Here is a 57,671-nt window from a genome sequence, read left to right as displayed (position 1 = left end):
CGAGAAGTTTTTCTGCATACATTGCTGCATGTCTTTTTTGATTTGAACCGGACATTCCGTACCTTGACCACTTTCCCAACGATTAAAGCGCGCTAATGAAGCTTCGATATTAGCTTCAGTTGCCCCTTTAACATCTTCAAGTTGGTCTAGCGCTTTGCCTAAGTGTTGACCCGCTGCACGACCAAATACCACTAAATCAAGCAGTGAGTTACCACCTAAACGGTTAGCACCGTGTACCGATACACTGGCGATTTCACCCACAGCGAACAAACCAACCACGTCGATGTCTTTGCCATCGGCGTCTTGTTTTAGCACTTGGCCAGTCACGCGTGTTGGCAAACCACCCATCATGTAGTGACAAGTTGGAATAACAGGAATCGGCTCTTTAACTGGATCAACGTGGGCAAAGGTACGTGATAATTCACAAATGCCTGGAAGTTTAGATTCCAGCATCTCTTTACCTAGGTGGTCGAGTTTTAATTTAACATGTGGGCCCCAAGGACCTTCACAACCGCGGCCTTCGCGAATTTCGATCATGATTGAGCGTGCTACCACGTCACGACCGGCTAAGTCTTTCGCATTTGGCGCATAACGCTCCATAAAACGCTCGCCGTCTTTATTTAGCAGGTAACCACCTTCACCACGACAGCCTTCGGTAACAAGCACGCCCGCGCCGGCAATCCCGGTTGGGTGGAACTGCCACATTTCCATATCTTGAACTGGCACGCCAGCACGTAGTGCCATGCCCACGCCATCGCCTGTGTTGATGTGCGCATTCGTCGTAGAAGCGTAAATACGCCCTGCACCACCGGTAGCTAGTACGGTTGCTTTCGACTTAAAGTAGACGACTTCGCCCGACTCAATATCAATGGCGGTACAACCTACCACAGCGCCATCGTCGTTTTTAACTAAATCCAGAGCGTACCACTCAGAGAACACCATGGTTTTGTTTTTAACATTTTGCTGATAAAGGGTGTGCAAAAGAGCGTGGCCGGTACGGTCGGCTGCCGCTGCGGTACGCGCCGCTTGCTCACCACCAAATTCTTTTGACTGACCACCAAACGGGCGTTGATAAACGCGACCATTATCGAAACGAGAAAAAGGTAACCCCATGTTTTCAAGTTCCGTAATGGCTTCAGGGCCCGTTTTACACATGTATTCAATGGCGTCTTGGTCACCGATGTAATCAGAGCCTTTAACCGTGTCGTACATGTGCCACTGCCAGTTGTCCGCATGGGCATTACCTAACGCAACGGTAATACCACCTTGAGCAGATACGGTATGCGAACGTGTTGGAAAAACTTTAGATAACAGCGCACAGCTCTTACCTTCTTTTGAAATTTGCAGTGCGGCACGCATGCCTGCACCACCGGCGCCAATGACGATGGCGTCAAATTCGCGAACTGGAATACTCACTACACACCCCACAATACAGAAAAGCCAACGAACATATAGATGAAGGCAATAGATGTCAGAACAAACTGCAAGCTACCGCGTAATAAAGCACATTTGATGTAATCCGTTAGCACCTGCCATGTTCCGATCCAAGCGTGGATCAACATAGCCACCAGGGCTAGCATAGTAAATGCTTTGGTAAATGTGCCTGAGAAGAAGGCTTGCCAAGTTTCATAGGTAATATCTGTGGTAGCGATAAAGCCAACAAGATACAGCGTGTATAGTGTTAGAATGATGGCCGAAGCACGGATCAGTACAAAATCATGTACCCCACTACGTCCTAGGCCTGAGGCGATTTTTACCATACTAATACCCCTGCTAGTAGTGAAAGGATGATTGCGATAACGAAGCTTACTTTGGCGCTTTGGTTGCCAGATTCAAGCTCTTCCCAATACCCCAAATCCATGATCATATGGCGAATCCCCACAACAATGTGGTACGCCAATGCAGTCAGAATTCCCCAAAGGATAAATTTGATAAAGAAGTTGTCGGCAAGGCTGGCGACGGTGTCAAATCCTTCCTTTGAGCTCAGGGATTGTGCCAGTAGCGATAGCAAAATAGCCAAAGCCACAAATACAATAATCCCAGAAACCCGATGCAATATCGATGCGATAGCAGTTACTGGAAAGCTTATTGTCTGTAGGTCGAGGTTTACAGGTCTTTGCTTTTTCACGGTGTTGCCCACTCAGCTCCATTTGAGAGCATTTTTGTTATTGTTATCTTCCCCAGATGGCACAACACATAGCACACGCCAAGTTGTTAACTGGTTGTTGCAGTATTTCGTTTCATTTGTCCAAGATAGCGTTATCACCACTACCCTGAAAATGGCGTAAACGCTGGCCAACCAACCCATCAGGAGACCACGCCGACATTATATGAAGGGCTATTCTCTTTTACAATGAAGTTTCAACATTTTGCATCACATTCTGTTAAGAAATAGTAACTGGCACTCATTTTTTCATTAACATAGCACCCATATAACCACAACAAAATTGACAAACGAAGGCAAGATCTGTAGAAATGAGCGGCGTTTGTTATTCCAACTCGCATATAAAGAGCAAAGGAGACGTGCTATGGCTGATCAAAAAGCCACTCTACATCTACCAGGTCAAGAGCCTGTAGAGCTGCCAATTTTAGAAGCAGCAGCGGGCAATAACGTACTAGACGTACGCGGCTTGGGTAAAACAGGTTACTTCACTTTCGATCCCGGTTTTTTAGCAACCGCTTCATGTGAATCTGAAATTACCTTTATTGATGGTGCAAAAGGTGTACTTCTACACCGTGGTTATCCGATTGACCAATTAGCAAAAAAATCTGATTTTCTAGAGGTTTGTTACATACTTCTGAACGGCGAGGTGCCCAACCGTAAAGAGTTTGATGACTTTCATCGCGTTGTCATGCATCACACCATGGTTCATGAGCAACTAACAGACTTTTTCTCAGGTTTCCGCCGTGACTCGCATCCAATGGCGATCATGTGTGGTGTGGTAGGCGCCCTATCCGCGTTTTACCACGATTCACTCGACATTTCTGACGCAAGACACCGTGAAATCGCGGCTTACCGTCTACTTTCAAAAATGCCAACCCTAGCAGCAATGAGTTACAAGTATTCAATGGGTCAGCCTTTTGTTTACCCACGTAACGATCTTAGCTACGCAGGTAACTTCCTACACATGATGTTTGCTGTGCCATGTGAAGAGTATGTGGTTAACCCAGTACTTGAGCGTGCAATGGATCGCATCATGATCTTACATGCTGACCACGAGCAAAATGCATCGACGTCAACAGTACGTCTAGCAGGCTCTTCAGGTGCTAACCCGTTTGCATGTATCGCTGCAGGTATTGCCTCTCTATGGGGTCCTGCTCACGGTGGTGCTAACGAAGCCTGTCTAAACATGCTCGAAGAAATTGGCAGCGTTGACCGCATTGAAGAATTTGTTGCACGCGCGAAAGACAAAGACGATCCTTTCCGTCTAATGGGCTTTGGCCACCGCGTTTACAAAAACTTCGACCCACGCGCAACCGTCATGCGTGAAACCTGTCATGAAGTGCTAAAAGAGCTAAACATCGAAGATCCACTATTAGATGTTGCAATGAAACTAGAGCAAATTGCCCTAGAAGACCCTTACTTTATCGAGAAGAAACTCTACCCGAATGTAGACTTCTACTCAGGTATCATTCTCAAAGCGATGGGGATCCCAACGTCAATGTTTACGGTTATCTTCGCGATTTCTCGTACCGTAGGTTGGATTGCACATTGGAACGAAATGTTAAGTCAACCAGGTCAAAAGATTGGCCGTCCGCGTCAGCTTTACACTGGCCATACTGCGCGTGATTTCAAATCGATTGACGAGAGATAAGTCTAACTATCTGAAAAATATTAGACTATTGCGCTAAAATGCATAAGAATAAAGAGGTCACTAATGACCTCTTTTTTTTTGCGGAGCGAAACATGAAAAAAATGGCTTTTGTTGCTGGCGCTGTTCTTTTATCGGCATGTAGCATGCAATACCAAACTTTAACTCAAGATTCATTGCTCTACGTTAACGCTCAAACCAAAGAGTGTAGCGGCGTTGGACCCATGACTTGTTTACAAGTAAGAACCACAGAAGACCAAGATTGGCAGTTGTTTTATCAAGACATTGAAGGATTCGACTTTGAGCCCGGTTATCAATATCAATTGCAAGTAAACAAAGAAACGGTAGCGAACCCTCCTGCAGATGGCTCAAGCATAAAATATACCTTGGTCAAAATTATCAGCAAGTTAGAAGTAAAAGACATTCAATAACCAAGTAAAATGAATTGGGTTTATGACCCAATTCATTTTGGTGCTAACCTAGGCTAGCCTAAGTGTTGTTTTACTCTTAAATAATCCTCTTGCGTATCAATGCCGGCAACGGGTGTCTGCTCAGCGATTGCAAGGTGGATCTTCTCACCATGCCAGAGCACGCGCAGTTGCTCTAACTTTTCAATTCCCTCTAGTGGCGATTCAGATAAACCAATATAGCGTTGAATAAATCCAGCACGATAAGCATAAATGCCGATATGGCGCAGCAAGGCGTGCTCGCTATCTAACTGTTCAGGGAAGTGTTCCCTTTGCCAAGGAATGCTGGCACGACTGAAATACAAGGCATAGCCATTTTTATCCGTCACGACTTTAACCGCATTGGGATTTAATGCCTCTTCAATGGAGGTGATATGCGTCGCCAAGGTTGCCATCGGCGCTAAGGTTTGCTCGGCAAGATTCTTGGCCACCTGTTTGATAATGCTGGGCGGGATCATCGGCTCATCACCTTGCACATTAACTATCACGTCATTCTCATCAAAGCCGCATTGTTCAACCACTTCGGCTAAGCGCTCGGTGCCCGATTGATGATCCCTTCGCGTCATACAGACTTCACAATCTACCATATCGGCAATGCGCGCATCATCGGTTGCAACAATGATCCGTGCGGCTCCGCTTTCCCTTGCTCGGTCAACAACATGCGCTATCATGGGTTTACCGCCAAGCTCAAGCAACGGCTTGCCCGGTAAACGCTCAGATTGATACCGAGCCGGGATCACCACGATAAAACTCATGAACTGACCTCATCCAAACTTAGCTCGCGCGCTTTTTCTTCAATCAATACAGGAATACCGTCATTGATTTGATACGCAAGACGATCAAACTTACACACTAACTCTTGTTTTGGTTTGTCATAATGCAGCTTGCCTTTACACACAGGACAAGCAATGATTTCGAGCAAATTATGATCTAACATGTTGTTTCTCTTATTTTAGCTATGATTTGGTTCGCCACCGATTCGTTGATGCTTGCAGAAACAGGCAGATACCAAGATTGAGTAAGGGCAAAATCGCGGCATTTTACCGCATCTTTTTCGGTCATAAACAGGGGTCTTGCTTGCTCTAGGGCTTGTATTTCCGCTTCATTAAACCCGTGGTGATCGGCAAAAGGCACTTGCTTTTCAACCTCAAATCCTAGCCCGAGCAAGGTTCTAAAAAAACGGGGAGGATGCCCTATCCCAGCACAAGCATTGATGCTGTTGCCATGACACGCTTTATCAAATTCAGCCACAGAGGCCGTCACAGGTAATGGCGACCCCGCCACTAACGACATAGACACCTCACCCGCTTCAGCCTGGCCACCGTTATTTATCACCACGTCCACCTTAGCTAAGCGCGCCTTACTTTCTCTAAGGGGTCCACTGGGTAACAACCACGCATTGCCATAGCGGCGCTCTCCATCAACCACAACCAACTCGATGTCACGTTGCAGTGCATAATGTTGTAAGCCATCATCAGCGATGATCACGTCCACTTGATGGGTTTTGCGTAATAACTTAGCCGCTTCAATCCGATTTGGAGAAACCGCCACGGGGCATTGGCAACGATGATAAATCAACACGGGCTCATCGCCGGCTTGCGCCCCTGTCGTGTTAGGCTCAACCAAATAAGGATAATGTGGGGCTTTACCGCCATAACCTCGGCTGATCACCCCCGGCTTAAAGCCAGCAGCGGTTAATTGCTCACACAGCCAGATCACCACGGGCGTTTTACCGTTCCCACCTACACTTAAATTACCCACGACAATCGTGGGCACGCCTACATGCTCACTTTTAAGCCAATGGCAACGGTATGCCAAGCGGCGAAAAGCCGTAATTAAAGCAAACAAGGCGGTTAAAGGGAGCAGCAAATAAGCCCAGATATTCTTGCTATACCAAAAAGCCATGATCAGTTGGCCGCCGTTTGCATTTTCAATAAATTGGCATAAATGCCATCTTGTTCACTCAAGGTTTGGTGATTACCTTGCTCAACAATTTTCCCTTGGTCAACCACCAAGATTTGGTCCGCTTTTTCAATGGTGGACAAACGGTGAGCTATCACAATCGCGGTTCTGTTCTTTTGCAATGCTTCCAGAGCCGATTGGATATGACGCTCGGATTCTGTATCTAGCGCTGATGTGGCCTCATCTAAAATTAAAATTGGCGCATCGCGTAATAAGGCCCGAGCAATGGCGATACGTTGGCGCTGACCACCGGAAAGCATCACTCCGTCTTCACCGACTAAGGTATCTAAACCATCGGGAAATTGCTCAATAAACTCCATCGCATTGGCGGTGCGCGCCGCTGCAATGATCTGTTCACGGCTAAATTGATCACCCGTTGCATAGGCAATGTTATTGGCGATGGTGTCATCGAATAGATGTACTTTCTGCGATACATACGCCATTTGCGAACGTAAATTATCCAATGGAAAGTCATAAATACTTTGCCCATCAATGGTAACGTCGCCATCAATGCCGTCATAAAAGCGGGTTAAAATTGACGCGATGGTCGATTTTCCTGAGCCCGAGCGCCCTACTAATGCCACGGTTTTACCCGCAAGGACATTAAAGCTGATGTGATCGAGTGCCAGTTTCTCTTTACCACTGTAAGCAAAGCACACGTCTTTAAACTCAATATCGCCGCGCACCTTATCCATGGGTTTGGTGCCACTGTTTGTTTCCGTGTCACTGTCTAGAATCGCAAATAGGCTGTCACACGCGGCTAAGCCCTTTTGTATTTCATTGTTGACTTGAGTTATGGCTTTAATCGGCTTCATTAACGCGAACATGGCACTGATAATCAAGGTAAATGTACCCGGCGTTAAGGTATCCATCACTTGTGGGAAGGTCGCCAAATAAAGTACAAACGCCAGCGCCATCGAGGCAAGAAATTGGATCACGGGCACACTGATGGCTTGGGCCGAAATCATTTTCATATTTTGGCGGCGAACCTTGTTACTCACTTGAGCAAACTTTTCCTGTTCAAGTTGTTGACCACCAAACATCAACACTTCTTTATGGCCCTTAAGCATCTGCTCGGATGAGGTCGTGACCGAGCCCATTGCCGCTTGTATTTGATGGCCAAGACCCCGAAATCGCTTGCTTACTTTATTAATAACAAAGCCCACCAGCGGGCCAACCACAAAGAAGATTAAAGATAGCTGCCAACTCTGATAGAACATCATGGTCAGTAACGCCACCACCATGGCACCTTCACGAAAAATACTGACGAGGGAATTACTGGCCGCATTGGCCACCTGGTTACAGTCATAAGTGATTTTGGAAAGGAGATCACCGGTACTGTTCTTATCGAAAAACGCCACCGGCATCATCATTAAATGATTAAACACCGCCCGTTGCAGTTTCATCACCACGTGATTACCCACCCACGCCATACAATAGCTACTCAAAAACGCGGCTAAGCCTCGGGCCGAAATAATGATCAACACGAAGATAGGCATAAATGTCAGAACATCGGGATTTTTACCTGTCAGGCCTTCGTCCAATAGTGGCTTTAACGAATAAATAAAGGTCGCGTCTACCGCGGCATAGCCAAGCATCCCCAAGATGCCACCCATAATCCCGAGTTTTTTATCTTTAACATAAGAAATAAGACGCTTAAAAGTAACGAGAGAAGAGTGTGTCGAATTTGTCATAATGGCTACTTTGGGAAAAAAAGGTATTTTAACCTTTAAGGAGCAAAAGGTAAAAGCGCTCTGTTAAACCAATATGGCGCGAAATCATGGCGATAGCGTTTAACACTGATACCCGACTCAGTCGGTTGGATCATGATCATGCCATCCGTTGCCGTATTATACAGTTTAACCTTGAGCTGCTGATAGCGTGCAACGACCCTTTCATCAGGGTGCTGCCATGGATTATAACGCCCAGCACTGACGATAGCATATATGGGAGCAACCCATGTGATGAAATCAAGGGTAGACGACGTGTGACTGCCATGATGAGGCACCAGTAACACATCGCTTTTTAACCATTTACGTTGCTCGGCTTGGCTGATTAATGCCGCTTCGGCCTTGGCTTCAATATCCCCGGGTAAGAGTAAGCTAAAGCCAGTTGTTTCAAGACGCAGCACACAGGAAGTGTTATTTCGACGCTTACCTACTTCACTGCTATTTTGGCTCAAAAAACGTCCAGTAAAGGCGCCCAACTCAATTTCTTGATGACGTCGACAATAGTGATAAACGCCACCCCCTTGATTATGCCATGCCTGCTTGACATTAACCGACCTAAAAATATCTTGAGCCCCACCAGCGTGGTCATTGTCTTGATGACTGACGACAAAATGATGCAGTTGTTTAACTTGCTGCCTATTCAAAAAAGGCATGATCACCGATTTGGCAATACTAAATCCCGTGTCCGTTGCAAACCCCGTATCATAGAGCAGCCACTCACCTTCACTTTCAACCAAAACACTTAGCCCTTGGCCAACATCAAAAATCACAACTTGCCACGGTACGCTCGCTTTTTCGCCCTGCCATATAATGATCACAAACGCCACTGCCATCAGGGCTGTCACCTTGCCACAACGAAATAGGCTATGGTGATATTGCCAGCTAAGCCAGCATCCCACGGTTAAGATAAACAACCAATAAGCTTGACCTGCGGTCACCGTTATCCACGCACTTGGCCAGTAAAACACAAGATTGACCATTACGTTTAATAACCACTCCATTAGCACTAAACCTGGCGCAACCCAAGGACCAAACAGCAATATCAATAAGGCAGTCAGTAGACAAGCTGGGATCACCACCACGCTCATCAGCGGCACAAATAACACATTATTAACGGCTGAGAGTAAACTCACGCCAGAGAATTGACTAATTTGCAATGGCATCATCAATAACCATAACCCCACTTGAAAAAGCAAGATATAGGTTAACCAACGCAAACCGACAACAGGCGAACGCGGGACAAACCGCGCAATGATCACGATGCTCACCACAGCAGCAAATGAAAGCCAAAACCCAATGCCTAATACCGCTAAAGGATCCCATAACGCCACCAACACCATGGCCAATAAAATACCATCCAACGGATTTATTTTTCGCTGTAAAAACAGCGTCATCACAACGACACCGTACATGATTAATGCCCGCTGGGTAGGCACGGTAAAACCAGCTAACCAAGCATAAATGATGGCAGCCACTAACCCGATAAGGCTCGCCAATCTTAAGGTATGCCATCGTAACCCGGTTAAGTGATTGAACACAGAGAATACAGACCAAGCCAACGCCGTCACCGATGAGCCAACCAGCATAATATGCAAGCCCGAGATCACCAGAATATGTGCTAGCCCCATTTGCTGAAACTTTTGCCGCAATGGCCAATCCAAACTGGATTTATCAGCAAACACTAAGGCCAATAGCATCCCTTGATGCGTGAGGGGCTCGGTGTAACGCTTGACGGTTTCATGCCAGCTCACTCGCCATGATGGACTCTTGTTGTCCATACTAATTAAGCGCTTTATATCAACCTGATAACCTATGTGCTGGCTAAATAAATACGCTCGTTGATTAACCCCCACCGTGTTACCTCTGCCCCAGATTGGCTTTATCTTCGCGCTCACCGTCACTATCTGGCCACTTAACAGACGCTGCTCACTTCTAAACCAAGTCAGTTTCACTTTTTTGCTAACAATCGGAGCGTAGTCATCGATAGAAATCAAACTAGCCTGATAAATATGCGAATTTCGATGTGAATTTAGTGAATTAATTTGCACAACTATGGTATGTTCTTGCCCCGATGTGAACGACGCAGGTAACCAATTAAGTTGCCAGTGGGCATAGCAACTGAACCAAACCAGCCCAACAAAAAAATAGCTAAGAAAGCGAGTGCGTTTAAAACAACATAGCAAGCTGGCAAAAATGCTGCCCAAAATACAGAGATGTAAGCTCAGTAGGTAAGGTAAAAACAACCCAGATGCAATACCTGTAACAAGACACACGTACCCTTTGCGCATTTGCCCAACACCCAGATTAGATAAGTTAACTATATGCCAAAAAAGCTGATTAAGCGGTATACACCCAACCCTGACACACTAAAAAACCATAAACATTTGAAAATTTTTGGTGATCTGCTGCACGATGGCAACTTATGGCATCTCAATCGTCGCTCAGCATCCGGTGCCTTTGCCATCGGCCTGTTTATGTGTTGGGTGCCCTTGCCGTCGCAAATGATCATGGCAGCGGGCTTAGCCATCATATTTCGTGTTAACTTGCCTTTATCCGTAGCCTTGGTATGGATATCTAATCCACTAACCATGCCCCCTATGTTCTATTTTGCCTATTTAGTCGGCGCTTATTGTTTACAAGAGCCCGTTCAGCAGTGGCACTTTGAACTGTCGTGGCAATGGCTATTTGATATCGTGAATACCATAGGACCGGCATTACTCACAGGCTGTGCCGTGTTGGCGGTGCTCAGTGCAGCGCTCGGCTATTTTACGGTGCATTGGATCTGGAAGCTGTCGGTAATACGCAATCGCTCCCAACGCCGGTCACGTGGCAAACCCCAGCGCTAACGGATCAGTACCATCAAACTGGGTTTGATGGTCTAGTTCAACTTTACAAAAAAGGTACTTTTTATTAGTTTTTTTAAGACTTCTAGCTGATTTCAATCTATTTCTGTGATCTATATCCTACCCCAGTTAACAAATGTAATATTAAGTTCACAAATCTCAACTAAGCTTCAAACTGAAAATTAGGAACAAAAATAATTGATAATCATTGCCGTTATCATTATATTTGTCCTGAATTTTGGGCTAAGGCCAAGGCAATAAGCCCAATTAAATTCTTGCTCCTATTATAAATTAAGGAATTATTGTGAAAAAAACGCTTTTATCTTCAGCTATTCTTGCTGCTTTAGTATCTGGTTCTGTTTCTGCTGCAGAAGTTTACAAAGACGAAACACACAAAGTGGATGTTTACGGTAAAATCCAACCTATGTACTACAGCTCTGATGACAAAGGTGAAGACGGCGATCAAAGCTACTTCCGCATCGGTGTTAAAGCTAAATCATCTATCACAGAAACGGCGTACGCATTTGCACGCTTCGAGCTTGAGTATGCTGCAACACGTGACTCAGACAACGATGTACGTCTTGGTTTCGCAGGTCTAGGTGACAAGCAACTAGGTGAGCTTTCTTACGGTCGTCAATACGGCGCTTACACGCTAGTTGCTGACTTCACTGACGTACTATACGAATTCGGTGGCGATGCTTCAGGTACAGGTACTGACACCTTCGGTACAGGTAAATCTGACGCACTACTAAAATACGCAGTAAGCTTTGGCGGCGCTGAAATCCACGCTAACTTCCAAACTGACAACAACTACGAAGCAGACAAGAGCGGCAGCGATAAAACTGCACAATCTTACGGTATCGCAGCAACTTACGGTTTTGACTTTGGTGTTAACATCGGTGCGGCATACAACGTAGGTGAGCGTCTAACTGCCGGTGCTGGTGATGCGAAAACAGCTGCTTTTGCAATCAACTACGATGCAAACAACGTATACGCGGCAGTTCTTTACTCTTTCGGTGATGACTGGGGTAAAAAAGCAACAACAAGCAAAAACGTTGATTACACAGCAGTTGAAGCGGCTCTAGGCTACGACTTCGGTAACGGCTTTAGCGCACTAGCAGGTTACAACTGGCAAGAAGCTAAAGCTTCTGGTTCAAGCAGCGAAGACACAGTTGACTACTTCACTGTAGGTGCTGAGTACAAGTTCAACAAACAGTTCAAACTTTACACAGAATACAAAGCTGACCAAATCAAGGGCGCTGAAGACGTACTTGCTCTAGCAGCTGTTTACAAGTTCTAAGTTAAACTTAGACATTGCCAAATTCAATTTGGCTAGATTAAAAATCCTGCTTCGGCAGGATTTTTTTTGCCCGAGTTTTCCCCTACCCCATGACCAATGAGAGCACTATTTTCCCTCCAAGGTTGACCCCCCCCTCATTTCAAATGCCGTATAAAATGATAGCTCAGCTATTATAAGATGATAGCTCCGCTATATTGACGCCACCATGGCGCAAACCACTGACCAAATTATCGGTAATGATGAATAGCCTAAGACTTAAGCGGCTCATATAACAGTATAATGGACAGGTATATATCGAAGCCTGAGGGGCTTAAATAACAATAGAATAAAAAGGCATAAAACAGCTGAAGAAGGTTGTATGAATAGCGGTATAGCTAAATAAGCTCTGTCTAAACACAATGCCTTGGCTACTAATCCAAGGCATTGTTTAGCATATTAACCATGCCCTAACTGCTGAGCAGGTTTCACCTGAGTCGCTCGCCAAGCAGGGTAAAGGGTTGCGAGTAAGCTCATGATCACCGCGACAACGGCAATGATCACCACATCAAGGGGCTCAACCATGGAAGGCATAAAATCGATAAAATAAATCTCAGAAGACAATACCTTACGGCCAAGGATCTGCTCAACCAGATTGAAAATCTCGGTTAGGTTCAGTGCGACCCCTAGCCCTAAAATCACCCCTAGGGCCGCGCCCACAATGCCATTTAACAAACCTTGAACAATAAACACATTGCGTAGCAAAGCATGGCTCGCGCCCATGGTCTGTAAAATAGCGATATCGCCCTTTTTCTCGTTAACGGCCATGACTAAGGTAGATACGATATTAAAACAGGCCACCGCCACGACTAAAAACAAGATAACGTACATCAGCGCTTTAACTAGCTGAATGTCTTGATAGACATTACCCTGAGTAAAGACCCAAGGCTTAATATAGACAAGTAGCCCGGAATCAAAGGCCACGCGACGCGTAATAGTCACCGCATCCATCACATCATCGGTCTTAAAAGCTACGCCGTTCACGCCCTCGGTGAGTGACTCACCTGTGGCTAACGACATAAAACCTAGGCTATGATCCAACTGTCCGCCCATCTCCAAAATGCCAACTAAGGTAAAGTTGACTCGTTTAGGCGCCGCCAACTTGTTGCCCTTAGCTAAATTTGGCAATAACAGGGTCACATTATCATTAACCTTAAGGCCCAATTTATTGGCAATGCCTTTACCTAATACCAAGTTTTGTCCTGGCTCAGACAAACGTTGCCAACCTTGATCACTGATGTAACGTGACATATTGGTCACCTTGTCTTCCCTTTCCGGCTCGATCGCTCGCAGCGCCACCCCTTTCATGGTATTGCCCTTTTGTAGCAGCCCAGTCACATTAATGTAAGGGGCTGCCGCAATCACTTGCGGATCATTCTCCACCTGTCTTACCACATCAGGCCAGTGGTAGAATGGCCCTTTCGCCGCTTCTATTTCACCATGAGGGATCACAGACAAAATACGTTCACGCAGTTCACGTTCAAAGCCATTCATGGCTGATACCCCAATGATCAGCACAGCCACTCCCAACATGATGCCAATCAGGGACGAAAGAGAGATAAACGAGATAAAGCGGTTTTTTTGCTTCGCTCGACTGTAGCGCAGGCCAATAAAAGCCGATAAAGATATCACCCTAGACCTCTTCACTCGTTAAGGTTAACGCACCTTCTAACTTGCCATCGCGCATATGAAGCTGACGATCGAGTTGATCTGCCAACTTCAGATCGTGCGTCACCACCACAAATGCCGTATTTAAGCTTTGATTTAATTCGCGCATTAACTGGTAAATGTTCTGCGCACTTTGGGCGTCTAAATTTCCCGTTGGCTCATCCGCTAATAAAATAGCCGGCTCGTTGATTAAGGCTCTGGCAATGGCCACGCGTTGACGCTCCCCCCCCGACAACTCAGCGGGCCGATGTTCAACACGGTGACCTAAACCGACGCGCTCTAACATCTGCTGCGCTTGCTGCTTAGCTTGTTTGACCGGCATTTTAGCAATCAACAAGGGCATCATGACATTTTCAATGGCGCTAAATTCCCCCATCAAATGGTGAAACTGATAAACAAAGCCCATTTCTTGATTGCGTAAGTTAGCTTGCTGCTTGGCACTCATTTGGTGAATATCTTGACCATTAAACAACACTTCACCGCTGGTGACGGTATCTAATGCGCCCAATAAATGTAACAAGGTACTTTTACCTGAGCCCGAACTACCGACGATGGCCAATAACTCGCCCGCTTGAACATCGAGATTAACACCGTGTAACACTGGCGTGATCACATCACCATCGCGGTATTGCTTGGTGATATTGCGACAACTGAGTAAGTAATTATTCATATCTGAGAGCCTCGGCAGGATTGACTTGTGCAGCCCGCCATGCGGGATAAAAAGTGGCCATTAGACTAAGGGCCATAGCACCGAAAATGATCTGGCAAATTTGCCAACCATCAAATAAAACAGGAAGTTGACCGCCAACCGCGGCATAAAGGTTAACGCCAAACAAGGCCATAATATCATTAATAAAGTAAGCCCCCGCTAGGCCCAAGAGCGCACCAAAAATGGCGCCTAAAATGCCACTCCACGCTCCTTGTACCATAAAGATACCTATGATCGAGGGATTGTGCATGCCAAGGGTTTTCAATATGGCTACCTCCCCTTCTTTATCCGTGACTAACATCACCGAAGACGAAAGAATATTAAAGGCGGCGACGGCAACAATCAGGCACAGTAATATCCCTATCATGTTTTTTTCCATCTTGATCGCTGCGAAAAACTGGCCATGGCTACTGCGCCAGTCGGTTAATTCAAATCCTGACGGTAAAGAGGCATCATTGACCCCCTGCAAATTAAACGGATCATCTAAAATAAAACGCAGCCCCGTCACATTATCGGCAGGTAAGCGCATTAACCGCGTCGCATCATCACCATGAACAAAGACTTGGTTAAGATCCGCTTCGGAGCCAAGGGTAAAGATGCCCGCCACAACAAAGTTTCGCTGGCTGGGCATTCGCCCTAAAGGCGTGAACATTGAACCCCGAGTGGAAATAAGGCGTAATTTATCATTGAGCCCCACATCCAAAATTTGCGCCAATTCACTGCCAATGAGCACCTGATATTCACCGGCTTTAACGGCATTAAGATCACCTAAATATAGAGACGAACTTAGGGTTTGGGGGACCCACAAATCAGGATATACCCCCTGAATTTCAACGGCCCGTAATTGCGTGGCCGTTTGCACTAGCGCTTCAACATTGGCCATGGGAATAATGGCTTGCACACCGGGAATATTGGGCAAGTCAGCCGCTAATTGCTGCCAATGGGCAACGGACTGCGCCGGATTGGACATAACAGCGTGGGGGATAGCATCCAGAATGCGTTTTTTCTGTTTGGCTTCAAAGCCATTCATCACCGACAGCACTATAATCAGCGACATTACACCGAGTAAAATACCGCCGGTCGAAAAGAGTGAAACAAACGAAACAAATCCGTTGCTGCGTTTAGCCTTGGTATATCTAAGCCCAATAAAGAGGCTGAGTGGATAAAACATAAGTGTCTATTCAATAGCTTGCGAAAGCACAAAGATAAAGGATAATAAAGGGAACACAGGTAACGAACAAGGGCAATCTGATTAATGGATACAGAATCCTATTTTAGTGTGACACACCCCCTGACAATTAATATTGAGCCACTGCCAAGTGATGCCGTGATCCCAAGCGCAGATGAGCTCGTGGCGCACATGCCGGCCTCCTTTCAAATCGCCAGTGAAATAGCCCAAGTCGATGCGAATTCTTTGCGATTTTTAAACCAACTGGGTGAGCAAACACAAGACTTAGTCAACTACCTGACCTTACAATCTCGAAAAATCAATATGTTACTTTGCCATATGATGGCCCAAGATGATAAAGCCGAGTATCGTCATCACACCAGTGCCTTTGGCGGCGGTGGCATCCGATTTGTTCATCAATCGCCCTGGCCACTTAAGCAAGTGGCTACCCTGAAAATCTTTTTAGTCGATGAAGCCTCGGCCGTTTTTTGTTATGGTCAGGTAACAGGTTGTCAGCCCGCTGAGCAAGGACACGAGATAGAGATGAATTTTATCAGCATTCGCGAAACCGATCGTGATCTCTTGATCAAGGCCAGCCTACATATCCAATCGAAACAACTAAAGCGGCGCGCGGAGTTGCGCCAGCAGGAACAAAACTAACCCATGACCAGCTCTTTTCTTTCGCTACCCGCTCTGACTAAAGCGGGTGACAAACGTTTTCTTGGCCAATTACATGGATCTAGCCTTGCCTTAGCCGCCGCCGAGTTCGCCTTACAACACAGTGGTATGGTGATGCTACTGGTAGCCGACACGCCGAGCGCCCTACGCCTTGAACAAGAAGTAAACTTCTTTTTACAAGGGCAAAAAAACGTGCTGAGTCTGCCCGATTGGGAAACCTTACCTTATGACAGTTTCTCGCCTCATCAGGACATTATTTCCACCCGTTTAACCACCCTTTATCGTTTGCCACAAATGACCACGGGTGTGTTAATTGTTCCGGTGAGCACCTTGTTACTTCGATGCGCGCCTGCCAGCTATTTAAATCAGCATAGTTTATTGGTCCAAACAGGCGAACAGCGCTCCATTCAAAGCCTGCGCCAGCAGCTAGAGCAAGCGGGCTATTATCAAGTTGAGCAAGTAATGGAGCACGGTGAATACAGTGCCCGCGGCGCCGTGTTTGATTTATTCCCCATGGGGGCCAATCAGCCTTATCGACTGGATTACTTCGACGATGAAATCGAAACCATCAAGGAATTTGATCCCGAAACCCAACGTAGCACCGACACGGTAAAAGCCATTGAGCTGCTGCCTGCACGCGAGTTTCCCACCGACAAGGCCGCCATCGAGCGTTTTCGCAGCCAATATCGCGAGCGTTTCAATGCCAGCCGTGAAGCCGAATCGGTTTACCAACAAGTGTCTAAAGGCACCTTCCCAGCCGGTATTGAATATTATTTGCCGCTGTTTTTCGAGCAAACGGCCAGCTTATTTGACTATTTACCCGATTCCATGGCCATTGCCGTGGTCGGCGATATTGAGCATGCAGCGAGTCACTTTCTTAATGACGTAAGCCAGCGCTACGAAAACCGTCGCCATGATATTCAGCGTCCTTTATTGCCTCCGGCTGAGCTCTACCTGCGCATTGAAGAATGTTTTAGCCTACTAAAACAATACCCTAGGCTGTTTTTATCTGCGGACGGCCAAGATGACAGCAAAGCCGGTATCAGCAATGCCAACACCGCGCCACTGCCTAATATTGCCGTTGCCCATAATCAAGCCGAGCCCCTTACCAAGCTAACGGATTTTCTCACTGATTTTGCCGGCAAAGCGCTATTTTGCGTTGAGTCGCAAGGGCGCCGAGAAACCTTACTCAGCCTGCTCGATAAGGTCAAAATCAAGCCAAAGCAGTTTGATAGCATTGCAAAATTTCATCAAAGCAAGGCTGAAATAGGCCTGATTGTCGGTGATGTCAGCCGCAGCTTTATGATGCCAGAGGCTCAGCTGGCCTTTATTTGTGAGACCGAGCTACTTGGCGATCGCGTGGTCCAGCGTCGTCGCAAAGACAGTAAGCGCACCGTTAACAGTGATGCCCTCATTCGTAACCTTGCAGAGCTGGCCATAGGCCAAGCCGTCGTCCATCTTGACCACGGGATAGGTCGCTATCAAGGCTTACAAACCTTAGACATTGGCGGTATGGCCACGGAATATTTAACCTTAGAATATGCCGGTGGCGACAAGCTCTATGTGCCCGTGACCGCCTTGCATTTGATCAGCCGCTATAGCGGTGGCGATGACGACACCGCCCACATTCATAAACTGGGCGGTGAAACCTGGTCTAAAGCCAAACGCCGCGCCGCCGAAAAAGTGCGTGATGTCGCCGCTGAGCTACTGAATGTCTATGCTAATCGCGAAGTGAAACCCGGCTATGCCTTTGCCATCGACAAGGGTCAATACGCCAGCTTTTCGGCCGATTTCCCGTTTGAAGAAACCGATGATCAAATCAATGCCATCGATGCGGTATTAGGCGATATGTCCCAGCCCAAAGCCATGGACAGACTGGTCTGTGGCGATGTCGGTTTTGGTAAGACCGAAGTGGCCATGCGTGCCGCGTTTGTGGCCGTCAATGGCGGTAAACAAGTCGCCGTGCTGGTTCCCACCACATTACTTGCCCAGCAACATTACGAAAACTTTAAAGACCGCTTTGCCGACTGGCCGGTAGAAGTGGAGGTGATGTCGCGCTTTAAAACCGCCAAAGAGCAAAAAGATGTTATCAATCGCTTGCAAGAAGGTAAGGTAGATATCTTAATTGGTACTCACAAACTTCTCGGCGGCGATATTAATTTCAGCGATCTCGGCTTATTGATCGTTGACGAAGAGCACCGCTTTGGGGTGCGCCAAAAAGAAAAAATCAAGGCGCTGCGCGCCAATATCGATATACTCACCTTAACCGCCACGCCGATACCACGTACTTTAAACATGGCAATGAGCGGCATGCGTGATTTGTCTATTATCGCCACGCCTCCTGCTAAACGCCTCGCGGTGAAGACCTTCGTCCGTCAACGCGACGAAGCCTTAATCAAAGAAGCCATTACCCGTGAAATTATGCGCGGCGGACAAGTTTATTTTTTACATAACTCCGTCGATACTATAGAAAAAACCGCCGCCGATCTCGCCGAACTCGTACCCGATGCCAGGATCATTGTGGGTCATGGCCAAATGCGCGAGCGTGAACTGGAAAAGGTGATGTCGGATTTTTATCACCAGCGCTATAACATTCTCGTTTGTACCACCATTATCGAAACAGGTATAGATGTGCCTAGCGCCAATACCATGATTATCGATCGCGCCGACAATTTAGGCTTAGCCCAGTTGCACCAATTGCGGGGGCGCGTTGGACGCTCTCATCACCAAGCCTATGCTTATTTATTGACGCCCCATAAAAAGTTAATGAGTAAAGATGCGCAAAAGCGCCTCGATGCCATCGCATCCCTTGAAGCCTTAGGCGCCGGCTTTACCTTGGCGACGCACGATCTTGAAATTCGCGGCGCGGGTGAGCTGTTAGGCGATGAGCAAAGCGGTCAAATCCACTCGGTCGGTTTTAGCTTGTATATGGAGATGCTAGAGCAAGCCGTTGCCGCACTGCGCGAAGGCAAAGAGCCCGATCTCACTCAATTACTCAACCAGCAAACCGAGATAGAGCTGCGCTTACCAGCCCTACTGCCCGAAGATTATATCGGTGACGTTAATATGCGTTTGTCCTTGTATAAGCGCATCGCCAGTTGCGATAGTAAGGAGCAACTTGATGACTTGCAGATTGAACTAATAGACCGTTTTGGCTTATTGCCCGATCCCAGCAAGCATTTGCTCAAAATCGCTGAGTTTAAACTCTTGGCATCTGGCCTAGGTATCAATAAGATTGAAGCCAATGGCGCTGGCGGATACATAGATTTCGCAGAAAAAACTAAGCTAAATCCAGCATATCTGATATCGTTACTGCAAAATCAACCACAGGTATATCGGATGGAAGGGCCAACGCGATTGCGTTTTACCATCCCAGCACCAGAGCGAAGCGAGCGCATCAAGTTGGTTGAAACCATGTTAACCGCGTTCTCAGAAAACACCCTCTAAAGGAGCAAAATGTTGAGTCGTTTAATCTTGGCTTTGTGTGTCATGTTAGCCACTTTCAGTGTCGTGGCCAGTGAACGCTATAAAGTCGAATTAATTGCGTTTAAAAACTATGAATCCGAGCAATCTATTCCCGAGCACTTTGATTATCGGCTGCCACTTGCTAAAAGCAACCAAGGCCTGAATTTGCTCGGCAGCTTGCTGCCAACCGATAAGCTGCCTATCACAATCGATAGCACTAAGGTATCGGCCTCGTTTCAACAAGTCAGTTTGTTGCCGGCCAGCAGCTTACAACTGAAAACTGAAATGAAGCGGCTTACTCGCCACCTTGCTTTTTCGCCTTTAATCCACCTCGCTTGGTCTGTTGAAGTCAGCCCGCAAGGCGCACCATCCGTTAGGCTGCTCGCGGGTCAAAACTTCCAAAAACAATATCAAGTCAGCTCAAGCATGGTGGGGCTAGATGCCTTAGGCTCGTTGTTTGAATTAGATGGTCTGATCACCTTATACCAAGATCAGCAATTAATACTGGAAACTGAGTTAGTGCTACGTGATGCACCGGCGTATGACGGAACAGCGACCTTGGCAACAAAGCAAGGGCCATTAAAAGAGTATCCCATCAAACACCGACGCGCCGTCAGTCTGGGTAAAATCTATTATCTCGATCACCCTTTAATGGGATTACTTGTACGCATTGATAAAGCCTGATCAGGCTCGACCAGCCATCGATACACCGGTGGCTGGGTGCTGTCCCAACGATGGCCGGCGAGTACGCTGTGATATTGCTCGCCTTAGCTGCTTAATTTTTTATCAGACATCGCCTCGTCGCCCTACTTGCCTCCCTTTCAATTAGCCCATTCTTTCCTATACTCAAGAAAATACAACCTGTTTTGAACGCCATTGCAACGATATCAAACGCGGTTACTTATCAAACTCTTGTTACCCACGACCTTGGCCGTTGGCGTAATGATCCTTCTCTTGGTTTTTTGGGTGCCAGAGCTGACCGTGTCTTTGCAAAAGCAAGACCAAGCCAACACATTAGAAAAGTTAAGCCATTACCTGACTCGCCAAGCGACAGTCACTGAAGCCGGTGATAACTATATTTATCATCACTTTCCCGAGCAGACGCAGCAACCCAGCAGCGGTTTTTCAATTCTCCCTTCATACCTTAAAGATACTGAGTTGGTGAATGAGGCTAACCATTACTTTTCCACCCGCCCCGCTAGCACACTGTTTGAATGGCATAGCGCGGATAACGCTAAGCAAACGGTGTTAATGCAACCTATTCGACTCACCGAAACCCGTTGTTTGCAATGCCACAACCAAACCTTGATAGGTCAACGCAATGACTGGCAACAAGGAGACATAGCAGGCTACGTGGTCATGGAAAATGATGTCGCCCACCTGCAACAACAAGCCGCTAAAGTGCGCAAAGAAATTGCCATGATCGTCTTTCCTTTTATCGGTTTGATGATGTTATGTGCGTTTCTGAATTATCGCCGAACCCATCAAAATGTGGCTAAACTACTCGACACAGCCAAGGATATTACCCAAGGGAATCTTCACTGCCGAGTGGGGATATCAGGTGATGATGAACTCGCAAGGCTTGGTACCGCCATGGACATCATGCTCGACACCTTAGAACAAACCCAAGCCGAGCTTGTTGCCAGCGAACAAAACTTCCGTCAAGTCAGCCACGAGTTAAAAGATCTGAACCTAGAGCTAGAGGCACGGGTATTCCAGCGAACCGATGCCCTTAATCAAGCCCTTAGTTCATTAAAAAGCACGCAAGACGAATTAGTTAAAAACCAAGGGGCATTAACCGCTTCTACCTTAGTGGCCGGCATTGCTCATGATATCAACAACCCATTAGGCATTGCCCTGACCGCTGTGACATTTTTGCGCGATGAGAACCACCAAATAAAAGACAAGGTAAAACAAAACAGCATTAAGCGCTCAGAAATCAGCCATTACATTCATCAAGTCTGCGAGAGTAGCACCATCATAGAAAACAATTTGCGCCAAGCAGCACTCTTAGTCAAAAGCTTTAAAGACATGACCATCAACCAGTGTCAAGACGCCTTGCAAGAGATCAATTTTTATGACTTTTTTAATTGTATTTTCATAAGCTTAAGTCCCGAGTTAAAAAAAGCCAAGGTCACATATCAATTAGAGATTGATAACACGCTCAGGTTTCACTCTCACCCCAGCTTTTTAAGCCAAGTCTTCACCAATTTGGTCCTCAATTCCATTCGCCATGGGTTTAAACATCAAGGCGATGGTGTCATCACTCTTAGCGTGCACAAGCAAGCCGAAGAATTCATCGTCTGTTACGAAGACAATGGCAGTGGGGTTGAACAAGCGGTAAAAGAAAAAATGTTCTCCCCCTTTTTCACCACCCAAAAAGCCAATGGCGGCTCTGGGCTGGGGCTAAATATGGTTAAGGAATTAGTCAAGCAAAAGCTCGCTGGGGATATTGCTGTGTATAACGTTAAACCACATGGATTAGGCTATCGCATCACCCTTCCTTCACTACAAACGGAGCAAAGCAACACCGAGTAACACGCAGGAAAAACAAAACTGTCACAAAAGTTTAACAATAAATTCGCCTTTCAAGCCTATATTTTCTACGTGATGACACAATGAGAGAGTATGCGTACGTTGAACACCCTATCCAGAAAACAGCTAAAAACCGTTACCTTATGCCAACCCATCATTAAATTAATAGAGAACTACCCCGAAGCCATGGTATTAAATTTAACTAAACATCGCTTTAGTTTCGCTTTACCGTCCACGGTAAAATGGTTAGATATCAATATAAAAGGCAAGGAGCGCTTGAGCTGTGGTCAGGTGATCAATGGTAACTTAGAAGAGCTTTCTTGGTTAAAGCAACTCAATAAAACCACAAATCAAAAAATAATTATACTGGTCAGCGAAAACAAAAAGCACAGCTTTGAGCAATTGACACGCTTACTTGATGAGCTAATTGCTTGGGCGCCCTGCATTGACTTGTTGATCGACAAGCAACTAAAAGCAAACATGGGATCTTGGCCGGTGAATGATTTGCATCACGCCCTAGAATTAATTGACGTCACCGACATTGATATCACTAAATCACCACGTAACTGGGTTAAGCAAATTCGTCATTGGTTGGGGAGTCGTACTCATTATCAAGTTTATCACTATGGTTCAATCAACTTTTAAGCCATTCACTGAGCGCTTAGTCCCAACTCGGCTTGCCATGCAAGGTGATGATACTGATACAAGGTATGCGTTCCTAACTCGTTCACCTCAATTTGCTCGCTGCCAGCATAAAACTGCTGCGGAAAGACTAACGCCGCCGCGAAAACATCTTGGTTTAACCAATCTAATTGAAACGGTAAAAAGGGCGTTAATTGGGCTGCTCTCTCGCTTGGAGCAGCCCCCATCTTAGTCGCAATACTCCAACCCCATTGGCCAAAACTCGGCACATTTTGCTGGTATTGCTCAACATGGGCAAAGCCTGCTGCTTCAATGGTTTTACCTATGGAAATAAACGCCTTGCGAGCATGATATGGCGAAGTGGATTGCACCACCATGGCACCATCACCGTATAATAGCTGGCCTAAACGCGCATAAAAGTACTTACTGTAAAGTTTATTTAAGTCAGGATGACTGGGATCAGGCAAGTCTACGATGATGGTGTCAAACTGCGCGCCTCGACTCAGAAAGTTATCGAGTTCAACAAACGCATCATTGTTGATAACCTTGACGCGAGGATCACTAAATGCCCCTTGTGTTAAATCTTCAACCACTTCAACTAAGTACGGGGCTAAGAGCCCTTCTGGTTGGCGAAATAAGTCCACCAGCTCATCATCAAGATCAACTAAGGTGACGTCATTAACAGGCCACTTTAGTACCTCTCGCAGGGCTAAACCATCCCCCCCGCCAACAATCAATACACGGTCATGACGCGCTGACACCGCCATGGCGGGATGCACCAGCATTTGGTGATAGATATGTTCATCAGCGCTGGAGAACTGTAAACGGCCATTAATATAAAAACTGTAAACGGAGGGTAAACCACCGGACATATCCCGCCGCGTAAACACTAAGTTTTGAAACCGGGTTTGCTGTTGGTGTACCACCTTATCAAGATACAAAAGATCTTGCATCTTACTCGACCATTGTCCGCCGAATGCAAAGACAAAATACACCATTACAGCTAATACAAGGTGACTGACTATCAGCCAAAGCTTAGCCTTAATCTGGCGACGAAAACGCACGAAAAAGATCACCCCAGCCACCCAATTTAAACTGGCCGTCAACGCCGCCGCCTGGTTGATTTCAATTCGCAGCATTAACAGCACCCAAACGGCAGCCCCGACACCTGCCCCTAGGTAATCTGCGCCGTAAATGGTACCCACATTATTGGTTAAGTGTTTACCATAGACATCTTCACGAATACGGGCGATGAGCGGAATTTCCATGCCGATAAGAAAACCAAGTACAAAGCCAAATACATAAGGCATAAACTGGCTTAGCTTCACTAAGCTGGCATAAACCCCGCCAAGGGGGAGCATATCTTGAGGGATACTAAACGTATCGGCGATGACTTGAGGCAAATACTGGGTAAAACCAATCAAGCTTGCTAATATCACCGTAGCACTACAGCCAAGCAGCGCAACAGACACTTCTAGCCAAGCAAAGCCAAAATAAGGGTCTTTAACTTGCTTAGCAGCAAAAGCACCTAAGCCCATGGCCACGATCATAATACCTATCATGGCATAAATAACCGTTTCCATGCTGCCCAGCACGCGCGCACTGTAATGGGACAAGAGGTATTCGTAAATTAAGCCGCAAGCAGCCAGCACCGCCATAATCATGATCAGCAGGCAGTCATCAAGTAGCAACCTTGGGTTGCTACGCCACATTTTCAACATAACGCTTACGCCATTAATGCACTCAGTACCAGCGCAATAGAAACGTTAATGGCAAATTCTATCGCTGCCACCCCTACGTTATGCTGCTGCTCTATTTCGATTTCACGAGGGATCTTCATCAATACGATGCGTTTAGCAACAGTGGCCAATACTTTAAGTAATAACATCATGATTAAACTGATGGCTAGCCAAGACAGTAAGCCTGCAACCAAGTGTTGTGGATCATAGATGATGAAATGACTGGCAGCCGTCACCGCGATCGCCGTACCTATCAAGTGGCCACTATAACGCACCGCCAAGGCAACGTTACCCTGAACTAACGCTTGCTGAAAACCAGCCACATTGCCAAGGTTAAATCGTCGCTCGCGAATCCGCGACACCAGCACCAAAATAAACTGGCTTATTAACCACCCCACAACAATAGCAATAAAGGTGTTCACATCGAACCCTTCTACCCAGATGAGGACTGCTCGCACCACAATTGCCGTAGCAATAGCACTGGCTGCATCGGTGATCGCAACGGCTTTGTTACGCTCAAGAATCAATTGGGTCTTGTGAAACTGATTCAACGAAAACTGATCATGTACCCAGCGACCCGCTTTGATCAATAACAAACCCACCAAACCGTAAGCCGACATGCCAATCACTTCATTGACGTAGTTATTGGCTTCTTCACCCGTAATGGCCCCTGATAATACGATCCCCATGGCCAATACACTGCCTGCCATACTAATACCATAAGCAAAGTTATCCCGTTGAGACAGCTCCTCGGTGGTATTGACTTTGCCAGTAAGCCCCATGACATAACGCATCGTGGTGAGTAGCAAAATAGCAATAATGACATCGATCGCGAGATATACGAGTAACTCGGGGTTAAATTCTAAGATAGGACTGATAGCGTTCATTGTTTACCTTTCCTTATTTACCACGTCGTGGACTACGCGAACTGGTGTTGCGGTTAGTGCGAAAACTGCTGTTAGTTGAATTAGAGCGTGTGCTCTTAGATTTAGTTGCATAGCTTGAGCGACTAGCAAATTGAGAACTGGCTTTGGCTTTTTGGCTCGCACTGGATACCTGACTGCTACCGGTACGGCTTTTAGCATAAGGGCTAGTAAATTTGCTGTTGTTGTTACCAAACTGCTTTTTACTGCGCGCAACCTGTTGCTCTTGAGATTTGTATTGGGTCGGGCTGGTGTAGCGCGAACGCCCATAATCGTTATAGTAACTGTAGTCACGATTGCGCGACCAAGAGTCATACATAACAGGACGTGATAAGTTAGAGAACAGGGCATACATGCCGTACCATTCCCAAAACGAAACCCCATTACTGTTTTGACTCCATTGACCGTAGTTGGGGTTGCCCACTAATTGGCTACCATCACCAAAGTCTTGCGCACCATTGGCTTGCATACTCGCCGCTTTACTGACGGCGTTTACCCGCGCCAGTTTACCGTCGGACATATCCGCTAACACATTAACCGGATCCGATAAGGCGTCATTAAATAGATCGGGATTGGCCGCTTCAACGATGTTTTCTAACTCAATTAAGCGCTCTTCGCTAGAGACATATTTTTCCGGGGAGTGAAGCGCATCATCAAGGCGCTTTTGCAAGCCTTGATAAAGAGGGCCTTGGCGAGTCGCATCTTTGGCCAACTCATCAATCAAAGGGCCATAGTCAGGCTTTTGCTGTTTTAACAACAAGGCATATTGTTTAAGTAGTGTCGCATTGCGAATTTGGCCCGATTCTAGCTCACTGGCTAATGTGTCCATGCGCAGCTTAGCGACACGACTATTGGCATCAATCGCCTCTGCAACTTTATCTGAACAGCCTGACAACAAGAGTACCAAGCATAAAAATAAGAAACTGCCCACCTTAGGATGGTTCATGATTACTCCCAGCATTGTGGCAAAACCAAGTCATTCTCAGACTATCGACTTAGTTTTATAAATACCATAGTTAACACAGGTAAAATTAACATAAAAATGAGTCACTTGTTTAAACATAATTGGCTAAATCTGTCATTTTTTATGTTGTGACCAAGGTGGACGCGACGCTGCTTACTTGAATTCAAGCGTCAACATCCTCATATACTTGGTTACGAAAGCGGCAAGATGTATAAGGATATCCGCGATGCGACGTTTATACCCCATCTCTGAATACGACAATGCAGGTGATTTAAAGCCTCCCGTATGGTTTTATCTAAGCTTACTCTTTCTTGCTCGCACTTGGCTCGTTTGGATCATGTCAGCAACCATCCGCCCAGATGGCAGTAAGATAATGGCGCTGTTTTATCCGTTAAAAACCCATTTTTTTCTGGGCTTGATCAGTGGCACTTTGGCAGTACTGCTGTTTCTCATCGCCCACCGCAAACATAATAAATGGATTGCGCCATTTTGGCACAAAGGAAAACTTATCTTATTGGCTTGCGCGGGTATCGATCTGGCCTTTTTACTGAATGCTATCAGCCAGCATCATTTTGCCTTTTCATGGGCCAGCGCCATTCAGCTGGTATTAGTTTGCTGGATCCTTATTTATACCCTCAAAAGTAAGCGCCTGAGTGATGCCTTTAACAATTATCATATTGGCAAAAAAATACCTGCATAACGCAGGTATTTAATCGATTTTCTATTAGTGTAGCTTCAACCTCGGCCTGAGCACACGGTTGATGCGTCCCACCACGGTCATGAGTGCCGTTTTAAAGTAGCCATGTAAGGCAATTTGGTGCATCCGGTATAACGAGACATAGACCAAGCGCGCCATGCGCCCTTCCACCATCATAGAGCCGCGCATCAGGTTACCCATTAAGCTACCAACCGTACTGAATTGGCTTAACGAAACCAAAGAGCCGTGGTCTTTGTAAACATAGTCTTTTTCGGGTTTACCTTTAAAACGAGCAAGGATATTGTCATACACACAACTGGCCATTTGATGAGCCGATTGGGCCCGAGGCGGCACTTGCTTACCGTCGGCCAAGGTGCAGGCTGCACAATCACCTAACGCATAAATATTTTCATCGCGTGTCGTTTGCAGATTAGGTTTGACCACTAACTGGTTGGCACGGTTTGTCTCAAGGCCTGCAATTTCTTTCATAAAATCGGGCGCCTTAATACCCGCAGCCCATACCATTAAGTCTGCCTCAATCACTTCACCTGATTTTGTCACTAACCCTTTTTCAGTGGCTTCTGTCACCATGGTCGCCGTGCGCACATCAACGCCCAACTGCGATAACTCATGATGAGCGGCACTTGAGATCCTAACCGGTAAGGCCGGTAAAATCTTTTCACCCGCTTCAACGAGTGTCACCCGTAAATCACTTGGTGACATATCATCAAAACCGTAACTTTTAACTTGTTTTAACGAGTTATAGAGCTCAGCTGATAATTCGACCCCCGTCGCCCCCGCGCCCACAATCGCCACACTGACGGCAGCGGTTTGTTTCTCACCTAGCTGCAAAAACTTATTTAACATTTTATGGTGGAATTTATGGGCTTGGTCCGGACTATCAAGGAAGATACAGTTTTCTTTAACCCCTGGCGTATTAAAGTCATTACTGACACTGCCTAATGCCATCACCAAGATGTCATAATTAAGCTGACGCTCGCTTAACACTTCTTTACCTTCTTCGTCATACATTGGCGCTAAGGTAATGTTTTTTTGCTCACGAGAAATGGCCGATAATGAGCCAAGCTGGAAATAGAAACCGTGGTTTTTGGCATGAGCACGATAGCTTAAAGCATCAACCCCATCGTCCAAAGAGCCCGCTGCCACTTCGTGCAATAGGGGTTTCCAAAGGTGGGTGCGATTTTTATCGACAAGGGTGACATGCGCTTTTTTGTTGCGGCCTAATTTACGACCTAACTTGGTGGCAAGCTCCAATCCGCCCGCACCACCACCAACAACAATGATCTTGGTCATGATAATACTCCAGTGAATTCAAACACAGCAACAAGGGCTGCACTATTGAGTCCTAGTAGAGTAATCAGACTTAAGCGAGGCTTCCCTGAGCTTTGAATTTCTTTATAGTTTGTAAGTGGTGGGAGATATCTCGGAACTTGTGTTGTTGTTGTTCATCCCACACTATTTCGTAATAATCTTTCAGTTCCGTTTCAGATTTACTATTATCTAATACTTCATCGCCAGTTGAAAGGATACATAGGCATTTTCCTGAATTTTTCTTACGAAAATCAGAAACACATTTACTCCCGATATCCGTGTACTCTTCCGGCCATTCGATTTTGCCGACCATATTGTCTTCAGGATGCAGGTTTGGATTAAACACCACTTGCTTGATACCACAAAGAAAACCTATGCGCTCACTCCAATAGCCACCTAAGCCAACACCGCAAATCAGTGGCTCAGGATCATCGCAATTTTGAATATGTTTATGCACTTCTTTTAACAGGTGGCTCATATCCATACGAGGATGGATCGTACTGTAATGTACAAAACGTACATCATCATCAATAAACTTCAATTGCATCACTTTTTCATGATTACCCGGGCTGGTCGCATCAAACCCGTGTAGATAGATAATCATAAACCTCTCCTATGGGGCATACTTACTCATCTCTGTGAGCTTAGCCTTTATCTGTTTGAATACCTATCAATTTACCCCAATCAATACTGAGGTCAATTGCAATTTGTGGCTTTGTTACACTTACTTCACATTAAAATGTAGGGCTGCGCAAGAAACCATCAACTCAGCTAAGCGCATGTTTTTCAAAAAAGCTAAAAAACAATGCCCGCGCAGAGCGGGCACTGGCTAGGCACGACGCAAATCACAAACCAAACTTTTTGCGATGCTCTTGTTTACGTATCTCAGTTTCATCAGCCCATTCAATAATGCCAGTTTGTAGATCCATTAAACGCAGGGTGAATTTATAATAGACGTCTTTTTTCTTGCCGTTGTCCTTCACAATGCTCGACAGGTTGCCATACAACATGTATTGAGCCCCAATTTGCTTGCCAAAAGAAATGGCACTGGTCGGATCAACCATGCCACTGTCGTTTTGGAATTCCAATTGTTGCCTCACCGCCTCGACGCGTCCCATATCAACAAAGCGGAACTTGCCAGAGCGTAATAGATTGGTAGAAATAGTATCGGAAATGGATTCCGTGTCTATGTGTTCGGTCGTTTTGTTTTTGATCCGCTCCACATACACCACAGGGCGATCATTGGCGGTTAACGCAACGATGGCAGGAAACGTCAACATGTCATCGGTCATCTCTTGCGCGATTTTTTGGAGATCGGTCGAACCAAATCCAATGTCCGTGGTTTCAACTGCCGTGGCATCACCGTAACTAATTTGATTAGAACAACCCACTAAGGTCAACGCAGCAACGCCTAAAGAAACCGCCATCAGTGTTTTTTTCATTTTGAAAAGCCTTATTTTTTCAATACTTCACGAATATACACATGCACATTTTGGGCAGCAGAATTAGGTGCCACCCCTTGAATATGGGCAACTTGCCCACCATGTAGAGTCAAAGGTAACCAAGGTTGGCCCTGGTGCTCAACCTCAAACCCGAATTGGTCAAACCAATAAAATTTATACTGCAGTGTCTGCTCATAAGGATACAGGTTTGCCACGCGAGCTTGTACTGTGAGTAGGTCGTTTGTCCGTTTGGTTTTGACATTGCCTAATTCCAACTTATCGGCAAGCTCGCGATTATCGATTCTTACCTTAGGCTCCAGGTTGATATTATCGATGCCGATTCCCGTGGTCGGCATTTGCGCACAAGCGGCTAACCCCGCCAACAAAACCATCACCAGAGTCCACTTCAACACCATCATCTCACCCACTCTCCTGTTATTTTTATAAAGAGAATACTTGTGTTGCAATGCCATTTCCTTGCACTGACACCCAAACCAAGTTGATTTTACCTCTGGTTACGGACAAATTGATAGTTTTGTGATTAATTCCTTGTTTAATCTCCAGCGAGGTCGACGTCCCATTCACCGTTAAACCACTGACGCCGACTCGATTGGGTAACAAGCTCCAACTTCGAGTATCGGCTGTTTCGGTCGCCATATTATACAAGTTGGCTAACACATTGCCCCAATCCCCGCCTTCTTCGGCCATTTGCTGGCGCATCATTTCTTTGCTGTAGGTACGTATTGCCTGACGCAATAAAATGGCGGGTAAGTCTTGTTGCAACTGTTTTGCCGCCAAAGGAAAAACCTGCGCAACAGGTGACAACGCAACCGCCTTCCCCTCTTGGCTGAGGTGCACCTCAGTTTCAGTATCGCCTACGGGATAAACAGGTAAAGCGACGTTGAAAATACCATAGTAACCATCACTCGAGCGGATTGGCACAGGCAAGTGCATCTGCTGTTTCGCTGCCACTAGCCCTTGTTCAACGAGGAGTACCACTTGGGTATCGGAAGGCATCGCCGTGGTTTGAGTGATTGACACAGGCAAGGTCTGGCTAAACACCGCCTGATCATCTTGCATATCCAGCTGTTTTGCTAATTGCCATACTCGGCCTTGGATAAAGGCATTATGAGGGGTCAGTTGCAGTGCCTTTTTATAATCAATGTACGCAGAGTTGTATTCGCCCGCGCCTTCATAGACTAGTGCCGACAACAAAAAAGTGTAACCGTTTTGAAACCCTTGTTGCACTTCACCTAAGGTACCAGACATATCAGGGTAACCATTAAGAGCAGCATTCGTATCAGCCAAAATACCTTGGTCATTTGCCTGCACAACGACTGATTGTAATTCATCGCTGTGCTCATTGAGCGCTTGTTGCTGAGCCAAATTAGCCCGGCGCACTTCAACCAACGCACTGTCATATTGACCCAAAGCCAAATAATTTAAAATTAAGTAATGATGAAGAAAAACCCGCTCGTATGACGGTAACGCATAGCGCAGCAAATTGTCATTGGTGATGGCAGTACCAAGCTGATTCATCCCCGCAGATAAACGATACTCGGCGGCATTATCATCCGCTTTAATCGCCTGATCGGCGGCGTTAAAGCTGGCTAAACTTTGCTGATACTTTCCCGCCAAAAACCAGGCCCGTCCTCGCTCGAGTTGCAGCAAGACATAATTATGTTGATCGGGCTCGGTTGGCTCAATGGTGGCTGCTGCCTGAGTAAATTGGCCTTGCGCCACCTGCGCTCGAACAGGCATCATTTGTTCGTTATAAGGAATAAACAAATTACGCAAACTGGTTGAACTGCAACCAGAGAGGGTACCTGCAACAGCAAGTCCCCATACCAAAAACAATAACCGCATAAATGTTGTTTACTTAGCTAGCAGAGGCCCAAGGGGCTCACCGCCCAATAAGTGCAGATGAATGTGGTATACCTCTTGGCCACCATGATCATTACAATTCATGATCAAACGGTAACCAGACTGATCGATGCCCTGCTCTTTAGCTAGACGTTTCGCCACAGTATACATACGACCGATCACTTGCTCATGCTCAGCTTCAATGTCATTGGCAGTGGCGATCAGCTCATTAGGCACAATTAAAATATGTACTTTTGCCTTGGGAGCAATATCACTAAAGGCTGTCACTAAATCGTCTTGATATAACAATGGGGTGGGAATTTCTTGTCGAATGATCTTACTGAAAATCGTTTCTTCGGCCATGATCTGCTCCTTATCAATAATAAGCCAATGTGACTGAGCGCATATAATGACAGATGCACACGGGAAACGCATCATTTTATAAGTCCGCGCTAGACAAGACTTAACGCCATATCTTGAGAGCAATTTGACCTTACTGCCTAAACCTTGAGATGCTAATCACTATTTCTAGTGATAATTTCAATGGTAACAGGCTATATGTACTTTTTGTGACAATCAATTACCGCAATAAAGGGTGATTCAGGCCAAAATTATTAAAAAATCTGACTAAACTTATGTTTAGGTTAAAGATAAATCACAATTAAACGATAACAATAGAAGTACGCTACTGATTGAGCACAAAGACTTTATTTTGGCAGTCTAGTCCACTGAGTGATCATATCAGCAATAACAATGGCAATCGCCACCGGCAACAGCCGCGGCAGGGCCGCTTATTCTAAATGCAAAGCGCGAGTAATTTATGAAGAATTTTTGGAACAATCTCTCAATTATACGCAAGGTAAGTTTGGGCTTTGTTTTATTAGTGATCATGCTACTTTTCACTAATTTCATGTCCTTACAAACGGGTAATGAGCTTGAACGTTCAATGTCTGACGTTACTGAAAAAGCGACCCCACTGGTCTTACAAACCAGTAAAGCCGCTGTGGCGCTATTACAGGTAGACAACGACCTCAAATACTTCTTGCTCAAAGATAAAGCCGACGAGTTGGATGCACTACTCAACCAATTTCAGCAAGGCCAGCAAAAATTCCAAGCCGAGCTCAACGAACTGTCGCAAATGGCACAAGGTCAAACTAGCCTATCTAGCCAAATTGCGGGCATTTCTGAGCAGGAGCAATCGTACTTTGCCACCGCCAATGAGGTAATGCCTAAATGGATAGACTTTGTTAACCAACGGGAAAAGTTTAGCCAGCAGAAAAGCCAATTTGCGGTCATGACCCCTAATTTAAAACAAAAAATTGTGAGCCTAGCCAAGGATGACCCTAGCGCAGCATTCACCGCAGATACCTTAGTTTCAAAAATATCCATCCTTGAACTCAGCACCAATGATGCATTAAACCAAGAAGATCCAGCTAAAGTAAAATCCACACTTAGACGTAACAAGCTACAAATTCGTTCTATTCAAAACGCGGCAAAAACCTTAGCCAAAGCTAACCCTGACTTTAACTCTCAGGCAGGTGAGCTCGTTACTCAGTTAGTTAAAGACACCACCGACCCCAAAAGCGGTTTATTAGCCGACTATCAAAAGTTGATGATCACCCAAGCCAGCGTGCTTTCACAAGTAGAACAAAGTAAAGAGCAGGTTGATCAAGCCATTAACATGCTCATTGAGATCAACAACAGCGCAGAAAACGTGGTGGCGCGGGCCGTGCAAAATACCAAAGACGCCCTCTCCACCAGTCGCAGTAACTTGATCATTGTGGCGGTGATTTCATTGTTGGTCGCTTTCGTGGTGGCCTTTAGTGTCGCAGTCAGTATTCGCAAACCTCTGCAATCTATTTTGCAAGTGTTAACCGCCGTGACCGAAGGTGACATGACACAACAGGTCAGCTACCGCAGTAAAAATGAGTTTGGCCAACTCGCTGAACAAGTTAACACCTTAGTGAAGCAAATGCGCAGCATATTGTCAGAGCTGGCCGAGGCCTCTCACAAGTTAACTGAACTCGCGAAACTGAATCAATCCACCATGGATAAATCTAAACATGAATTGGATAATCAACGCCATGAAACAGCCAGTGTCGCGGCTGCAATGACGGAAATGGAACAGTCTGTTCGCGAGGTTGCCAATGCCGCCCATTCAACCCTTGAACAAGTGAACCAAGTTGAACATGCCTCTAATACAGGTCGTGAGGTGATGGCTCACAACATTTCAACCACTCACCAACTGTCGAGTAAGATCCAAGACTCGAGTACGGTAATAGCCGAAGTAGGCGACTTAAGTAATAACATCGGCGGCATATTAGACGTGATCCGTGGCATTGCGGCCCAAACCAACTTACTCGCGCTGAACGCCGCCATCGAGGCAGCCCGAGCCGGTGAACAAGGACGCGGCTTTGCCGTGGTGGCCGATGAAGTCCGTGACCTTGCCCAAAAGACCACGAATTCAACCACCGAAATTCAAACCATGATCGAGAACTTACAAGCCAGTGCCGCTAAAGCCGTAGAGGTGATGTCTGAATGTTCTCATGAAATGGAAGCAAGCATAGCGCAAAGCTCTGAAGCGAATGGCGCCATGGAAGAAATCCAAGGGATCATTACCTTGATTTCGGACATGAGTAGTCAAATTGCCGCAGCGGCCGAAGAGCAACAAGCCACCAGTGCAGAAATTGCCAACAACCTCAATCGGATTTCTGATATTTCTGATGTCAATTACCAAGGTATTGAAGAGCTGGCTAGCACAGGTCATGTACTTGAAGATCTGGCCAACAACCAAGACCAATTGGTTACCCGGTTTAAACTCTAAACACCCGCCGTAGGCAATAAAAAACCGAGCTTAGCTCGGTTTTTTATTGCCTACGGCGAGGCCAAACGGGTTAATTTAATCCTAACTTATCAAGCTTCAACTATCGCCCCCTTGCCTATCCCCTCATAACCCATGACCTTGACCTTACGCGTTGGATATTGCAGCTTGATCTGTTGGCACAAGTATTGGGTTAAACTTTCTATTGTCGTATCGAGAGGCACGATGTCACATAAATCCGAAGGCATGATCAGTTCAAATAAACCTTGAGACGAAGTGTATTGGAAGCCAATATATTGCTCAGCAAGGGCGCAAGTAGGCAAGGCAATAGATAGCTTTTCAAGACTAACCACATCCTCTTGGCTTCCTAAATAGATATCTCGCCATTGGTCACACCATTTGGCCACAAGCGACTCATTCCAAACGTCATCGAGATAAATATCTAACCGAGAGCGGTGACCATGGGCAATACGTTGGCAATTACCATCGTGTTTTTTCAAGCCATGGCTGTAATGGTAAAACGGCGTTGTGATCACTTCATGGCTCAAGCTTACCTTAAGCCCGGTAATGTTGTCCGGCAAACGAGACAATATCACCTGCTCCAAATACTCGGTCAAAGCCGCTAAACTGACAGTGGCAGAAGGCAACAAACAATAAGCCTCAGCAGGGCCATTTAATACAATGCTTTGCTTGGAGCTAAGGGGAAAGGTAATGGCGATTTGCTCTTTACCTTCACATACACACCCCGCCACTTCAGTTGGCACGATCAGCTTGTGATCAACCACCTCATCAATAATACCTTTGATTTGTTTTTTCACTAATGAGAAATCGAGCAGCATATTTTGGTCATTCAATCGACCATCAAGCTCAACGTCTACTTGGTAACTCTCCCCTACCATGCCTCGCTGGCTGTCAAGGTAAGAGGAGTCAATAACCGTAAGTGATTTAACAAAGAGTTTCATGTGGGTGCCCAATCAAAATTCAAGGCGCTATTATAGCGACTTCGACGCGAGCAACAAGGGACAAAAAGTAAGGTTTATCGCCCCTAATATATCAAGCTAGCCGAGGTGCGAGGAAACGCGATATCCTGATGATTAAATAAATAGCAATGCTCACTTGGAAAGTGCAAACCCACATCACTCACCTTAGGTAAATGGCTGGTCGCGGCTAATCGCATCACCATTTTTTGATCTTGACGCATTAAATGGACAACAGATTCACAACCAAAGTTATCAATTCCGACCACTTGCGCCGTAACATGGACAAGCTTGTCAGCATTGGCTAGCTGCATGTGCTCGGCTCTAATACCTAGGGTGACTAAGTTACCGACTTCACCTTGGCGGGTATCTACCTGTGCTCTTACCGTGCCACCCGTAGCCAACTCAATGGTGGTCAAATTATGACTGAGATCCACCAAGGTGCCTTTCAACAAACACATTTGTGGCTCTCCAATGATTTTCGCCACATGACTGTTGCGCGGGTTATGGTACAACTCTAAAGGGGGCCCCACTTGCTCCAAATTCGTTTGTGCATTCGCTCTTAAATGGCTTAACACCGCCATTTTGTCGGCAATGGCCATGGCATCTTGATATTGATGAGTGACCATGACAAAAGTAGTGCCTAATTGACGCTGGATCCGGTTTAATTCTAATCTGAGTTGGCTACGAGCATCACCTGATAAGCCAGTAAATGGCTCGTCAAATAACACCAGCTCAGATTGCGGTGCCATCGCCTTGGCAATGGCGCATCGCTGGACTGCTTCTTTAGATAACTGGCCAGGGAGCCTAGTTAGCCAGCCATCAATATCAAACAATTGGCTTACCCATTTTAACCTAAGCCTTTGATCTGCTCTTTTCAGTCCTTTGTTTTTTAAACCAAATAAAATATTGTCCGCCACGCTCATATGGGGCAACAGTGCTTGTTTTTGAAACACCATTTCCAAGTTTCGTTTCGTGGCCGCGGTGTCCGTCATCACCTGTTGATTAAACCGCACCTCCCCCTTGGTCACCGTTTCCAACCCGGCAATAATACGCAGCAAGGTTGATTTCCCAGAGCCCGATGGCCCAACGACCCCTAAACATTCACCCTGGTTAACATACAAGTTAACATCTAACAGGGTATCAGGGCGTTGTTTACTCAGATACGATTTACTGACATGGCTTAACACTAGCTGCGACATGTTATTTCTCTTTTTTCCACTTAGGTATCAGGTAAAGGAGCCAATACTGGATCATGGCCAAAAGCAGTAATGCTGGCATAGATGACAGCACCGCAAAAGCCGCAAACTCCCCCCAATGGTAATATTGCGGTGATAAGTAATTTGGTGCGCCGACTGCTAAGGTATATTGAGTTTGCTTTTGCAATAAGATGGAAGCCAACGGGAACTCACCAAAACTGGTCATAAAAGCGATTAAAAAAGTGACTAAAAAAGCCGGTGCTAACAAAGGCAGCACAATATGACCAAAAATCTGCCACGCACTGGCGTTAGTGACGCGCGCACCTTCTTCATATTCCCTCGGTAAATAAGCAATTTGCTCTTTTAAAAACCAAATATAAAACGCCACCCCCCCCAAATAAGACAATATCAAGCCACCATGGGTATTAACCCCCAATAACGGCACAAACATACCCAGCTTGCGCAATAGAATATACACCGCCACTATCGCTAACACCGAAGGCAAAAATTGTAACACCAATAGCATATTGGCTAAGGAGTGGGCACTAGCACGCTGATTGCGCAATAAACCGTAAGCGGCTAAAGCAGCGATCAACGTCGCTAGACTGGCATAAATTAAGGAAATTTTTACACTGTTGCCGAGCCAAGTCAGTGCAGGAAAAGGGGAAAAGGTCCAACTGCCATCAGACTCTTTTACGCCAAGACCCAATACTAACCGCCAGTGGTTGAGGGTAAACTCACCGGTTTGAGCTCCGGGAGAGCCAAACGACACCCAGATAATCAATAGTACGGGGGTCAGCACCACACAGGCCATGCCTCCCAAGATAAGATGGTGCCACCAGCGAGCATGATTAACACGCCTACTCATAAGCCTGGCTCCCCCATGCTGGATCTTTACCTAACCAGCGCCAAGCACCATAAGCAATGGCCCCCAGTAAGCACAAACCAAATGTAGTGATAGCGCTGGCCAAAGCAAAGTTTTGTTGCTCACTAAAACCGATACTGTACACATAATTCAGCAATAATTGGGTGTGACCCGCAAGGGGTAATGCATCGGCCATCACTGGCATGCCTTGATTAAACAAATACACCAAGGAAAAGTTGTGTAAATTAAATGCAAATAAGGCCAATAAAACGGGCTTCAAGGGCTTAAAGGTTAATGGAATGGTCAGGTAATAAAAACGCCGTACTGGCCCGTAGCCCGATAACGCTGCCGACTCGTAATAGTCGTTAGGTAATCGCCTTAAGCATGCCAGTGCCAATAACATGACATAGGGGTAACCCAACCAGATACTGATGCCCAATAACACCAACCGAGCACTGCTCGGTTGATTCAACCAATCAGGCGCAAAGTGCACCAAGTGATTCAATAGTATTGCTAATTCGCCCGATTCAGGCATCAGCAAAACCTTAAAACTCAATATGGTGATAAAAGAGGGAATCGCCCAAGGTAACAACAAAACTAAGCGATAAGCAAACCCCTTCCAGCCTCGTTGTAACAACGTCAACTGAGCCAATAACAATCCCAGCATAAAGCTGCCAAGTAACGACACCACGGCAAACAGCAAGGTCCAAAATAACACCCGCAATAAGGGTAACCATAAGCTTTGCTGTGCAAAAATGGTTTGATACTGCTCTCCCCCCTGCCAAACAACAAAACCGGGATTAACCTGCGGGCCGATAAATTTACCCTCACCATCAATGGCCTGAAAAAAACCCGTCTGTAAGTTTGGTCGCAAATAATGCGCTGTTTGATTATCAAACAAGGTCACGGCATCATTGACGAGCTGGCCATTACTGAGCATCAGACCTTGATCTAACAAGCGGTACTTGGGCAACACCTGAGCATAATGTTTAAAATCGATACGCGTTAACACCGAGCCGCTCGGTAATTGCAAGGGTAAATCACCGTACATTTGACGAAACAGCACCTGTTGTTCCAGCTCTGCTTCGGGTAAAAACAAGTTTGCACCACCTGCCGCGAGGCGTAATGATTCACTTGGCGCCGCCTTCATCGCAAAAGACTGGCTTAAATAAGTCCGGTCTTCATAGCGCAATTTTAAGCGAAAAATATCCCCATCCACCAATAACTGATACTGATACCTGTGCTCACCGATGAATGTACGTTGCAACAGCTGCTCAACCGTGCTGTTAAGGGAACGCAGATGGCTACTGGAATAATTGGTGGTGCTGATAAAGACAGTAAATAAAAGTGGCAACAGCGCAAAACAAGCTATCAAAGCCAAGGCGGGAAATAACATGCGATAAGCCTGACCGGATTTAACGCCATAAACCCAGATGGCCGACACACTCAACACAAGCCAAACCAAAGCAAAGACATATTCCTGAGACCAAACTAACACCCCAAACAAAACCAGTAAGGCAATCACCAAGATAAGATTAACGCCAAAACGCCAGGTTAAATAAGGCAAGGGAGCGATTCGTTTCATTGCACCACCCTTTGCTGAGCCTGTTGTAATATCAGGGTCGATGACTTATCGCTGGGCAATTGGCGCCACACCATCGACATCACATCAAAAAAGCGTCCTATTTCAGGGATGTTAGGGGTTAATTGGGCATCTCGTAAACTGGCAAAACTGGTCTGCACCCAAGGGTTACTCGCCACCCGGTTTAAATAAGGTATGTATGCCGGCACCCCCAAGGCCACATGCTTGTCTAGGGTCGCCAAGCCTGTCTCTGTGGTCAGGTAATTTTCAATAAAAAAGGCAGCAATGTCTTGTTGCTGACTGTGTTGATTAATGTAAGCCGCTGACACATTAATAAATGATCGTAACGGCTTATTTTCAATGCTGGGTAGCGAGGTTAACCCCACACTGAAACCGAGCTTTTTCAGATCATGCCAATGGCGGGGTAACACCAACATCATAGCCAGTTGTTGCTGGCTAAAGTCTTTCATGATCTGTGCGGGATTGGCTTTTAAACTAAGCCAGTTTTGCGCAATGAGGGCACGCAAAAAATCAATCCCACGGCTCGCGCCCGGCTCCGAGAGGCCTAACCTTTTGGCATCAAAAGCAAAGCCAGAGTGCGCAAAGCTGTAGCCACCAAATGCAGCTACAAAAGGAAAGCTATAAAAAGTTTGCTCAACCGGCCAAACCAAAGACTGGAAACCTTGGCGCATTAATATCTTTTGCCAGTATTGCATTTGGTACCAATTCGTTGGCGGGTTAGCCACCAAGTTCTTATTGTATGCCAAGCTCAGCACTTCAATGCCTAAAGGATAACCGTAATACTGATCTTGATATTTCAGACTGTTCACTGCCAAGGGAACATATTGCGCCATGCTCGTGGGTAAATAGTCAACAGAAGCCAGCAAGCCTTGGTTGGCCCAGCGGCCTAGTCGATGGTGATAATCAATGAAAATATCCGGGCCATTACCATTTGGCGCAAATAAAGGAAACTTAGCATGAGCAAAAGGCGGCGACTCAACCCGAACAGGAATAGCGGAACTTTGCGTAAAGCGCTTAGCAATCGCACTGACGGCTTCAACAGAAAATTCATTGGATAGCCAAATGACCAAAGGTTGGGGGGGATTTTTAGCATTCACGGCAAAACTGGTGCTAATGATCAGCACCAAGCCACACACATATGCCAGTAAACCTAACACGCCGCCCTTCAATGTCATCTCATCCTTGAGTTTTAACCCAGCTATCAACCTAGCTTGGGTGGTTCGCGAAGCTTGCCAGCCGATCTTATCGCGCCATGCTGGATTGGATCAGCCTTTAACATTGGGTTATCGCATAAACGGATTTAATTACAAGTGCCCAGCTTTGATTTTGCTAAAAAGGTTAGATAATCAAGCGAAAATGGCGCTCAAGTGGCCCGCTGATGTGGCCACCGTGTTAATTAACCCCTTATTTAGTCGGCGTGGTACTATTTTCGTTTTAACTGCTCGCGCAAATTAGGGGGTAACCCGACAATGGTTAAGGTATCGGTTTGCTCATCATAGGTGACTCGTTCACCTAAATGCTTTTGATCAAAACTGATGCTTAACCCCCCTCCCGAACCAACATATTTGGTCAATTTGCGAATGGTGCTGCGATCCACCGGAAATCGTTCTTCTAGCTCATAATCTTCGGTCACAAAATCGTAAAAGCTCGCGTCGGCGCTTGGCTCTGGCAACACCTCGGCCAAGCTCTTTAATTCAACTTCCTCGCCTTGGCTCAGTTGCTCGGCGCAATAGTTAAACACATTTTCCCTGATCTCTTTGCTCTCGGTCGCAGGCAAGGCTTGTTTTTCACAATACTCATCGACGGCTTTCATAAGGCCTACGTTTTGTACCTTGGCATCAAGGCCCGGCTGACAACCCATGAAATCTAAGAAAAAGTCAGCTACTTTACGTCCTACTCGCCCTTTCACATAAGAAATATAGCGGTTACTCTCTGGCTCGCGTTCAAATTGAGTAAGATCAATACGCGCCGCTAATTGCGCTTTACTTAAATCTAAATGACGGCTGCTGCTAATATCCAGCTCATCGGTCACCATCACGGTGTCTTTATTGGCTAACATCACCAATAATAAGTAGTCACTGGCCACCCAAGTATATTTAGCAAGTAGCAACACGCCTTCTTCTGCAAACTCATACTTAGACACTTCATTAGCCAGTAAGTGGGCAGCTGACTTTGAGAAATCAACAAAACTCAGTTCATGGTCCAGTTGCTGGCGCAGTAGCGAAGCAAACTCGCTGTTATGCTCTTCATCTTGCGAAAAGTAGCCAAACCCTTTGCCCGCTTTGCTTTGATAACTGGTTTGCAGTTCTTCAACAAGACCGTTAACACTGGCATTAATCGCCAGCTCCTGATCTCGGGTACGGCAGATCAACTGCCCTTCATTTTCCATTACCAAGGAATGGATGATGATGTTGCTTAATTCAAGACTCATAGAAAAAAAGTGTGTTAAGAAAACCTGTGGGGTATTATATGCCGCTTTGTTAAAACTTACAGCAAAGGATACTTATGCCAGTTGTTTCTAAATATTCAAATGAACGGGTTGAGACACTTATTAATGAAGTGGTTGAGGTGTTACAGCGCGAGCAAACCCCTCTTGATCTTGCATTAATGGTGCTAGGCAATGCCACCACTGAGCTGATCAACGGCAGCGTAAAACCTGAGCAGCGAGCGGCCGTGGCTGACAAATTTGCAAAAGCGCTCACAGCTTCCGTTAAATAATGTTAAGTTACTGTTAAGGCGAGCTTAGTTGTACAATACTGAAACAAAACTATGGAACTTTTAGAGCGTTATGGTCGAAACGGGTAATCGATACATGGACAATGTTGCCAAAATCATCAATTGGGGACATTGGTTCAGTTTTGTCAATATACTGTTTGTCTTGATCATCTCCTCCCGCTACTTGCTGGCGGCAGAGTGGCCATCCTCTTTACTGGGCCAGGCTTATTTGATCATTAGCTGGTTAGGCCATTTTAGTTTCCTCACGTTTGCTTTTTACCTGATTTTTATATTCCCGATCAGTTTTTTAGTGCCGTTTGAACGAGTGCTACGTCTGATTGCGGTGCTCGCCAGCACCGCCGGGCTCACCCTACTGCTGCTCGACAGTCAGAGTTTCAATCTGTTTCGGTTTCACTTAAATCCGCTCACTTGGCAATACTTATTCAATGATGACAACCCGCAAACCGCTAATTTGCTGTTTGTTGCTATCCCATTTCTGTTTTTGGTACAGCTAACCACCTCTGAACTGGTGTGGCGAAAATTAAAACCCCTCTATCTGACGCGCATTGGCCCCAAATTTGCCATTTTGTTCTTTGTTTGTTTCTTGTTCACCCACTTGATCAACATTTGGGCGGATGCCACTTTCTACCGTCCCATCACCATGCAAAACGCTAACTTCCCGTTATCTTATCCAATGACGGCGAAATCGTTTTTAATCAAGCAAGGCTGGATAGACGAAGCCGAAGTCAAGGCGCACCAAAACGATGCGAAATTAAGTGGCCGCACCATCAAATATCCACTGCGCGAGGTCACACTCGATCCCCAGCATCAACAACTCAACGTGGTGATGGTCGTCGTTGATGCGCTACGTGCCGATATGTTACAGCCCGATATCATGCCTAGCCTGTCTCAGCTGGCAGCAATCTCCACTCAGTATCATCATCACTTTAGTGCAGGTAACGACGCGGAATTTGGTCTATTTGGCTTACTTTATGGTATTCCCAGCCGCTATTGGCCTGACATTAAATCAAACCAACTTGCCCCTGTGTTACTCACCAGTTTACACCAGGCGGGTTACCAAATTGGCGTATTCAGTGGCACCGATCTAGGTATTTCCCCACTATTGAACTCGCACGCAGATCCTGTTTATGTAGCCGAGCAATCTGGCCTAGAAGCAGATCACAGTGTGATTGATGCGTGGAAAACTTGGTATTTAAATCAATCTCAGGTACCTAAGTTTAGTCTGGTGCACCTCACTTCCGTTGCCGACATGCAAGTCCCCACAGGCTACCAATCTCGTTTTAGTGACACGGCCAACGCAGATGACGATGGAAACCTTGCCGATGCCATGCTCAATTCAAACCAATTTGATGACAACCACCCTCTGTTTAGACGTTATAAAAATACCGTCTCCTATACCGATATACTACTCGCCCGTATTGTTGAGCAGGTGGCCGCCAATCAGGGGCTAGACAACACTCTGATTCTTGTTACGGGCAGCCATGGCCAAGAGTTTAATGACAGAAATACCAACCAATGGGGCAGCCATACCAGCTATGCTTGGCCACAAACTCAAGTTCCCATGGTTATCTATCAACCTTTGCAACCCAGTGGGATTGTCGAGCAAGACACAAGCCATAATGACATCGTGCCCACTTTAATGGAGCAGCTTAATCTCACTGACACTCCTAGCCGGTATTTCTCAACCGGTAAAAACCTCGCAGAGCCAATAAAACGCAGCTATGTGTTATTGGGTGATGAGCGTGAGTATGTTGTCTATCAACCAGAGCAAATCATTGAGCTAAATGATAAAGGCGACGCCCATGTGCTTGATAGAAACTACCGCCCAGTCCCTAATGTGGAGCCGGATGTCTCCGTATTAATGCAGGTACTTAACGACCTAAGACGTTTTTATCCGGCGCAGTAACTAAGCGCAAATATGGCGATTTTTTAGTGCTGGTAGAAAAAGGTGCCCAAGCCAATTCAAACAAACTGAACAAAAGCTAAGCAGTTAGCATTCAATTGCTTATTTCACACTTGCATTAAAACGTGAAATGCTTAATATGAGCACTATTCGGGATATAGCGCAGCCTGGTAGCGCATCTGCCTGGGGGGCAGAGGGTCGCAGGTTCAAATCCTGCTATTCCGACCAACTCCCTAAAACCAGCTTCGGCTGGTTTTTTTATAGCCGACATCCCCCATGGCCTACTATTCTGATAACATCCCTACATAGGTTAAATTGTTAGGGTATTCCTATGATCCCATTAGTGTTAGGCGCCACAGGCTTAATTGGCCAGCAATTACTTCATCAATTACTTAATGAGCCAAGTTGTCAGCTGATCTGGGTCGTTGGACGCACGCCCCCGCAACTAGCCAGTACACCTTTAGCGCAAGGCAAGATCCATTTTATTCAAGCGCAAATCGATGTATTTGGTACGCCAGCCCTGCACCAGCAATTACCCAATAACCTCACCCATCTATTTTGCTGCCTTGGCAGCACCTTAAAAGCAGCAGGCAGTAAACAGCAGTTTATCGCCATCGATCAACAAGCCGTCATTAACTTTACCAAAGGCCAAATAGCCGCACAGCCTACACCGCCTCATTTTTTATTGGTTTCTGCCTTGGGCGCAAACTCTCGATCTTGGTTTTTCTATAATCGGGTGAAAGGCGAGTTGGAAGATCACCTTAAACAACTGAGCTTAGCTTCGCTCCATTTGTTTCATCCTTGCCTCTTGCTCGGCCAACGCACGCACAAACGGGCGTTAGAAGATTTTTGCCAACGTGTATTTGTACCAGCGGCAGCACTCTTTAATGGCCCTTTGCTTAAGGTGCGCCCCATCTCTGGCGAAACCGTTGCCAAAGCCATGCTAGCGCAAGCGTTGCAAAGCCCAACGAAAAAAGTAAACGTGATCACCAACGAGCAAATGCACCGACAGTTTACCCTTTAACCAGCTTAACATGAGCACGCAGTTTCTTTAATGCCCACTCATAATGGGGGGGCTGTCCAAGAAAACACGAGAACACACATGACCAACGAGCAAATGCGCACTGCATAATTTACCCTTTAACCTGTTTAACATGAGCGCGTAGTTTCTTTAATGCCCATTCATAATGGCTGGGCATAGCGGAAACACAATAGCTGCCTAATGTGGTGGTGCCTGTCCAAGAAAGGTATCCCTTAGTGAATAAGGCTTCATCGCTAAAAGGTTCCACCTTGGCCAACACGGCCTTATGACTATTTTGAACCAACTCTTTGGCCTTCGCTAAACTGGTGGCTTGGTGCTTTTGCCAAAAGACGATGTTCATCTTGCCATATGTTTTCCAATTGTAGGGCTCAGGTAAAAAAGGCGCTTGCTTACCTGACGAATTGGATCCAATCCAGTTAATGAGTAACTGATGCCATTCATAAAGGTGGATCAAGACATCACGCAAGTTACGATCGCGCTGCCAGTGTTGCTCTTTTTTATTCGCTTGATGGGAAAAATCAAATTCAGTCGCTAATGCCAGCTCCGACATAGCTTCAATACATTGCCAAAGCTTGTTAAAGCTCTGCTCGGATTGTGTGATTAACTCTTGCTTAGATTGAGCTCTTGGCATCTTAGCCTCCTTGAGTCATCGATTTGGAACGACTTTCTATCAATAAAATGCACCTGAAAAAAACCAACCCGCAGCTGACCATCTTGCATATAAATCACCACATCCGAATAGGCTAGTTGGCCAACGCCTGCCCTGCTGGCAACTCCCAACAGCGCTCATTCTTGCTGTACCCGAGCTTAGGGTAATAATCTTTAGCCTTTGGTGCTGCAATCAATAACAGCTTACAAGTTGGCTCCAGTTGGGCCAACACTTGTGCTTGCAATTGCTTACCCATTCCCAGCCGTTGACAAGCCGCATCGACGGCTAAATCCGACAAGTAGCAACAATAGTGAAAATCCGTAATACAACGCGCTATCCCCACTAATTTAGTACCCTGCCATGCACTCACGATTAGATTGCTGTTGTCTAACATGCCCTGCATACAAACGGTATTGGTGACGGGTCTGCGCTCACCTAAGGTTGAACGTGTTAATAAATCAACAAATGTATCAACCGAAATCGGCTCATTTACTTTATAGATGATATCCATTTTAAGCTCCCACTTGCCCTAACGTTTGCAGTGAACTTGGCACAATAAGCTTATGCACCGGCGCGACAAAAAACATATATACCTTGCCCCAAACATTATGCACATGAACCACAGTATTAGCGTGAACCGTGGCGATATCGCCTTTCACATCAATCATAAAAGACACCCTCACCACTAAGTGTTTGTCATTGTCTTCGAGCACGATCTCACTGTCGCTGATGCTGATTAAACTAAATATGCCAAGCCGCTCTCCTACCCTAGGTTGCACACCAGCTTCAGGCAAAGCTGCATCTTGTAATCGGCCTAAGTGCTTAAGCCCAAGGGTGGCAACAATGCGGTTTCTCAATTCCATTAAAAATGCAATCCAAGCTGGCGTTTGGCTTGCGACTTCAAGGTAAATATCAAGGGCGGTTTGACCTTGATAAGAAATTTCACGGGTAAAACTATCGGCAAAATACGCGCCTTTGGCGTAGTCGAATAGTTGTGATTGGGAAGGTATCGACATCTCTGCGCCGCCACTAAATTCAACGATAAAGTGATAATCTGACGCTTTGGACTCAATAAATCAACAATTTATAAAGCAAAGTAAAGCTCATCCCCGCAGCTAACCGGGCGAGCCCTACCGAATCACCCAAGCCTGACTTGTCTAAACTGTGTATTTTGCTCAAGCAATGCCTTAAAGAATAATAGGCAAGGGTCATTGGCATCCATTTTAGTACGGCCAAACAATTTTTCTTTCCAACTGCGATACTTATGAATTTGAAACACCCACTCGATTTCCGCACTCGGATCATCGCCCACTTCAAAATACGCACACGCGCCGAGCAAATACTCATCACCGTTAAAACTAAGCTCGCTGTACCACCCCCAATCTTCTGGCGCAGACTCTGACATTGGGTACTTACCATTTAACTCCGCATACAGCCATTGTAATAACGATTCACCAAAGATGGGATTAATTGGGTTTTCGCTCTCTTTGGTCACATCAAACTGCGCAGTTTTAAAATAGATATCTTGAAACATTGAAATCCCTATAATGATTTAAAATGTGCCTGTCCTGACAATTGTCCTGAAAATTCCCTTCAAAATTGCCATCATGATTCTGTGCCCATCATTTAATGATTTGTTTTCGGTGCAGATAGGTGTTTCCCTCTCGCTAGCCCGGCTTGGATACCTAAAATCAACAACCAACCTAAGGTGTAAGCAAGTAGATCTAGCCAATCAAAGGTAGCACCAAATATAATGCGCACCGCCTTGATATGCTCAAGGCCAAGGAGCGAGACTAATTTGAAATATTGGGCCACTTCAACGGCATAGGAAAACAGCAACACAAAGTGCGCTAACCAAGACGATTTAATCAAAAGAAATGATTTGAGTACGGTGTAAAGCCAGACAACCACAATCACGTCACCTAAAAATGGACGCACAAACTGATCATTGACAAAAAGTGCAATGTAAGCGAGCACAGCAAATAACACCGTACTGCAAACAAAATGTGCCTTACTAAAAACCAGTACCTTAACACTCACCTTGCCACCTCCCCGCTAAATCAGGCAATCCTTCTTCACTGTTGGCATTACCCTGTTAAAAACGATAACCAAGCAAAAGCTACAAAAGCTAGGACCCCCACTTAAATTATTGCCATTTACGCCCAAGCCCTGTCGAACGTTGTGATGTTGAGCCCCCGCAACAAATTCACCCATAACAAGGAGTGAGTTAGTGCAAATTGTAAATCGATGAGCGTCCAGTTACTTCTACCCACTAAAAGGCATAAGCGTGGCCATTAAACCGTAACAACGGTTATAGACTGTTCACGTAATGCATTCACCATATCGCCGTTAGCTTGGTTATCTGTGATCAACACATCTAACTCGTTGGCCGCGACAACCTGATGGCCGGCGACCACACCTAAACGATCGGCTCGACCTATTACAACGGTTTTATCTGCTTGCTCGATCGATACCCGCATTATATCGGCTTCTTCCATATACTTAGCAGAAAAACCACGCTCTGGATGCAAAGCGCATAACCCCATAAAACACACATCAAAGCGCATCCGTCGAATCATCTCGGTGGCCGTGGTGCCGACACAGCGCAGTGCTGGTTTAAAGAATATTCCGCCTATCATGATGACTTCGATTTTGTCATGTTTGGTCAACTCGCATGCGATCAGTGGGCAGGCCGTCACCACAGTAAGGGTAATGTCTTTTGGTAGCGCCTTTGCCATATAACGACAGGTGCTGCCTGAGTTAATCAGTACCGTTTGGCCTGGTTGAATGTAAGCCAAGGCGGCCTCTGCCAGTTTCTGCTTGTTTGTGTCTAGGTTTTCCAAACGGTCGGCATAATCGGGCACATCATACTGTAAAGGCAATGCGCCCCCGTGTACTCGGCGCAGCATTTTAAGCTCACCTAGCTTGTTTAAATCACGGCGAATAGTGTCTTCTGACACCTGGAGTTGTGCAGCAAGATCAGCGGCGTAAACTCGGCCTTTACGATTAAGTTGCTCAAGTATCAGAGTTTGGCGTTCTGCTAATAGCATCAGGTTCTCCTTAGCGGTAGGGTGAAGTGCCTTTCGGTATTCTGCATTAAAGTGCACTTTTTTGCATGTTTTTATTGCCGCATCTTATTTTGTAAGCGATACTGCGCAATGAATGCATTATTTTGCGGTTTTACGCCTTTACCAACAGAGTTTCATGCACATATCGGCACTTCAACCGCAATACCCGACACAGCTGGAGGAAGTAACATGACGATAAACCTAAACAATTATCAAGCTTTGATCTTTGACCTAGACGGCACCTTAGTTGATTCCTCCGAAGCCATACGGCTGGTGTATCAAGATTGGTGCAAGGAACAAAACCTAGATTTAGAGCTGGTATTAGACCGAGGTCGAGGTGCAAGGTTGAGCGATTTTTTGCCAGATTTAGCCCCGCATTTGGATGCGCAGCTGGAAAATGACAACTTGGTTGCATTAGAGGCCACCATCAAAACCGGCATCGTTGAAATAGCTGGAGCAAAGGACTTCTTGACTAGGATAACGAGGCAAAATATCCCCTGGGGCATCGCCACCTCTTGTACTAAAGCCGTTGCTGAGCTGCGTTTGGGCCTGATCAAGGTAACACCGCCCAAGGTGTTTATCACATCGGAATATATCGCTTTTGGTAAACCCGATCCCGAGCATTTTGTCACAACGGCTCATGCGCTTGATACAAATCCAGCGGATTGCTTGGTTTTTGAAGACTCTAACAATGGGGTTACCGGTGCGTTAGCGGCTGGGTGTGATGTGGTGGTGATTGGCCGAGAATGCAACATAGCACATCCGCGTATTATTGGTCGTTTTGATGATTACCACCAATTGAATTTGCAGCTATTGGAGATGTGTTAATGGAAGCGGTACAAGAAAGAAAATGGGATCGCGAAACGGTATGGGATGTAGCGGGTGTGATAGTGGGGTTGATGGGGTGTTTAGCCCAGCTGACCCAAGTTATCGCCGAGTGGCAACGCACTGAACCCAGCGGGCTATCGTTAGGATTTGTAATTGGCTATCTGCTGGTTTTTGCATTTTGGTTATCCTATGGCCTGTTTTTTAAACGCATGGCCATCATAGTAACAAATGCTATTGCATTTGTGCTTCAAGCCGCACTCTTGATAGTGTTGCTCTAGTGCGAACGAGCCGCTGGCAACGGCTCTAGATATCACTTAGTTACGTCCAACATCATAGGTACAAAGCGAATGCCGTTAAACTCGGCTTCTTCGTCTGTGGCCAAAAAACCGTTATGTTGGTAGAAGCCAACAGCATTGACCGAAGAGAGCAGCCTGATTTCATTCGCTGTCGTTGTAGCTAAAGATAGCTAGGACATATATCCGGCGTCTTAAAGGCTCTCTCTAGGGAACCCCGCCTCATGAGTTTCAGAAGATGTCTTACTCAGCTTTGCACCCACGATGCCTTGTTGGCAGCTGTCCACGCTGAGGTTCCGAATAAGACAAAACCGTTTAAATCATCAATGCTTTCTACCGCTTAGTGTTGTACTTGGTTGTTTTTATTTATTGCTAATTCTGGTTTAGGCGCTCAGACGCAGGCCTTGGATATATCAAACGCTTGCCTGTTGAACAATACCGACCAGATAATTCGAGCCAGCTTAGTGGCTAATGCAACCACGGCTTTGCAACCATGCATTCGCTGGTTGAGCTGCTGCAACCAGAGACTGAGTGTATCGTCTTTCTTATTGCACCAGTTTAAAACCGTTCGAGCACCATGTCTCAGATGTTTACGCAACGAGGCATTACCTCGCTTGCTTATTTTGCCTAACCGATTGGTTTCCCCACTGGTATATTGCTTTGAGGGCAACCCTATCCAGCTAGCGGCCTGCCATTATTAACAGCCCTTGCATCTCCCACAGAAACCAAAATGGTAGACACTATAATTATCTCCAATGCCAGGTATAGTGTTGAGCAATGTGTAATTTGTTTTATGCCGAACCAGCTCATTTAACTGCCCTTCAACATCTTTTATTTGCTTATTTATGCGCTCCACATTTGCCAGCAGCCTGACTATAACTCCTCTGATGACCATGGTGAGTTCATAAAGAAAGATAGAACGAGAGATGGGACAGACATTTTCATCTATTTTGGCATGTTAGGCTAGATAACTTCATTTAGAAAAAATGAGTCCTCAAAGTTCAACCCCGTATTCATCTATTTTCCGCAAGTTATAAGCGATATCGCGCAGGGTTCCTGCATAAGATAATTGATAAATTATTTATTTAATCGGTATTATCTACTTTTAGATCGTTCAGACACAACAGACCGTAACGGGTAGCTAAAAGGTTCGATAGGCCAGCACACATCGGTTGTTTAAGTAGGTGAGCATTGAAGCATTTAATTACCGCGTTGGAAAACGAGCTGCAAGCGTTGCGGCATCATCAAATCGACTTAGCCATTCGCATTGACCAAGCAGAAAGTAAGCTAGCTAATATTAAAAGCGAAATGGTCAATGCCAACCTTGAGCCTAATGTCACCGCTGCGCCAGTCATAGCCGGTGTTGAACAGCCGCAAATCAAACACGTGACTCCCGAGCCGAGTAAGCCAGCCGAGGTTGACACCCCGATTGTCGAAGCAAACACAAACATCACACCGCAAGCTGCGCCAATTGAAAACCCACGACCAGTAGCAACATCAACTGAACACCTATCTAAAAAGCCTAAAGTCGTTCACTCGGCCGCCGCTCAAGCCAGCACTACTGTCAAGATAAAGCAAACGAGCACAGCGCCTACCGAATCCTTGCCGCAAAAAATGCAAAAAAATGCCCTTGAGCAGGCCAGTAATGAGTGGCTCGATGCCTTACTAGGACCGCTTGCCAAAGTCGCTCGACAATTAAAAGGCTTCTATAGCCATTACCAGCAGCGCGGCCTTGGCCCGGTGTTTTTGATGACCTTGGCGGGTATTGCGGCGTTAACCTTAGGATTTGGCTATTTGCTGCAATATTCATGGCACCATGTGTTTAGCGATGGCATGCGCATTGCGGTCTCTGTGCTATTCGCCAACTCAATTTTAGCGGCGGGCCTGTGGGTTTATAAAAAGAAACCGGATATGTCTGAATATGGCTCGGGGCTCGTGGGGCTGGCCATCATTTTAAATTATTTATGTGCTTATTTTGCAGGGCCTTATCTTGGCATCCTTGGCCCTTTATCATCGCTTATTTGGTTAGTCGCGGTGACCTTAGCGGGTTATGGCTTAGCACAAAAGCTGGAAACCAAAATCGTGGCCGTAATAGCCTTGCTCGGCGGTGCGTTTTCTCCCTTGGTGTTTGGGGTTGAGCAGGACTACCCCGCCTTGTATTTACCCTATATTTTATTGCAGGCGCTATTTGCTTGGCGGATCTGTCAGCAGCTACGCTGGCACGGCCTACTCACCTTGGCAAGCATGACCCATATCGCCAGTGTTGAAGCGTTTATTTTGTTGATTGATTTTCATGCCCAGCTTGATATCTGGCGTAGCTTGTTCGTGTTATTGTCAATTAACTTATTGTTTTTACTCTATACCCTCACAGGCATAGTGAAGTTGCGTAAACTGAAATTGGATCAGCATTTGTTGGCTATTCCAGTGGCGCAATTGGCCTTCTTTATCTTGGCAATGCTGCAACTGGATAACTGGGGAGGCCAAGTCTTAGCCCTCAATAGCTTGTTATTCCTTGGCTTATTTGCCTACTGGCGCAAGCAAGATGAAGTGAAACACCTGTGTTTAGTGTTTGCTGGTGTGCTCGCGGGTTTCGCCGCCACTATTTTAGTCTCGACTGAATTTCAAGGGGTTATTTGGTCACTGGAAGGCGCCTTGTTACTTTGGTTAGGGTTACGCCATCGTTATGTCGGCGTTCGCGGTGAAGCTTATGTGCTGTTAGTGATAGGTTTGCTCAGCACCGCCTATGCTTGCGTTAATTTATTACTGATCCCAAGCGAAGCGATTGCGCCCTTGTTTGTTTTTGCATCATTTGCCGTGACGGCGCCTTGGCTGAATTTTGCTATCACCTTGGCGATTGTGCACGGCTGTGAACGCTTACTTCATCATTATGTTGCTGTAGCGGGCGCTGACTTAGGTAAAGCCGAGCAAGGCGTGACGCGGGGCTTGGCAGAATTACTCTCGCTGCTGTTGGCGCTGTTTGTGTATTTCAGCTGTTATATTTGGCTGCCAGATTATCTCTTGGTTGCCTCTATATTAGTTATTCCCATGCTGCTGTGGCGCACCACACGCCAAGTATTGCCTGCTACCGAGATCTTGTCTTGGCTAGCCTATTTGCCGTTATTGATTCAGATTTTAATCAGTGTATATCAAGCCCATAGCTGGCGCTTTTTTGAGCAAGACTTGCAGGCACAGCTAGCGCGTGTTGGTGTATTTGTTTTAATGTGGCTGAGTTATCGCGTTTATTGTCGTTACTTGCCTAGCTCTTCGTTATTGCCCGTAGCAAGGGCTGTTAACTTACTGGTTTACCTAGCTATTCCGGCTTACGTTACGATTAAAGTGGGTAAGGTGGCAGGGGATTGGGTGGCACTGGCCGCCTGGTTAAGCATGGCGATTGCGTTAACCTTAGATTATTGGCGCAAAGACAAAATACTGCGCATGGAAGCCTTACTGCTGTTCTTTTTCGCGGTCTTGTTGTCCGTTTGGCAAGCTGCGGACGAGGGCATGTGGCAAGGCTGGCTTGGCTTAGGACTTGGCTGCGTTATGTTTGCCGCGATTGAACACAATGTTGCTCGCTGCCGAGCACGTTTGCGTGCATTAGCGCCTTTGCCTGAGTTACTCAAACTGACGCCGGCCTATTTCACCTTAGTGGTGGTGGCGCTGTTTTGTTACTCGTGGCATTGGCCACAGCATATTGCCCTATCCCTTTGGGGCTGCGCGCTGGTGGTATTTGCACTGCACGCTTGGCTGGCGCATCTTTGGTTTCGTTATCAATTACTGGCGCTGGTTTGGTCGGCCAATATCGCCATGGTAGTCAGCTTATTTGCCGAATTACCCCAAGGTTGGCTGGCCTTAGGCATCAGTCTGGTTGTCTTTAGCGCGTTGCGACTAAGGTTAACGCAATGGCGCGGTTGGTTGTTTAGGCATCACCCCCTCACCTTATTACGTAAGAGTGTGCCTTATTATTTCTCCTTGGTCGTGGCCATATGTGTTTATGTTGCCACTAAGCTCCCAGACGCCCTTTGGTTTAGTTTATGGGGCTGCGCTGCGTTTGCTCTCGCCTTGCATCTGCCCATCCGCCATGTGCTATTGCGATCCTTAGCAATGATGTTGCTGGTGTTGGCAAGCGGATATAACTTTTACCTCAGCTTGAATGATGATGTTAATGGTGTGCTAGGTTTAGGGATTGGATTAGCAGCGATAATGGCATACAGCTATGTTTATCCAAGTCGCCAGCGCTACCTTACCCGCTTTAAACCATTAGCCATGGCCTATCCGGTAAAGCCTTATTACATGGCGATGGTTGGGTTCGCTACGACTTATTATGTTACCGACTGGCTTGCCCCTGCGCTGCTGGTTGCTTATTATTGCTTGTGGCAAGACTTGAACCATTGGCCACTGCACAGACCCATTCGCCCGAGTTGGCGTTTGGCCTTGGCCAGTGTTGTCATGGCCACGCTTTGCTTAATCGGCTTACATGGGGCGGCACTGTATGATCCAACATTGCACGGCGCTCCACGCGAAATCTTACTACTCGCCATATTTGATGGCCTTGCATTACTTGGCTTGGGTAAACTGTTGTTTTACACCCCCATTAAGCGGGTGCTGCGAATCCATTATCTAAGCTTGCTACTGCTTTGGCATGGGCTGTTTATCGCTGCTTATTTGTTAATCGGTTACAGCTTAGGCTCTGAGGTATATGCGCCATTTAGTTCGGTAGCCCTTGTGGCACATGGCAGCTGGTTAATGATGCTGAGCTTACAGCCACAAAAACAACGCTTAATTAGGCTGGCCAGTGCGTTATTTGCATTTGTTTTTATCAAGGTGATCTTTTGGGACATGGCAGGTTTTGCTTTGGTGCAAAAAGTCGTGGCCTTTATGGCCATCGGCGGTGTGTTATTGCTGGTCTCTTACTTTTATCTTAAGCAAAAAAACAAACAATTAGCCGAGCGCCCTTGTGTTGGGCCTTTATCAGAAATGAAAAGCGAGTCTTAGCCTATACAGGGTGCAGCTACCGTGCTCCCTGTCTTGTTCAAGGGTTGAATATAAGTGTCGGCTGCGCGGCACCTATTCTTATTTGTTATACGCGTGCTGGCGACCAAACTGCAAACTCATTACCACTTGGCTCAATAAAGTGGAAACGACAACCCCCAGGAAACTCAAATATTGGGCGAACAATTTCACCACCATTTTGAACCACTTTCGCCAAGGTAGACTCGATATCTGCGCTGTAGAAGATCAAAAGCGCCCCGCCAGTTTGAGTCTGGCTGCAAGCGTCTGATTTAAAAAAACCACCATCTAAGCCCTGATTGGAAAATGCTGAATAGTCAGGGCCGTAATCAACGAAATCCCAACCAAAAACAGATGAGAAGAATGACTTTGTTGATTCCAAATCCTTTGCACCAAACTCAACATAATTTAACTTTTCATGCTGATTCATGTCCTGCTCCTTTCTCATTTTTTTAAATGCGTAACACCTCATCAATCGGCGCAAAATGGCTGGCTATACTTCGCGACGGAGGAGCAAAGTATAGCCAGCGTTTTGGCGTCCGTATACATGCTTATCTTGCACCTATAATTTATGCGCACACAAAACACGCATAGGCTATCATCATGAGAAACACATAACGCATTAAAGAAGGAGCTAAATAAGTGTATTCACGCGGAGCGCGACTTATTTTATCCCCTGGATTTTCTTGTTAGGCTCTTGCGAGGTTAACGCCAGCAATACTGTGCATCTACATTATTGGTGTCGCGTGCTGCTTTCATTAGTTCGATATTTGCAGGATCTGATAAGAAGGCTTGCTCTTGAGATATCATTTGTTCGATCTTTCGTAAAGCCTGATTCAAGCTCTCTTCTCTATTTGGTCCTCTTGCAGGTAACTGTTCAATAAACATAGCCTGATAAGGGTTATTTGACACCCAATCGAAAGCAGAGCTTCTCTGTGTTTGCTGATTTTCGATGCTACAGAAAGCGTATCCGTTGATAACAGGGCCTGCTAACGTTGCAAAATCGGCTGTTGCTTGTTCAACCTGTGCTAATGCTGGGTGTGAAAGATCAAGAACCTCAGACAGCGTTATAAACCTATCTTTAGCGACATAGAACCAAAAAACTGACTTGTCTCTGAGGCCGACATCATAGAGGCGAATTGATAATACCATGAGGGTCATTGGAGTTATTAGTTCTGGTGATTGCTTAATAAGCTCTTCTGCCTTAAGAATGTCGGCAGGATCATTCGACGATAATAATGAGTCATAGTTCTTGGCAACAGATACAGTAGGCTTTTCTGATGCGGCTACCGCCGCACTGTAATAGGGGGTAACGTAGATGCCTACTTTTCTTACCTCCAGACTGTTGCTCTCAAAGAGCCCTGAGTTTTGTGTTATTGATGGCTGTGATGTAGATGCACATCCGATTAGCGACGCAAGTAAGCCGGCGATGATTAGTTTTGATTTCATTTAGTATACTATCCCTGATTATATGTATGCCTAACTCCGCAATATGGGGCGCATAAAAGCTTGGCTAAAATAGGAACGAAGTGACGTAGCCGAGCTTTTTACGTCCCATTCATAATGGCTTTGTTATACGCAAATATCACTGAACTTGTATTTTTACAGACTCACGAACAAGCTTTGAAGAAGCACTTTGTAACGCCATAAATTCTTTCATTTCTTCAAGTTGATCTTTGCCAAACGCTAAGACACCTGCTTTTTTTGATGCTGGAATTCTTAGCTCACTGGTAACAACATACGCAGTAATTCCATCAACAACCACTCGCTGGTCGGTAAAGGTGCCAAATGGTTTGCCGTGCTGATTCGCGCACATGATTCTTCCGACGGAAGTTTTGTGACCACTAACATCAATTTCTTGAGGACCATTAAACAAAACATCCGTACAACTTTGCTTGGATAGAGAGAACATTTGCTTTTGAAATGACTCTGCTGAAGTTTTAGAGCCTAGCGTTAACATTTGTTCGGTGATTATCCATTTGGATGTTATCGGGTTTTCACCTTCCGGCACCCACTCTTTTATGTATTGAGAGTTATCAGCACGATCCGACACAACCGACCATTTAACATTTTGAGGCAACTCAACATTAACGCTGGTAACGCTACCACTAGGCGAAGTTGAAGCACAAGAAGCAAGGAAAGCAGTTCCCATTGCCATTAATAATTTACGCATTGTTATCTCCTTTTTGCGTATAACGCCTTGCTCTAGCGAATCCCCAAAAAATATCTTTCGCTATCAAATACATAGAAACGCATCTCGTTGTGTAAACTAATTAATTTCGCCAAAAACAAACCAGATTACAACGAGATGCGTGAGCTCAATATCATACACCAACAGCTACAAAATCAATGCCCTTTCATTCACAAAAAGCGACTTAATTCCCTCATTGATTCCACCCATGCATTGCTTCAAGGTGACCGTCTCACCCTAACTCAACTTGGCCGTTTCATGGCGGGTAAGACATCTCCTAAACATGCCATTAAGCGTGTTGATAGGTTGCTTGGTAATGCACAGTTGCACCGCAAGCGCATCGATATTTATCGCTGGCATGCGCAGCTAACTTGCAGTCTCAACCCTTTTCCATTTGTCCTTATCGACTGGGCTGACGTGCGTGAACAGCTGCGAATGATGACATTGCGCGCATCCATTGCCGTCAATGGTCGCAGCGTTGTTTTGTATGAACGCACCTTTGAATTCAAACATT

53 protein-coding genes, 1 tRNA gene and 2 pseudogenes (1 of these 56 running past the window's edge) are annotated in these 57,671 nt (G+C 46.0%); 19 read left to right on the top strand and 37 right to left on the bottom strand.

Annotation, left to right across the window (positions count from 1 at the left end):
- The 3 genes in view from sdhA to sdhC are tightly spaced (each overlapping or abutting the next) and all read right to left on the bottom strand, a layout consistent with a single transcriptional unit that may run on beyond the window.
- Window positions 1–1,416 carry the 5' portion of a succinate dehydrogenase flavoprotein subunit gene (sdhA, locus tag K6Y21_RS13740; protein ID WP_233072412.1) on the bottom strand. Its footprint begins 351 nt before the window's first position, so 1,416 of the gene's 1,767 nt are visible here — the first part of the coding sequence; the start codon lies at window positions 1,414–1,416; its stop codon lies off the left edge, out of view.
- Window positions 1,416–1,760 carry a succinate dehydrogenase, hydrophobic membrane anchor protein gene (gene sdhD / locus K6Y21_RS13735; RefSeq protein ID WP_233072411.1) on the bottom strand — a complete coding sequence of 115 codons (345 nt, stop codon included), beginning with the start codon at window positions 1,758–1,760 and terminating at the stop codon, window positions 1,416–1,418. The genes sdhA and sdhD overlap by 1 nt, the downstream gene beginning before the upstream one ends.
- On the bottom strand, window positions 1,754–2,140 hold the full coding sequence (gene sdhC / locus K6Y21_RS13730) for a succinate dehydrogenase cytochrome b556 subunit (protein WP_233072410.1): 387 nt from the start codon (window positions 2,138–2,140) through the stop codon (window positions 1,754–1,756). Before sdhC ends, sdhD begins: the two co-directional genes overlap by 7 nt.
- A 388-nt stretch (window positions 2,141–2,528) precedes the next feature.
- Between sdhC and K6Y21_RS13725 the strand changes: the two genes are divergently transcribed.
- Both K6Y21_RS13725 and K6Y21_RS13720 read left to right on the top strand, forming a co-directional pair.
- Window positions 2,529–3,815 (top strand): citrate synthase, encoded by a 1,287-nt coding sequence (locus tag K6Y21_RS13725; RefSeq protein ID WP_233072409.1) that lies wholly within the window; start codon window positions 2,529–2,531, stop codon window positions 3,813–3,815.
- Window positions 3,816–3,907: 92 nt separating this feature from the next.
- Window positions 3,908–4,243, top strand: a complete 336-nt coding sequence (locus tag K6Y21_RS13720; protein WP_233072408.1) for a DUF4377 domain-containing protein — start codon at window positions 3,908–3,910, stop codon at window positions 4,241–4,243.
- Between the two features lie 53 nt (window positions 4,244–4,296).
- Here K6Y21_RS13720 and kdsB read toward each other — a convergent pair whose 3' ends face one another.
- From kdsB to K6Y21_RS13695, 5 genes are read right to left on the bottom strand one after another with little or no spacing between them, the layout of a single operon-like run.
- Window positions 4,297–5,034 (bottom strand): 3-deoxy-manno-octulosonate cytidylyltransferase, encoded by a 738-nt coding sequence (kdsB, locus tag K6Y21_RS13715; RefSeq protein WP_233072407.1) that lies wholly within the window; start codon window positions 5,032–5,034, stop codon window positions 4,297–4,299.
- Window positions 5,031–5,216: a Trm112 family protein gene (locus K6Y21_RS13710; RefSeq protein WP_233072406.1), complete on the bottom strand. Its 186-nt coding sequence runs from the start codon at window positions 5,214–5,216 to the stop codon at window positions 5,031–5,033. Before K6Y21_RS13710 ends, kdsB begins: the two co-directional genes overlap by 4 nt.
- Window positions 5,210–6,184, bottom strand: coding sequence for a tetraacyldisaccharide 4'-kinase (lpxK, locus tag K6Y21_RS13705; protein WP_233072405.1), 975 nt, complete (start codon window positions 6,182–6,184; stop codon window positions 5,210–5,212). Before lpxK ends, K6Y21_RS13710 begins: the two co-directional genes overlap by 7 nt.
- A 2-nt stretch (window positions 6,185–6,186) precedes the next feature.
- Complete coding sequence (gene msbA / locus K6Y21_RS13700) at window positions 6,187–7,935, bottom strand: lipid A ABC transporter ATP-binding protein/permease MsbA (protein WP_233072404.1); 1,749 nt, start codon at window positions 7,933–7,935, stop codon at window positions 6,187–6,189.
- Between the two features lie 35 nt (window positions 7,936–7,970).
- Window positions 7,971–10,259 (bottom strand): DNA internalization-related competence protein ComEC/Rec2, encoded by a 2,289-nt coding sequence (locus K6Y21_RS13695; RefSeq protein WP_233072403.1) that lies wholly within the window; start codon window positions 10,257–10,259, stop codon window positions 7,971–7,973.
- A 33-nt stretch (window positions 10,260–10,292) separates the two neighbouring features.
- Between K6Y21_RS13695 and K6Y21_RS13690 the strand changes: the two genes are divergently transcribed.
- Entirely contained in the window at window positions 10,293–10,817 is a 525-nt protein-coding gene (locus tag K6Y21_RS13690) for a DUF2062 domain-containing protein (RefSeq protein ID WP_233072402.1), read from the top strand.
- Between the two features lie 301 nt (window positions 10,818–11,118).
- On the top strand, window positions 11,119–12,114 hold the full coding sequence (locus K6Y21_RS13685; protein WP_233072401.1) for a porin: 996 nt from the start codon (window positions 11,119–11,121) through the stop codon (window positions 12,112–12,114).
- 435 nt (window positions 12,115–12,549) lie between these two features.
- Here K6Y21_RS13685 and lolE read toward each other — a convergent pair whose 3' ends face one another.
- The 3 genes from lolE to K6Y21_RS13670 are packed head-to-tail and all read right to left on the bottom strand — an operon-like array spanning window position 12,550 to window position 15,698.
- Window positions 12,550–13,782 (bottom strand): lipoprotein-releasing ABC transporter permease subunit LolE, encoded by a 1,233-nt coding sequence (gene lolE, locus K6Y21_RS13680; protein WP_233072400.1) that lies wholly within the window; start codon window positions 13,780–13,782, stop codon window positions 12,550–12,552.
- A 1-nt stretch (window position 13,783) separates the two neighbouring features.
- Window positions 13,784–14,488 carry a lipoprotein-releasing ABC transporter ATP-binding protein LolD gene (gene lolD, locus K6Y21_RS13675; protein ID WP_233072399.1) on the bottom strand — a complete coding sequence of 235 codons (705 nt, stop codon included), beginning with the start codon at window positions 14,486–14,488 and terminating at the stop codon, window positions 13,784–13,786.
- On the bottom strand, window positions 14,481–15,698 hold the full coding sequence (locus tag K6Y21_RS13670; RefSeq protein WP_233072398.1) for a lipoprotein-releasing ABC transporter permease subunit: 1,218 nt from the start codon (window positions 15,696–15,698) through the stop codon (window positions 14,481–14,483). Before K6Y21_RS13670 ends, lolD begins: the two co-directional genes overlap by 8 nt.
- 84 nt (window positions 15,699–15,782) lie before the next feature.
- Here K6Y21_RS13670 and K6Y21_RS13665 point away from each other — a divergent pair, with 84 nt between their 5' ends.
- From K6Y21_RS13665 to K6Y21_RS13645, 5 genes are all read left to right on the top strand, one after another.
- Window positions 15,783–16,355 carry a PilZ domain-containing protein gene (locus tag K6Y21_RS13665; RefSeq protein ID WP_233072397.1) on the top strand — a complete coding sequence of 191 codons (573 nt, stop codon included), beginning with the start codon at window positions 15,783–15,785 and terminating at the stop codon, window positions 16,353–16,355.
- A 3-nt stretch (window positions 16,356–16,358) separates the two neighbouring features.
- Window positions 16,359–19,820 (top strand): transcription-repair coupling factor, encoded by a 3,462-nt coding sequence (gene mfd / locus K6Y21_RS13660; RefSeq protein ID WP_233072396.1) that lies wholly within the window; start codon window positions 16,359–16,361, stop codon window positions 19,818–19,820.
- A 9-nt stretch (window positions 19,821–19,829) separates the two neighbouring features.
- A complete protein-coding gene (locus tag K6Y21_RS13655; protein WP_233072395.1) occupies window positions 19,830–20,522 on the top strand; it encodes a CsiV family protein in 693 nt (230 codons plus the stop codon).
- 192 nt (window positions 20,523–20,714) lie between these two features.
- A complete protein-coding gene (locus tag K6Y21_RS13650) occupies window positions 20,715–22,376 on the top strand; it encodes a sensor histidine kinase (RefSeq protein ID WP_233072394.1) in 1,662 nt (553 codons plus the stop codon).
- A gap of 90 nt (window positions 22,377–22,466) precedes the next feature.
- A complete protein-coding gene (locus tag K6Y21_RS13645) occupies window positions 22,467–23,018 on the top strand; it encodes a hypothetical protein (protein WP_233072393.1) in 552 nt (183 codons plus the stop codon).
- 5 nt (window positions 23,019–23,023) lie between these two features.
- Here the strand turns inward: K6Y21_RS13645 and K6Y21_RS13640 are convergent, their stop codons facing one another.
- Genes K6Y21_RS13640 through K6Y21_RS13630 form a run of 3 tightly spaced genes read right to left on the bottom strand, consistent with a single transcriptional unit; the run spans window position 23,024 to window position 26,623 of the window.
- The gene (locus K6Y21_RS13640; RefSeq protein ID WP_233072392.1) at window positions 23,024–24,736 is read right to left on the bottom strand and encodes a polyamine aminopropyltransferase; all 1,713 of its coding nucleotides are present in this window, start codon (window positions 24,734–24,736) and stop codon (window positions 23,024–23,026) included.
- A gap of 5 nt (window positions 24,737–24,741) precedes the next feature.
- Window positions 24,742–25,641 carry a DUF350 domain-containing protein gene (locus tag K6Y21_RS13635; RefSeq protein WP_233072391.1) on the bottom strand — a complete coding sequence of 300 codons (900 nt, stop codon included), beginning with the start codon at window positions 25,639–25,641 and terminating at the stop codon, window positions 24,742–24,744.
- Window positions 25,642–25,654: 13 nt separating this feature from the next.
- On the bottom strand, window positions 25,655–26,623 hold the full coding sequence (locus K6Y21_RS13630; RefSeq protein WP_432757996.1) for a hypothetical protein: 969 nt from the start codon (window positions 26,621–26,623) through the stop codon (window positions 25,655–25,657).
- Between the two features lie 244 nt (window positions 26,624–26,867).
- Here K6Y21_RS13630 and K6Y21_RS13625 point away from each other — a divergent pair, with 244 nt between their 5' ends.
- Window positions 26,868–27,341, top strand: a complete 474-nt coding sequence (locus K6Y21_RS13625) for a DUF2919 domain-containing protein (protein ID WP_233072389.1) — start codon at window positions 26,868–26,870, stop codon at window positions 27,339–27,341.
- A gap of 24 nt (window positions 27,342–27,365) precedes the next feature.
- On the opposite strand, the gene K6Y21_RS13620 is transcribed toward K6Y21_RS13625, so the two are convergent.
- The 6 genes from K6Y21_RS13620 to K6Y21_RS13595 form a co-directional block, all read right to left on the bottom strand.
- On the bottom strand, window positions 27,366–28,652 hold the full coding sequence (locus K6Y21_RS13620; RefSeq protein ID WP_233072388.1) for an NAD(P)/FAD-dependent oxidoreductase: 1,287 nt from the start codon (window positions 28,650–28,652) through the stop codon (window positions 27,366–27,368).
- A 70-nt stretch (window positions 28,653–28,722) separates the two neighbouring features.
- Window positions 28,723–29,274, bottom strand: a complete 552-nt coding sequence (gene ycfP, locus K6Y21_RS13615; RefSeq protein WP_233072387.1) for an alpha/beta hydrolase YcfP — start codon at window positions 29,272–29,274, stop codon at window positions 28,723–28,725.
- 241 nt (window positions 29,275–29,515) lie between these two features.
- Window positions 29,516–30,112, bottom strand: a complete 597-nt coding sequence (lpoB, locus tag K6Y21_RS13610) for a penicillin-binding protein activator LpoB (RefSeq protein ID WP_233072386.1) — start codon at window positions 30,110–30,112, stop codon at window positions 29,516–29,518.
- Between the two features lie 11 nt (window positions 30,113–30,123).
- Window positions 30,124–30,531: a YcfL family putative periplasmic lipoprotein gene (locus tag K6Y21_RS13605; protein WP_233072385.1), complete on the bottom strand. Its 408-nt coding sequence runs from the start codon at window positions 30,529–30,531 to the stop codon at window positions 30,124–30,126.
- 22 nt (window positions 30,532–30,553) lie between these two features.
- The gene (locus K6Y21_RS13600; RefSeq protein ID WP_233072384.1) at window positions 30,554–31,978 is read right to left on the bottom strand and encodes a COG3014 family protein; all 1,425 of its coding nucleotides are present in this window, start codon (window positions 31,976–31,978) and stop codon (window positions 30,554–30,556) included.
- Window positions 31,979–31,987: 9 nt separating this feature from the next.
- Window positions 31,988–32,338, bottom strand: coding sequence for an HIT domain-containing protein (locus K6Y21_RS13595; protein WP_233072383.1), 351 nt, complete (start codon window positions 32,336–32,338; stop codon window positions 31,988–31,990).
- 583 nt (window positions 32,339–32,921) lie between these two features.
- Between K6Y21_RS13595 and K6Y21_RS13590 the strand changes: the two genes are divergently transcribed.
- Entirely contained in the window at window positions 32,922–34,799 is a 1,878-nt protein-coding gene (locus tag K6Y21_RS13590) for a methyl-accepting chemotaxis protein (RefSeq protein ID WP_233072382.1), read from the top strand.
- Window positions 34,800–34,888: 89 nt separating this feature from the next.
- On the opposite strand, the gene K6Y21_RS13585 is transcribed toward K6Y21_RS13590, so the two are convergent.
- The 6 genes from K6Y21_RS13585 to yejK form a co-directional block, all read right to left on the bottom strand.
- Window positions 34,889–35,758 (bottom strand): 6-carboxytetrahydropterin synthase, encoded by an 870-nt coding sequence (locus tag K6Y21_RS13585; RefSeq protein ID WP_233072381.1) that lies wholly within the window; start codon window positions 35,756–35,758, stop codon window positions 34,889–34,891.
- A gap of 83 nt (window positions 35,759–35,841) precedes the next feature.
- Complete coding sequence (locus tag K6Y21_RS13580; RefSeq protein WP_233072380.1) at window positions 35,842–36,975, bottom strand: ABC transporter ATP-binding protein; 1,134 nt, start codon at window positions 36,973–36,975, stop codon at window positions 35,842–35,844.
- Between the two features lies 1 nt (window position 36,976).
- Entirely contained in the window at window positions 36,977–37,840 is an 864-nt protein-coding gene (locus tag K6Y21_RS13575) for an ABC transporter permease subunit (protein ID WP_233072379.1), read from the bottom strand.
- Window positions 37,833–39,422: an ABC transporter permease subunit gene (locus K6Y21_RS13570; protein ID WP_233072378.1), complete on the bottom strand. Its 1,590-nt coding sequence runs from the start codon at window positions 39,420–39,422 to the stop codon at window positions 37,833–37,835. Before K6Y21_RS13570 ends, K6Y21_RS13575 begins: the two co-directional genes overlap by 8 nt.
- Window positions 39,419–40,615 (bottom strand): extracellular solute-binding protein, encoded by a 1,197-nt coding sequence (locus K6Y21_RS13565; RefSeq protein WP_233072377.1) that lies wholly within the window; start codon window positions 40,613–40,615, stop codon window positions 39,419–39,421. Before K6Y21_RS13565 ends, K6Y21_RS13570 begins: the two co-directional genes overlap by 4 nt.
- A gap of 248 nt (window positions 40,616–40,863) precedes the next feature.
- The gene (gene yejK, locus K6Y21_RS13560; RefSeq protein ID WP_233072376.1) at window positions 40,864–41,871 is read right to left on the bottom strand and encodes a nucleoid-associated protein YejK; all 1,008 of its coding nucleotides are present in this window, start codon (window positions 41,869–41,871) and stop codon (window positions 40,864–40,866) included.
- 74 nt (window positions 41,872–41,945) lie between these two features.
- Here yejK and K6Y21_RS13555 point away from each other — a divergent pair, with 74 nt between their 5' ends.
- From K6Y21_RS13555 to K6Y21_RS13540, 4 genes are all read left to right on the top strand, one after another.
- Window positions 41,946–42,158, top strand: coding sequence for a YejL family protein (locus K6Y21_RS13555; protein WP_233072375.1), 213 nt, complete (start codon window positions 41,946–41,948; stop codon window positions 42,156–42,158).
- 94 nt (window positions 42,159–42,252) lie between these two features.
- Complete coding sequence (locus K6Y21_RS13550) at window positions 42,253–44,082, top strand: DUF3413 domain-containing protein (protein WP_233072374.1); 1,830 nt, start codon at window positions 42,253–42,255, stop codon at window positions 44,080–44,082.
- Between the two features lie 148 nt (window positions 44,083–44,230).
- A tRNA-Pro gene (locus K6Y21_RS13545) sits at window positions 44,231–44,307 on the top strand.
- A gap of 103 nt (window positions 44,308–44,410) precedes the next feature.
- Entirely contained in the window at window positions 44,411–45,103 is a 693-nt protein-coding gene (locus tag K6Y21_RS13540; RefSeq protein WP_233072373.1) for a Rossmann-fold NAD(P)-binding domain-containing protein, read from the top strand.
- A gap of 109 nt (window positions 45,104–45,212) precedes the next feature.
- Here K6Y21_RS13540 and K6Y21_RS13535 read toward each other — a convergent pair whose 3' ends face one another.
- From K6Y21_RS13535 to K6Y21_RS13510, 6 genes are all read right to left on the bottom strand, one after another.
- Window positions 45,213–45,752: a ClbS/DfsB family four-helix bundle protein gene (locus tag K6Y21_RS13535; protein ID WP_233072372.1), complete on the bottom strand. Its 540-nt coding sequence runs from the start codon at window positions 45,750–45,752 to the stop codon at window positions 45,213–45,215.
- 112 nt (window positions 45,753–45,864) lie between these two features.
- Window positions 45,865–46,281 carry a GNAT family N-acetyltransferase gene (locus tag K6Y21_RS13530; RefSeq protein WP_233072371.1) on the bottom strand — a complete coding sequence of 139 codons (417 nt, stop codon included), beginning with the start codon at window positions 46,279–46,281 and terminating at the stop codon, window positions 45,865–45,867.
- Window position 46,282: 1 nt separating this feature from the next.
- Entirely contained in the window at window positions 46,283–46,786 is a 504-nt protein-coding gene (locus K6Y21_RS13525) for a DUF2867 domain-containing protein (protein ID WP_233072370.1), read from the bottom strand.
- Between the two features lie 122 nt (window positions 46,787–46,908).
- Complete coding sequence (locus tag K6Y21_RS13520; RefSeq protein WP_233072369.1) at window positions 46,909–47,304, bottom strand: hypothetical protein; 396 nt, start codon at window positions 47,302–47,304, stop codon at window positions 46,909–46,911.
- Window positions 47,305–47,396: 92 nt separating this feature from the next.
- Window positions 47,397–47,810, bottom strand: coding sequence for a ribosomal maturation YjgA family protein (locus tag K6Y21_RS13515; RefSeq protein WP_233072368.1), 414 nt, complete (start codon window positions 47,808–47,810; stop codon window positions 47,397–47,399).
- A gap of 254 nt (window positions 47,811–48,064) precedes the next feature.
- On the bottom strand, window positions 48,065–48,820 hold the full coding sequence (locus K6Y21_RS13510) for a DeoR/GlpR family DNA-binding transcription regulator (protein WP_233072367.1): 756 nt from the start codon (window positions 48,818–48,820) through the stop codon (window positions 48,065–48,067).
- Between the two features lie 207 nt (window positions 48,821–49,027).
- Between K6Y21_RS13510 and K6Y21_RS13505 the strand changes: the two genes are divergently transcribed.
- Window positions 49,028–49,666, top strand: a complete 639-nt coding sequence (locus tag K6Y21_RS13505) for an HAD-IA family hydrolase (RefSeq protein ID WP_233072366.1) — start codon at window positions 49,028–49,030, stop codon at window positions 49,664–49,666.
- Window positions 49,666–49,944: a PQ-loop repeat-containing protein gene (locus K6Y21_RS13500; protein WP_233072365.1), complete on the top strand. Its 279-nt coding sequence runs from the start codon at window positions 49,666–49,668 to the stop codon at window positions 49,942–49,944. Before K6Y21_RS13505 ends, K6Y21_RS13500 begins: the two co-directional genes overlap by 1 nt.
- Before the next feature lie 32 nt (window positions 49,945–49,976).
- Here K6Y21_RS13500 and K6Y21_RS21470 read toward each other — a convergent pair whose 3' ends face one another.
- Window positions 49,977–50,096, bottom strand: a complete 120-nt coding sequence (locus K6Y21_RS21470; RefSeq protein ID WP_432757997.1) for a GNAT family N-acetyltransferase — start codon at window positions 50,094–50,096, stop codon at window positions 49,977–49,979.
- Between the two features lie 254 nt (window positions 50,097–50,350).
- Window positions 50,351–50,638 (bottom strand): annotated as a pseudogene (locus K6Y21_RS13495) (transposase); the annotation flags it as partial.
- A 512-nt stretch (window positions 50,639–51,150) separates the two neighbouring features.
- Here K6Y21_RS13495 and K6Y21_RS13490 point away from each other — a divergent pair.
- Window positions 51,151–54,951: a DUF2339 domain-containing protein gene (locus K6Y21_RS13490; protein ID WP_233072364.1), complete on the top strand. Its 3,801-nt coding sequence runs from the start codon at window positions 51,151–51,153 to the stop codon at window positions 54,949–54,951.
- A gap of 85 nt (window positions 54,952–55,036) precedes the next feature.
- Here K6Y21_RS13490 and K6Y21_RS13485 read toward each other — a convergent pair whose 3' ends face one another.
- From K6Y21_RS13485 to K6Y21_RS13475, 3 genes are all read right to left on the bottom strand, one after another.
- A complete protein-coding gene (locus tag K6Y21_RS13485; RefSeq protein ID WP_233072363.1) occupies window positions 55,037–55,396 on the bottom strand; it encodes a VOC family protein in 360 nt (119 codons plus the stop codon).
- Window positions 55,397–55,671: 275 nt separating this feature from the next.
- Window positions 55,672–56,415 (bottom strand): hypothetical protein, encoded by a 744-nt coding sequence (locus tag K6Y21_RS13480; protein ID WP_233072362.1) that lies wholly within the window; start codon window positions 56,413–56,415, stop codon window positions 55,672–55,674.
- A gap of 136 nt (window positions 56,416–56,551) precedes the next feature.
- Entirely contained in the window at window positions 56,552–57,139 is a 588-nt protein-coding gene (locus K6Y21_RS13475) for a hypothetical protein (protein ID WP_233072361.1), read from the bottom strand.
- Window positions 57,140–57,274: 135 nt separating this feature from the next.
- On the opposite strand from K6Y21_RS13475, the pseudogene K6Y21_RS13470 reads away from it, so the two are divergent.
- Window positions 57,275–57,671, top strand: a pseudogene (locus K6Y21_RS13470) (IS4 family transposase); the annotation flags it as partial.

It is taken from the genome of Motilimonas eburnea, assembly GCF_021295345.1.
Classification (GTDB): domain Bacteria; phylum Pseudomonadota; class Gammaproteobacteria; order Enterobacterales; family CBDFNC01; genus Motilimonas; species Motilimonas eburnea.
The sequence above is the reverse complement of the archived record's forward strand: the minus strand, read 5'-3'. Positions and strand labels throughout refer to the sequence as shown.

What these genes read in the sequence shown, in the direction of transcription:
- K6Y21_RS13640 (WP_233072392.1), bottom strand. Translation starts at nt 24,736, where the DNA reads ATGTTGAAAATGTGGCGTAGCAACCCAAGGTTGCTACTTGATGACTGC.
- K6Y21_RS13720 (WP_233072408.1), top strand. Translation starts at nt 3,908, where the DNA reads ATGAAAAAAATGGCTTTTGTTGCTGGCGCTGTTCTTTTATCGGCATGT.
- K6Y21_RS13695 (WP_233072403.1), bottom strand. Translation starts at nt 10,259, where the DNA reads ATGCGCAAAGGGTACGTGTGTCTTGTTACAGGTATTGCATCTGGGTTG.
- lolD (WP_233072399.1), bottom strand. Translation starts at nt 14,488, where the DNA reads ATGAATAATTACTTACTCAGTTGTCGCAATATCACCAAGCAATACCGC.
- K6Y21_RS13655 (WP_233072395.1), top strand. Translation starts at nt 19,830, where the DNA reads ATGTTGAGTCGTTTAATCTTGGCTTTGTGTGTCATGTTAGCCACTTTC.
- msbA (WP_233072404.1), bottom strand. Translation starts at nt 7,935, where the DNA reads ATGACAAATTCGACACACTCTTCTCTCGTTACTTTTAAGCGTCTTATT.
- K6Y21_RS13535 (WP_233072372.1), bottom strand. Translation starts at nt 45,752, where the DNA reads ATGCCAAGAGCTCAATCTAAGCAAGAGTTAATCACACAATCCGAGCAG.
- K6Y21_RS13565 (WP_233072377.1), bottom strand. Translation starts at nt 40,615, where the DNA reads ATGACATTGAAGGGCGGCGTGTTAGGTTTACTGGCATATGTGTGTGGC.
- K6Y21_RS13630 (WP_432757996.1), bottom strand. Translation starts at nt 26,623, where the DNA reads ATGAACCATCCTAAGGTGGGCAGTTTCTTATTTTTATGCTTGGTACTC.
- K6Y21_RS13500 (WP_233072365.1), top strand. Translation starts at nt 49,666, where the DNA reads ATGGAAGCGGTACAAGAAAGAAAATGGGATCGCGAAACGGTATGGGAT.
- K6Y21_RS13585 (WP_233072381.1), bottom strand. Translation starts at nt 35,758, where the DNA reads ATGAAACTCTTTGTTAAATCACTTACGGTTATTGACTCCTCTTACCTT.
- K6Y21_RS13635 (WP_233072391.1), bottom strand. Translation starts at nt 25,641, where the DNA reads ATGAACGCTATCAGTCCTATCTTAGAATTTAACCCCGAGTTACTCGTA.
- K6Y21_RS13690 (WP_233072402.1), top strand. Translation starts at nt 10,293, where the DNA reads ATGCCAAAAAAGCTGATTAAGCGGTATACACCCAACCCTGACACACTA.
- K6Y21_RS13540 (WP_233072373.1), top strand. Translation starts at nt 44,411, where the DNA reads ATGATCCCATTAGTGTTAGGCGCCACAGGCTTAATTGGCCAGCAATTA.
- sdhD (WP_233072411.1), bottom strand. Translation starts at nt 1,760, where the DNA reads ATGGTAAAAATCGCCTCAGGCCTAGGACGTAGTGGGGTACATGATTTT.
- kdsB (WP_233072407.1), bottom strand. Translation starts at nt 5,034, where the DNA reads ATGAGTTTTATCGTGGTGATCCCGGCTCGGTATCAATCTGAGCGTTTA.
- K6Y21_RS13725 (WP_233072409.1), top strand. Translation starts at nt 2,529, where the DNA reads ATGGCTGATCAAAAAGCCACTCTACATCTACCAGGTCAAGAGCCTGTA.
- K6Y21_RS13665 (WP_233072397.1), top strand. Translation starts at nt 15,783, where the DNA reads ATGGATACAGAATCCTATTTTAGTGTGACACACCCCCTGACAATTAAT.
- K6Y21_RS13475 (WP_233072361.1), bottom strand. Translation starts at nt 57,139, where the DNA reads ATGCGTAAATTATTAATGGCAATGGGAACTGCTTTCCTTGCTTCTTGT.
- K6Y21_RS13570 (WP_233072378.1), bottom strand. Translation starts at nt 39,422, where the DNA reads ATGAAACGAATCGCTCCCTTGCCTTATTTAACCTGGCGTTTTGGCGTT.
- K6Y21_RS13550 (WP_233072374.1), top strand. Translation starts at nt 42,253, where the DNA reads ATGGACAATGTTGCCAAAATCATCAATTGGGGACATTGGTTCAGTTTT.
- K6Y21_RS13620 (WP_233072388.1), bottom strand. Translation starts at nt 28,652, where the DNA reads ATGACCAAGATCATTGTTGTTGGTGGTGGTGCGGGCGGATTGGAGCTT.
- yejK (WP_233072376.1), bottom strand. Translation starts at nt 41,871, where the DNA reads ATGAGTCTTGAATTAAGCAACATCATCATCCATTCCTTGGTAATGGAA.
- K6Y21_RS13580 (WP_233072380.1), bottom strand. Translation starts at nt 36,975, where the DNA reads ATGTCGCAGCTAGTGTTAAGCCATGTCAGTAAATCGTATCTGAGTAAA.
- K6Y21_RS13555 (WP_233072375.1), top strand. Translation starts at nt 41,946, where the DNA reads ATGCCAGTTGTTTCTAAATATTCAAATGAACGGGTTGAGACACTTATT.
- K6Y21_RS13595 (WP_233072383.1), bottom strand. Translation starts at nt 32,338, where the DNA reads ATGGCCGAAGAAACGATTTTCAGTAAGATCATTCGACAAGAAATTCCC.
- K6Y21_RS13625 (WP_233072389.1), top strand. Translation starts at nt 26,868, where the DNA reads ATGCGACGTTTATACCCCATCTCTGAATACGACAATGCAGGTGATTTA.
- K6Y21_RS13575 (WP_233072379.1), bottom strand. Translation starts at nt 37,840, where the DNA reads ATGAGTAGGCGTGTTAATCATGCTCGCTGGTGGCACCATCTTATCTTG.
- K6Y21_RS13710 (WP_233072406.1), bottom strand. Translation starts at nt 5,216, where the DNA reads ATGTTAGATCATAATTTGCTCGAAATCATTGCTTGTCCTGTGTGTAAA.
- lpoB (WP_233072386.1), bottom strand. Translation starts at nt 30,112, where the DNA reads ATGAAAAAAACACTGATGGCGGTTTCTTTAGGCGTTGCTGCGTTGACC.
- K6Y21_RS13520 (WP_233072369.1), bottom strand. Translation starts at nt 47,304, where the DNA reads ATGTTTCAAGATATCTATTTTAAAACTGCGCAGTTTGATGTGACCAAA.
- K6Y21_RS13485 (WP_233072363.1), bottom strand. Translation starts at nt 55,396, where the DNA reads ATGAATCAGCATGAAAAGTTAAATTATGTTGAGTTTGGTGCAAAGGAT.
- mfd (WP_233072396.1), top strand. Translation starts at nt 16,359, where the DNA reads ATGACCAGCTCTTTTCTTTCGCTACCCGCTCTGACTAAAGCGGGTGAC.
- K6Y21_RS13510 (WP_233072367.1), bottom strand. Translation starts at nt 48,820, where the DNA reads ATGCTATTAGCAGAACGCCAAACTCTGATACTTGAGCAACTTAATCGT.
- K6Y21_RS13670 (WP_233072398.1), bottom strand. Translation starts at nt 15,698, where the DNA reads ATGTTTTATCCACTCAGCCTCTTTATTGGGCTTAGATATACCAAGGCT.
- lpxK (WP_233072405.1), bottom strand. Translation starts at nt 6,184, where the DNA reads ATGGCTTTTTGGTATAGCAAGAATATCTGGGCTTATTTGCTGCTCCCT.
- K6Y21_RS13590 (WP_233072382.1), top strand. Translation starts at nt 32,922, where the DNA reads ATGTCTGACGTTACTGAAAAAGCGACCCCACTGGTCTTACAAACCAGT.
- K6Y21_RS13505 (WP_233072366.1), top strand. Translation starts at nt 49,028, where the DNA reads ATGACGATAAACCTAAACAATTATCAAGCTTTGATCTTTGACCTAGAC.
- K6Y21_RS13645 (WP_233072393.1), top strand. Translation starts at nt 22,467, where the DNA reads ATGCGTACGTTGAACACCCTATCCAGAAAACAGCTAAAAACCGTTACC.
- K6Y21_RS13600 (WP_233072384.1), bottom strand. Translation starts at nt 31,978, where the DNA reads ATGCGGTTATTGTTTTTGGTATGGGGACTTGCTGTTGCAGGTACCCTC.
- ycfP (WP_233072387.1), bottom strand. Translation starts at nt 29,274, where the DNA reads ATGATTATCTATCTACACGGGTTTGATGCGACCAGCCCGGGTAATCAT.
- K6Y21_RS13525 (WP_233072370.1), bottom strand. Translation starts at nt 46,786, where the DNA reads ATGTCGATACCTTCCCAATCACAACTATTCGACTACGCCAAAGGCGCG.
- K6Y21_RS13605 (WP_233072385.1), bottom strand. Translation starts at nt 30,531, where the DNA reads ATGATGGTGTTGAAGTGGACTCTGGTGATGGTTTTGTTGGCGGGGTTA.
- K6Y21_RS13530 (WP_233072371.1), bottom strand. Translation starts at nt 46,281, where the DNA reads ATGGATATCATCTATAAAGTAAATGAGCCGATTTCGGTTGATACATTT.
- K6Y21_RS13480 (WP_233072362.1), bottom strand. Translation starts at nt 56,415, where the DNA reads ATGAAATCAAAACTAATCATCGCCGGCTTACTTGCGTCGCTAATCGGA.